This window comes from Streptomyces sp. NPDC002851 (genome assembly GCF_053591935.1).
On record NZ_JBSFUT010000023.1, the window covers coordinates 55,669 to 112,987 of the forward strand.

Annotated in this window: 51 protein-coding genes and 1 tRNA gene (2 of these 52 running past the window's edge); 17 read left to right on the forward strand and 35 right to left on the reverse strand. The window is 69.8% G+C overall.

From position 1 onward, the window contains the following. Positions 1-352, forward strand: partial view of a pseudouridine synthase gene (locus ACWD10_RS23680; protein ID WP_451094106.1) — the final stretch only. Its footprint begins 617 nt before the window's first position; 352 of the gene's 969 nt are visible here — the last part of the coding sequence; its start codon lies off the left edge, out of view; the stop codon is at positions 350-352. A 16-nt stretch (positions 353-368) separates the two neighbouring features. Here ACWD10_RS23680 and ACWD10_RS23685 read toward each other — a convergent pair whose 3' ends face one another. The 11 genes from ACWD10_RS23685 to ACWD10_RS23735 all read right to left on the reverse strand — a co-directional run bounded on the left by ACWD10_RS23685 (position 369) and on the right by ACWD10_RS23735 (position 11,795). After that, positions 369-3,185, reverse strand: coding sequence for a DEAD/DEAH box helicase (locus ACWD10_RS23685; protein ID WP_451094108.1), 2,817 nt, complete (start codon positions 3,183-3,185; stop codon positions 369-371). Positions 3,186-3,286: 101 nt separating this feature from the next. Continuing rightward, positions 3,287-4,264 (reverse strand): twin-arginine translocase subunit TatC, encoded by a 978-nt coding sequence (gene tatC / locus ACWD10_RS23690; RefSeq protein WP_451094110.1) that lies wholly within the window; start codon positions 4,262-4,264, stop codon positions 3,287-3,289. Between the two features lie 85 nt (positions 4,265-4,349). Beyond that, positions 4,350-4,640, reverse strand: coding sequence for a Sec-independent protein translocase subunit TatA (gene tatA / locus ACWD10_RS23695; RefSeq protein WP_451094112.1), 291 nt, complete (start codon positions 4,638-4,640; stop codon positions 4,350-4,352). 254 nt (positions 4,641-4,894) lie between these two features. Beyond that, complete coding sequence (locus ACWD10_RS23700) at positions 4,895-5,101, reverse strand: hypothetical protein (RefSeq protein WP_451094114.1); 207 nt, start codon at positions 5,099-5,101, stop codon at positions 4,895-4,897. A 10-nt stretch (positions 5,102-5,111) separates the two neighbouring features. Then, positions 5,112-5,402 (reverse strand): hypothetical protein, encoded by a 291-nt coding sequence (locus ACWD10_RS23705; protein ID WP_451094247.1) that lies wholly within the window; start codon positions 5,400-5,402, stop codon positions 5,112-5,114. A 20-nt stretch (positions 5,403-5,422) separates the two neighbouring features. Further along, on the reverse strand, positions 5,423-6,502 hold the full coding sequence (locus ACWD10_RS23710) for a helix-turn-helix transcriptional regulator (protein ID WP_451094116.1): 1,080 nt from the start codon (positions 6,500-6,502) through the stop codon (positions 5,423-5,425). Positions 6,503-6,521: 19 nt separating this feature from the next. Beyond that, positions 6,522-7,475 (reverse strand): helix-turn-helix transcriptional regulator, encoded by a 954-nt coding sequence (locus tag ACWD10_RS23715; protein WP_451094118.1) that lies wholly within the window; start codon positions 7,473-7,475, stop codon positions 6,522-6,524. A 139-nt stretch (positions 7,476-7,614) separates the two neighbouring features. Further along, on the reverse strand, positions 7,615-7,992 hold the full coding sequence (locus ACWD10_RS23720; protein ID WP_451094120.1) for an FKBP-type peptidyl-prolyl cis-trans isomerase: 378 nt from the start codon (positions 7,990-7,992) through the stop codon (positions 7,615-7,617). 88 nt (positions 7,993-8,080) lie between these two features. Further along, positions 8,081-9,019 carry an FKBP-type peptidyl-prolyl cis-trans isomerase gene (locus tag ACWD10_RS23725; RefSeq protein ID WP_451094122.1) on the reverse strand — a complete coding sequence of 313 codons (939 nt, stop codon included), beginning with the start codon at positions 9,017-9,019 and terminating at the stop codon, positions 8,081-8,083. Positions 9,020-9,155: 136 nt separating this feature from the next. Continuing rightward, positions 9,156-10,517: a Pup--protein ligase gene (gene pafA / locus ACWD10_RS23730; RefSeq protein WP_451094124.1), complete on the reverse strand. Its 1,362-nt coding sequence runs from the start codon at positions 10,515-10,517 to the stop codon at positions 9,156-9,158. Between the two features lie 9 nt (positions 10,518-10,526). Next, entirely contained in the window at positions 10,527-11,795 is a 1,269-nt protein-coding gene (locus ACWD10_RS23735) for an MFS transporter (protein WP_451094126.1), read from the reverse strand. 180 nt (positions 11,796-11,975) lie between these two features. On the opposite strand from ACWD10_RS23735, the gene ACWD10_RS23740 reads away from it, so the two are divergent. Beyond that, positions 11,976-12,971: a LacI family DNA-binding transcriptional regulator gene (locus ACWD10_RS23740; RefSeq protein WP_451094128.1), complete on the forward strand. Its 996-nt coding sequence runs from the start codon at positions 11,976-11,978 to the stop codon at positions 12,969-12,971. A 239-nt stretch (positions 12,972-13,210) separates the two neighbouring features. Here the strand turns inward: ACWD10_RS23740 and prcA are convergent, their stop codons facing one another. From prcA to arc, 6 genes are all read right to left on the reverse strand, one after another. Beyond that, positions 13,211-13,975 (reverse strand): proteasome subunit alpha, encoded by a 765-nt coding sequence (gene prcA / locus ACWD10_RS23745; protein ID WP_451094130.1) that lies wholly within the window; start codon positions 13,973-13,975, stop codon positions 13,211-13,213. Positions 13,976-14,035: 60 nt separating this feature from the next. Then, the gene (prcB, locus tag ACWD10_RS23750; RefSeq protein WP_451094132.1) at positions 14,036-14,881 is read right to left on the reverse strand and encodes a proteasome subunit beta; all 846 of its coding nucleotides are present in this window, start codon (positions 14,879-14,881) and stop codon (positions 14,036-14,038) included. Then, positions 14,833-15,432 (reverse strand): endonuclease VII domain-containing protein, encoded by a 600-nt coding sequence (locus ACWD10_RS23755; RefSeq protein ID WP_451094134.1) that lies wholly within the window; start codon positions 15,430-15,432, stop codon positions 14,833-14,835. Before ACWD10_RS23755 ends, prcB begins: the two co-directional genes overlap by 49 nt. Positions 15,433-15,459: 27 nt before the next feature. Then, positions 15,460-15,678: a ubiquitin-like protein Pup gene (locus ACWD10_RS23760; protein WP_144002508.1), complete on the reverse strand. Its 219-nt coding sequence runs from the start codon at positions 15,676-15,678 to the stop codon at positions 15,460-15,462. Positions 15,679-15,809: 131 nt separating this feature from the next. After that, entirely contained in the window at positions 15,810-17,321 is a 1,512-nt protein-coding gene (gene dop, locus ACWD10_RS23765) for a depupylase/deamidase Dop (protein WP_451094136.1), read from the reverse strand. 237 nt (positions 17,322-17,558) lie between these two features. Then, the gene (arc, locus tag ACWD10_RS23770) at positions 17,559-19,325 is read right to left on the reverse strand and encodes a proteasome ATPase (RefSeq protein ID WP_451094138.1); all 1,767 of its coding nucleotides are present in this window, start codon (positions 19,323-19,325) and stop codon (positions 17,559-17,561) included. Positions 19,326-19,589: 264 nt separating this feature from the next. Between arc and ACWD10_RS23775 the strand changes: the two genes are divergently transcribed. Then, positions 19,590-19,901, forward strand: coding sequence for a ferredoxin (locus tag ACWD10_RS23775; RefSeq protein ID WP_451094140.1), 312 nt, complete (start codon positions 19,590-19,592; stop codon positions 19,899-19,901). 87 nt (positions 19,902-19,988) lie between these two features. Here the strand turns inward: ACWD10_RS23775 and ACWD10_RS23780 are convergent, their stop codons facing one another. The 3 genes from ACWD10_RS23780 to ACWD10_RS23790 all read right to left on the reverse strand — a co-directional run bounded on the left by ACWD10_RS23780 (position 19,989) and on the right by ACWD10_RS23790 (position 23,271). Next, complete coding sequence (locus tag ACWD10_RS23780; protein WP_451094142.1) at positions 19,989-20,552, reverse strand: hypothetical protein; 564 nt, start codon at positions 20,550-20,552, stop codon at positions 19,989-19,991. A 238-nt stretch (positions 20,553-20,790) separates the two neighbouring features. Then, positions 20,791-21,699, reverse strand: coding sequence for a tRNA (adenine-N1)-methyltransferase (locus ACWD10_RS23785; protein ID WP_451094144.1), 909 nt, complete (start codon positions 21,697-21,699; stop codon positions 20,791-20,793). Between the two features lie 72 nt (positions 21,700-21,771). Further along, positions 21,772-23,271, reverse strand: coding sequence for a site-2 protease family protein (locus ACWD10_RS23790; protein ID WP_451094146.1), 1,500 nt, complete (start codon positions 23,269-23,271; stop codon positions 21,772-21,774). Positions 23,272-23,406: 135 nt separating this feature from the next. On the opposite strand from ACWD10_RS23790, the gene ACWD10_RS23795 reads away from it, so the two are divergent. Both ACWD10_RS23795 and ACWD10_RS23800 read left to right on the forward strand, forming a co-directional pair. Then, positions 23,407-24,309: a RecB family exonuclease gene (locus ACWD10_RS23795; protein ID WP_451094148.1), complete on the forward strand. Its 903-nt coding sequence runs from the start codon at positions 23,407-23,409 to the stop codon at positions 24,307-24,309. Between the two features lie 15 nt (positions 24,310-24,324). Further along, positions 24,325-24,996: a response regulator gene (locus ACWD10_RS23800; RefSeq protein ID WP_451094150.1), complete on the forward strand. Its 672-nt coding sequence runs from the start codon at positions 24,325-24,327 to the stop codon at positions 24,994-24,996. 42 nt (positions 24,997-25,038) lie between these two features. On the opposite strand, the gene ACWD10_RS23805 is transcribed toward ACWD10_RS23800, so the two are convergent. The 4 genes from ACWD10_RS23805 to metH all read right to left on the reverse strand — a co-directional run bounded on the left by ACWD10_RS23805 (position 25,039) and on the right by metH (position 33,122). Further along, on the reverse strand, positions 25,039-26,631 hold the full coding sequence (locus ACWD10_RS23805; RefSeq protein ID WP_451094152.1) for an ABC transporter substrate-binding protein: 1,593 nt from the start codon (positions 26,629-26,631) through the stop codon (positions 25,039-25,041). Between the two features lie 43 nt (positions 26,632-26,674). Further along, a complete protein-coding gene (locus ACWD10_RS23810; protein ID WP_451094154.1) occupies positions 26,675-28,279 on the reverse strand; it encodes an ABC transporter substrate-binding protein in 1,605 nt (534 codons plus the stop codon). A 357-nt stretch (positions 28,280-28,636) separates the two neighbouring features. Further along, positions 28,637-29,350: an HAD family hydrolase gene (locus tag ACWD10_RS23815; RefSeq protein WP_451094156.1), complete on the reverse strand. Its 714-nt coding sequence runs from the start codon at positions 29,348-29,350 to the stop codon at positions 28,637-28,639. A 256-nt stretch (positions 29,351-29,606) separates the two neighbouring features. Further along, on the reverse strand, positions 29,607-33,122 hold the full coding sequence (gene metH, locus ACWD10_RS23820) for a methionine synthase (RefSeq protein WP_451094158.1): 3,516 nt from the start codon (positions 33,120-33,122) through the stop codon (positions 29,607-29,609). 360 nt (positions 33,123-33,482) lie between these two features. On the opposite strand from metH, the gene ACWD10_RS23825 reads away from it, so the two are divergent. The 4 genes from ACWD10_RS23825 (at position 33,483) to ACWD10_RS23840 (ending at position 38,797) form a co-directional block, all read left to right on the forward strand. Next, entirely contained in the window at positions 33,483-34,247 is a 765-nt protein-coding gene (locus ACWD10_RS23825) for an IclR family transcriptional regulator (RefSeq protein WP_451094160.1), read from the forward strand. Between the two features lie 388 nt (positions 34,248-34,635). Next, on the forward strand, positions 34,636-35,448 hold the full coding sequence (locus tag ACWD10_RS23830) for an MIP/aquaporin family protein (RefSeq protein WP_451094162.1): 813 nt from the start codon (positions 34,636-34,638) through the stop codon (positions 35,446-35,448). Positions 35,449-35,529: 81 nt separating this feature from the next. After that, the gene (gene glpK, locus ACWD10_RS23835) at positions 35,530-37,107 is read left to right on the forward strand and encodes a glycerol kinase GlpK (RefSeq protein ID WP_451094164.1); all 1,578 of its coding nucleotides are present in this window, start codon (positions 35,530-35,532) and stop codon (positions 37,105-37,107) included. A gap of 58 nt (positions 37,108-37,165) precedes the next feature. Continuing rightward, the gene (locus tag ACWD10_RS23840) at positions 37,166-38,797 is read left to right on the forward strand and encodes an FAD-dependent oxidoreductase (protein WP_451094166.1); all 1,632 of its coding nucleotides are present in this window, start codon (positions 37,166-37,168) and stop codon (positions 38,795-38,797) included. A gap of 86 nt (positions 38,798-38,883) precedes the next feature. Here ACWD10_RS23840 and ACWD10_RS23845 read toward each other — a convergent pair whose 3' ends face one another. Next, a complete protein-coding gene (locus ACWD10_RS23845; protein ID WP_451094168.1) occupies positions 38,884-39,756 on the reverse strand; it encodes a maleylpyruvate isomerase family mycothiol-dependent enzyme in 873 nt (290 codons plus the stop codon). 125 nt (positions 39,757-39,881) lie between these two features. Between ACWD10_RS23845 and ACWD10_RS23850 the strand changes: the two genes are divergently transcribed. Further along, complete coding sequence (locus ACWD10_RS23850; RefSeq protein WP_451094170.1) at positions 39,882-40,553, forward strand: FadR/GntR family transcriptional regulator; 672 nt, start codon at positions 39,882-39,884, stop codon at positions 40,551-40,553. 160 nt (positions 40,554-40,713) lie between these two features. Beyond that, positions 40,714-41,769, forward strand: coding sequence for a PAC2 family protein (locus ACWD10_RS23855; protein WP_451094172.1), 1,056 nt, complete (start codon positions 40,714-40,716; stop codon positions 41,767-41,769). 232 nt (positions 41,770-42,001) lie between these two features. Here the strand turns inward: ACWD10_RS23855 and mshC are convergent, their stop codons facing one another. The 6 genes from mshC to ACWD10_RS23885 form a co-directional block, all read right to left on the reverse strand. Further along, positions 42,002-43,231 (reverse strand): cysteine--1-D-myo-inosityl 2-amino-2-deoxy-alpha-D-glucopyranoside ligase, encoded by a 1,230-nt coding sequence (gene mshC / locus ACWD10_RS23860; RefSeq protein ID WP_451094174.1) that lies wholly within the window; start codon positions 43,229-43,231, stop codon positions 42,002-42,004. 138 nt (positions 43,232-43,369) lie between these two features. Continuing rightward, positions 43,370-44,230, reverse strand: coding sequence for an SCO1664 family protein (locus ACWD10_RS23865; RefSeq protein WP_451094176.1), 861 nt, complete (start codon positions 44,228-44,230; stop codon positions 43,370-43,372). Then, a complete protein-coding gene (locus ACWD10_RS23870; protein WP_451094177.1) occupies positions 44,194-44,784 on the reverse strand; it encodes a DUF3090 domain-containing protein in 591 nt (196 codons plus the stop codon). The genes ACWD10_RS23865 and ACWD10_RS23870 overlap by 37 nt, the downstream gene beginning before the upstream one ends. A 110-nt stretch (positions 44,785-44,894) precedes the next feature. After that, on the reverse strand, positions 44,895-45,599 hold the full coding sequence (locus ACWD10_RS23875; RefSeq protein WP_451094179.1) for a histidine phosphatase family protein: 705 nt from the start codon (positions 45,597-45,599) through the stop codon (positions 44,895-44,897). Positions 45,600-45,703: 104 nt separating this feature from the next. Continuing rightward, positions 45,704-46,492 (reverse strand): ferritin-like domain-containing protein, encoded by a 789-nt coding sequence (locus ACWD10_RS23880; protein ID WP_451094181.1) that lies wholly within the window; start codon positions 46,490-46,492, stop codon positions 45,704-45,706. A 296-nt stretch (positions 46,493-46,788) separates the two neighbouring features. Next, complete coding sequence (locus ACWD10_RS23885; protein WP_451094183.1) at positions 46,789-47,844, reverse strand: LLM class F420-dependent oxidoreductase; 1,056 nt, start codon at positions 47,842-47,844, stop codon at positions 46,789-46,791. A 191-nt stretch (positions 47,845-48,035) separates the two neighbouring features. Between ACWD10_RS23885 and ACWD10_RS23890 the strand changes: the two genes are divergently transcribed. Together ACWD10_RS23890 and ACWD10_RS23895 are read left to right on the forward strand one after the other, a co-directional pair. After that, a complete protein-coding gene (locus ACWD10_RS23890; RefSeq protein ID WP_451094185.1) occupies positions 48,036-49,019 on the forward strand; it encodes an aldo/keto reductase in 984 nt (327 codons plus the stop codon). Between the two features lie 674 nt (positions 49,020-49,693). Beyond that, the gene (locus ACWD10_RS23895; RefSeq protein ID WP_451094249.1) at positions 49,694-52,306 is read left to right on the forward strand and encodes a helix-hairpin-helix domain-containing protein; all 2,613 of its coding nucleotides are present in this window, start codon (positions 49,694-49,696) and stop codon (positions 52,304-52,306) included. A 160-nt stretch (positions 52,307-52,466) separates the two neighbouring features. On the opposite strand, the gene ACWD10_RS23900 is transcribed toward ACWD10_RS23895, so the two are convergent. Continuing rightward, the gene (locus tag ACWD10_RS23900) at positions 52,467-53,189 is read right to left on the reverse strand and encodes a hypothetical protein (protein WP_451094187.1); all 723 of its coding nucleotides are present in this window, start codon (positions 53,187-53,189) and stop codon (positions 52,467-52,469) included. 47 nt (positions 53,190-53,236) lie between these two features. Here ACWD10_RS23900 and ACWD10_RS23905 point away from each other — a divergent pair, with 47 nt between their 5' ends. After that, a complete protein-coding gene (locus ACWD10_RS23905; protein ID WP_451094189.1) occupies positions 53,237-53,425 on the forward strand; it encodes a DUF5703 family protein in 189 nt (62 codons plus the stop codon). Positions 53,426-53,619: 194 nt separating this feature from the next. Here the strand turns inward: ACWD10_RS23905 and ACWD10_RS23910 are convergent, their stop codons facing one another. From ACWD10_RS23910 to ACWD10_RS23920, 3 genes are all read right to left on the reverse strand, one after another. Further along, positions 53,620-54,492, reverse strand: a complete 873-nt coding sequence (locus tag ACWD10_RS23910; RefSeq protein WP_451094191.1) for a chaplin — start codon at positions 54,490-54,492, stop codon at positions 53,620-53,622. A gap of 129 nt (positions 54,493-54,621) precedes the next feature. Then, positions 54,622-54,855, reverse strand: coding sequence for a chaplin ChpH (chpH, locus tag ACWD10_RS23915; RefSeq protein WP_451094193.1), 234 nt, complete (start codon positions 54,853-54,855; stop codon positions 54,622-54,624). A 171-nt stretch (positions 54,856-55,026) separates the two neighbouring features. After that, a complete protein-coding gene (locus ACWD10_RS23920) occupies positions 55,027-56,361 on the reverse strand; it encodes a M20/M25/M40 family metallo-hydrolase (RefSeq protein WP_451094195.1) in 1,335 nt (444 codons plus the stop codon). A gap of 197 nt (positions 56,362-56,558) precedes the next feature. Between ACWD10_RS23920 and ACWD10_RS23925 the strand changes: the two genes are divergently transcribed. The 3 genes from ACWD10_RS23925 to ACWD10_RS23935 all read left to right on the forward strand — a co-directional run. After that, positions 56,559-56,643 (forward strand) — tRNA-Leu (locus tag ACWD10_RS23925). 194 nt (positions 56,644-56,837) lie between these two features. Next, positions 56,838-57,236 (forward strand): YchJ family protein, encoded by a 399-nt coding sequence (locus tag ACWD10_RS23930; RefSeq protein ID WP_451094197.1) that lies wholly within the window; start codon positions 56,838-56,840, stop codon positions 57,234-57,236. A gap of 53 nt (positions 57,237-57,289) precedes the next feature. Continuing rightward, positions 57,290-57,319: the 5' end (the start) of a gluconokinase gene (locus tag ACWD10_RS23935; RefSeq protein ID WP_451094199.1), read on the forward strand. Its footprint extends 477 nt past the window's final position; only the first 30 of its 507 coding nucleotides appear in the window; it begins with the start codon at positions 57,290-57,292; the stop codon falls past the right edge of the window.

Sequence of the window (57,319 nt, forward strand, 5' to 3'; positions counted from 1 at the left end):
GTACGAGCTGCCGGGCGAGCCCAACAGCGAGAGCCGCGTCGAGCTCCTCGGCCACAAGCGGCAGGACGGCCACGCCCTGGCCCGCTACCGCCTGCTCCCCCGCACCGGCCGCACCCACCAGCTCCGGGTGCACATGAACTCCCTGGGCGTGCCGATCCTCGGCGACCCCGTCTACCCGCAGGTCACCGACCCGGCACCGGACGACTTCTCCCGCCCGCTCCAACTCCTCGCCCGCACCCTGGAGTTCACCGACCCGGTCACCGGCCACGCCCACCGCTTCGAGAGCCGCCGCACGCTGACGGCGTGGACGGCGTACGACGCCTGGGCGGGGCACCGCACGCCGACCCGCTGACGACCGGCCGGGGCGCTCAGCCCACCGACGAGTAAGCCACCACACCCCGCAGCAACGCGTCCACGGCCCGGCGCGCGTTCTTCGCGACCGTGCTGCCCTCCGTCGGGGCCGCCGCCGCGATCTGGCCGAGTACGTCGATGACCTGCTTGCACCAGCGCACGAAGTCACCGGCGGGCATCTCCGCCTCGCGCAGCACCTCGTCGAGGTTCTTGTCCGAGGCCCACATGTACGCCGCCCAGGCGAAGCCGAGGTCGGGCTCGCGCTGGCCCACGCCCTCCGCCTGGTTGATCCGGAAGTCCTCCTCCAGGGCGTCCAGGCGGCCCCAGATCCGCACCATCTCGCCGAGCGCCGCCTTCGCCTTGCCGGAGGGCAGCTTGGGCGCGAGCGCGTCGTCCGCGACCCGGGCCTCGTACACCAACGCCGAGACGCAGGCGGCGAGTTCGGCCGGGTTCAGGCCTTCCCACACCCCGTCCCGCAGGCATTCACTCGCCAGCAGGTCGAGCTCGCCGTAGAGCCGCCCTAGGCGGCGGCCGTGCTCGGTGACCTCGTCGCCGCGCAGATAGTCCAGCTCGGTGAGGAGCTTGACGATCCGGTCGAAGGTGCGCGCGATCGTGTTCGTACGCCCCTCGATGCGCCGCTCCAGCTGCTTGGTGTCGCGCGCCAGGCGGTGGTAGCGCTCGGCCCAGCGGGCGTGGTCCTCGCGCTCGTCGCAGCCGTGGCAGGGGTGGGCGCGGATCGCGGCGCGCAGCCGCGCGATCTCGCGGTCGTCGGCCGCTTCGGAACGGCCCCGCTTGTGCTTCTCCGGGCGGACGTGCCCGGCCTTGGTGCGCAGCGCGGAGGCCAGGTCGCGGCGGGACTGCGGGGAGCGGGCGTTGAACGACTTGGGGATGCGCATCCGGTCGAGGGCCTCCACCGGAACGGGGAAGTCCATCGAGGCGAGCCGCTTGACCTGCCGCTCGGCGGTGAGCACCAGGGGCCGCGGCCCGTCGGCGTGCTCGAAGCCGCGGTGGCCGTTGGACCGCCCGGCGGGGAGCCCGGGGTCGAGGACGAGCGCGAGGCCCGCGAACTTGCCGGTCGGCACGTGGATGATGTCACCGGGCTTGAGCTTCTCCAGGGCCGCGGCCGCGGCGGCGCGGCGCTGGGCGGCGCCCTGCCGGGCGAGCTCGGTCTCGCGGTCCTTGAGCTCGCGGCGCAGCCGCGCGTACTCGTCGAAGTCGCCCAAGTGGCAGGTCATGGAGGTCTTGTAGCCCTCAAGACCCTCCTCGTTGCGCTGCACCTGGCGGGAGATGCCGACGACCGAGCGGTCCGCCTGGAACTGCGCGAAGGACGTCTCGAGCAGCTCGCGCGAGCGGTGCCGGCCGAACTGGTGGGCGAGGTTCACGGCCATGTTGTACGACGGCTTGAAGCTGGAGCGCAGCGGATACGTCCGGGTCCCGGCGAGGCCCGCGAGGTGCTCGGGGTTCATGCCGCGCTGCCAGAGCACCACGGCGTGGCCCTCGATGTCGATGCCGCGGCGGCCCGCGCGGCCGGTGAGCTGGGTGTACTCACCCGGGGTGATGTCGGCGTGCTGCTCGCCGTTCCACTTGACCAGCTTCTCCAACACCACCGATCGGGCGGGCATGTTGATGCCCAGGGCGAGGGTCTCGGTGGCGAACACGGCCTTCACCAGGCCCTTGACGAACAGCTCCTCGACGACCTCCTTGAAGGTCGGCAGCATGCCCGCGTGGTGCGCGGCGATGCCCCGCTCCAGGGCCTCGAGCCACTCGAAGTAGCCGAGGACGTGCAGGTCTTCGTCGGGGATGGAGGCGGTGCGCTCCTCGACGATCTCGCGGACGCGGCGGCGGCCCTCCTCGTCGTTCAGCCGGAGTCCCGCGTACAGGCACTGCTGGACGGCGGCCTCGCAGGCGGCGCGGCTGAAGATGAAGGTGATGGCGGGCAGCAGCCCTTCGGAGTCGAGGCGCTCGATCACCTCGGGCCGTCCGGGCGTCCAGATCCGGGAGCGGGAGCGGCGCTCGCGCTCCCGGTCGGCCTCGCGCAGGTTCCGGCCGCGGCGGCGGTCGCGGGAGTTGTACGTGGGCCGGCTGGCCTCCATGCGGGCCATCCGGGTCAGATCGGGGTTGACGGCCCGCTTGCCGGATTCCTTGGACTCCTCGAAGAGGTCGTACATCCGGCGCCCGGCGAGCACGTGCTGGAACAGCGGCACGGGCCGGTGCTCGGCAACGATGACCTCGGTGTCGCCACGGACGGTGTCGAGCCAGTCACCGAACTCCTCGGCGTTGGACACGGTCGCCGAGAGCGAGATCAGCGTCACCGACTCCGGCAGGTGAATGATCACTTCCTCCCAGACGGCGCCACGGAAGCGGTCGGAGAGGTAGTGCACCTCGTCCATCACGACATGGCCGAGGCCGAGCAGCGACTGCGAGCCGGAGTACAGCATGTTCCGCAGCACCTCGGTGGTCATCACCACGATCGGGGCTTCGGAGTTGATGCTGTTGTCACCGGTGAGCAGGCCGACCTTGTCGGGGCCGTAACGCCGGGTGAGATCCGTGTACTTCTGGTTGGAGAGCGCCTTGATCGGCGTGGTGTAGAAGCACTTCTTGCCCTGCCGCAGGGCGAGGTGGACGGCGAATTCGCCGACGATGGTCTTGCCGGAGCCGGTGGGGGCGGCGACGAGCACACCCTTACCGGCTTCCAGCGCCTGACACGCTTCGATCTGGAACGGGTCGAGACCGAAGTCGTACATCTCGCGGAAGGATGCGAGTGCGGTGGCCTGCTCGGCAGCCCGCTTGCGCGCTGCCGCGTACCGCTCGGCCGGGGAGAGATCCTCTGTCATCTTGCTCTCGAGCCTACCGGGCACCACTGACAGCGGCGCGACCTTTTGTTGACCGGGGCAAACACTTGGTGATCTCCCGGTCACTGCCTGCAGTTATGCGCTCAGGTCACGTCGTCGAAGCCGTTGGTACGCCGCCCGCCGCCGTCACCGCGGTCCTCATCGGAGCTCGCCTGCTCGGGCAGCGCCCGCGACGGTGCGACCGGCTCGATGGCGCCTACGGACTCCGGCGTGAGGTCGAGCTCGGAGGCCTCGTCGTCGGAGAGTCCGGCGTCGGGGTTGTTGCGCTCCCGGCGGCGGTCGTTCAGGACGCAGATGCCGAGGGCGAGGAAGTAGAGCCCGACGATGGGCGCGGCCAGCGTCAGCATCGTCAGCGGGTCGCCCGTCGGCGTCGCGAAAGCGGAGAAGAGCGTGATGCCGAGCACCATGCCCCGCCACCAGCTGGCAAGCCGCTTGGCGGTCAGGACGCCGGTGAAGTTGAGCAGCACGAGCAGCAGCGGCAGCTCGAAGGCGAGCCCGAAGACGATCACCATCCGGGTCACGACGTCGAGGTAGTCGTCGACCTTGTACAGGTTCTGCGCGTCGTCCGGCGTGAAGTCGATCAGGACGTCCGCGGTCCGCGGAAGGATCCAGTACGCCAGGTAGGCACCGCCGAGGAAGAGCGGGACACCGGTGGCTACGAACCAGCGCGCGTACTTCTTCTCGTGCCGGTGCAGGCCGGGCGCCATGAAGCCCCACAGCTGCCAGAGCCAGACCGGGGTCGCCCCGATGACACCCACCATGAGCGAAGCCTTCAGTGCCAGCGTGAACGGCGCCAGCATGCCGTCGACGGTCATGACCGCACACGGCTGGCCGTTCCTGGCCGAACCGACTGCGCCGTCCTGGCAGCCCACCACATCGAGAACCGGCCTGGTCAGGAACCCGATGATGTCCTTGTAGAAGAAGGCGGCGACCACCGTGACCACGAGCACGGCGAGCACCGACTTCATCAGCCGGTTGCGCAGCTCCCGCAAATGCTCCGCGAGGGGCATGCGCCCCTCGGGATCCTTCGGCTCTTTAGTGCGGCGGGCGGACTTGAGCACCCCACGTCCTCGGTTGTCTCAGCTGTGTGACTCAGCGGCGTACGTCGGTGAAAGGCTTCCCTGTGGGCCGGTTCAGGCCTGCTGGTCAGGCCTTCTGGTTCGACTGCGGCTCGTTCACCGGACGCGAGCTCGTCACATCGCCGGGCGCGGCCTGGATCGTGCGCGGGGCGGACTGCTGCTGGGCGGACTGGTCGGTTCCGGCCTCCGGCGCGGCCGACTTGTCGTCGTCCTTCTTCATCGCCTTGGCCTCGCTCTTGAGGATGCGGGCCGACTTGCCGAGCGAACGCGCCATGTCGGGAAGCTTCTTGGCGCCGAAGAGCAGCAGGATAACGGCGATGATCAGAACGATCTCGAGGGGCTTCAGATTGCCGATCATGTGCTACTTCCTTCTCACTGAGGCAGTCGGGGCGGTGCGCCAGTCTGGTCGAACCGGCCGGACCTCTGTCCGACCACTCCACTGGTTGGGATCGTAACCCGCAGGGGTAAACGAGGGGCAATCCCTGTGCGTACTCCCGGTTGCAGCCCGCGCCTGGTTCCACGGGCCACTTCAGCAGCGTACCCGCCACGTTCTCCGAACATGAGCACGCGTCGCGACTTTGCGAGTTTCGAGGCGGACGCGAGGTCCACGCGTCAGGCTTGATCCGCCGCCGTGCCCGCCGCGCGGGCCACATCGGCGGTGGCCCGCTCCAGGTCCTGCGCCGCCCGGTTGATCTGTCGTGCGGCGTGGGCCACTTGGGCGCCGAGCCGCCGCACCTCGAGGAAGACGCGTACCGCGAGCACCCCGAGCACGGCGATCCCGCAGAACCCCAGGGCGATCGCGATCATGGGCCAGACCATGCGGGCCAGCCTAAACGGTGGAGTGCAGCCGGAGCGTCCGCACCCCGCCGCCGGTCAGGAGCTCGACGATCCGCTCACCGGCCGGCTTGCGCACGGCGACGCCGCACTCGGGGCAGGTGAACGAGTAGAACGTGGTGCGCCGACTGGCCCCGATGGCCAACCGCAGCGCCCCGGCGGAGAGTTCGAAGCGCGCCCGGCAGTCGGGGCAGGCGGCCTTGAAGAGCACGGGGACCGACCGGCGGGTCAGCTCAGACCTATCAGGTGCATCAGATACGTCAGATACACCAGGCGCATCGGACATATTGGGCATAACCGACATACTCAAGCTCCCTGCTCCTGCCCGTCGTTACTGACCCCGTGCGCTCCCCCGTCACCGGTCCGGTCGATCGTCGTGTCGGTCGTGTGCGTGTCGGTCGTGTGCGTCGTGCCGGTCGCGTCAGTGGTGTCGTACGCCGCGAGCGCCGCCCGCGCCGTGTCCCGCGCGCTCTGCGCGAGGTCCGCCGGGGACACGATCCGCCCGTCCGGGCCGAGGCGCAGCGCGAGCCGCCGCAGCGAGGCCGGGTCCGGGGTGCGCAACGTGATCCGCAGGCCGCCGTCGGGCAGCTCATCGGCGCGGTCGTGCGGGTAGTACTCGGCGACCCAGCGCCCGGCCGGGCCGACCTCCACGACCACCTCGGGGTCGTCCGCGGACGGCTGCACCAAGCCCTCGGACAGGTCCCGCAGCTCCAGCTCGGGCGGCGCCGCCGGAGCATCCAGAAGCCGGATCTCGGCGACCCGGTCCAGGCGGAAGGTGCGCCGCGCCTCCGAGCGGTAGCACCAGGCCTCCATATACGTATGGCCGAGAGCGAACAGACGGATCGGGTCCACCTCGCGCTCGGTCACCTCGTCCCGCGCCGGTGAGTAGTAGCGCAGCCACAGTCGGCGCCGCTCCGAGATCGCCCGGTCGACCTCGGCGAACACCCCGCCTTCGGACTCGAAGGTCACCGAGAGCCGGGCACTGGCCCCGGCCGTCTCCCCGGCCGCGGCCTCCAGCTTCGCGGTGGCGCGAAGCAGCGCCTGCCGGTCGGACTCGCGCAGGCCCGGCAGCGTCGCCACCGCCCGCGCGGCCACGAGCAGCGCCGTCGCCTCGTCGGCGGCGAGCCGCAGCGGAGCCGCCGCCTCCGCCGACAGGGCGGCCGGGTTGTGCCACCAGATCCGCTCACCGTCGGTGTCGATGTCGAGCAGATCACCGCCGCGGAAGCTGGTCCCGCACAGCGGCAGTACGTCAAGGTCGGAGATCAGCTCGTCCTCGGTGATCCCGAAGGCCCGGGCCACATCCGCGACCCGGGCGCCGGGGCGCTCGCGCAGATAGGTCACCAGGGACAGCATCCGGCGGGTCTGGTCGATCGCGTTCGCGGCCATGATCTGTTACGTCTCCCCCTCAGCCCTTGGCCACGGCGCGCAGCCGGTCCACGACATCCGCCCGCAGCTCGGCCGGTTCGAGCACCACCACATCCGGCCCGAACTCCACCAGCCAGGCGTCCATCCCGTGCCCGTACGGGATCTCCACCTCGTCCCAGCCGCCGCCCGCGTCCCGTACCGCCGTGGCCTTGGCGCGCAGCGGATAGCCCGCCCCGGCGCGCAGCCGAAGCAGCGCCGAACGGTCCGCGATCTCCCCCGCCCAGCTCGCCACGGTCTCCCGCACGGTCACCACGTCCGGCACCTCCGCGGTGTACTTCCCGGCCCGCGACTTGACCCGCCCGGTGATCCGGGAGAGGCGGAACACCCGCTCCGCCCCGCGGTCCCGGTCCCAGCCCGCCAGATACCAGTGCCCGCGCCAGCACTCCAAGGCCCACGGCTCCACATGCCGGGTCTCGGGCCGGGCGGCCGTGGCCTTGCGGTAGTCGAAGACGACCGGACGGCGGTCCCGGCATGCCAGCATCAGCGGCTCGAACGCCGCCTCATGCACCGGAATCCGCGGCTCCAGGGCGCTGTGCCGCTCATACGGATCCACATCCTCGGGCAGCCCGGCCGCCCGCAGCTTCTGCAGCGCGCCGCTCGCCGCCCCGGCCAGGCGGGCCTGCTGCCACACCTTCGCCGCGAGACCGAGCGCGGCGGCCTCCTCGGCGTCCAGCGTCACCGGCGGAAGCCGGTTGCTGTCCCGGCGGGCCAGATAGCCGGTCTCACCCTCCAGGTTCTCCACCGTCTCGATGACAAGGCCGAGTTCACGCAGATCGTCCTTGTCGCGCTCGAACATCCGGTTGAAGGAGTCGTCGGAGCCCGCTTCCAGATAGGCCTCCACAGAGGCCCGCAGCTCCCGCTTCGTCAGCGGGCGACGCGTCCCGAGCAGACACAGCGCCAGATTCATCAGCCGCTCCGCCTTGGCAATCGCCATCGACGCCCTCGCCACCCTCCCGGAAGTGCTGCGCTACGACGGTCGACCGTACCGCCCCGGGGTGTCGGGGCAAAAGCCGAGGGCCCATGCCAGGAGGCATGGACCCTCGGACCGTGCGGCGCCCTCGGCGGCTCGTGGATCAGCCGACCTGGACCAGGTCGCAGACGAAGATCAGCGTCTCGCCCGGCTTGATCACATTGCCCGCGCCGCGGTCGCCGTACGCCAGGTGCGGCGGAATGATCAGCTGGCGGCGGCCGCCGACCTTCATGCCCTGCACACCCTGGTCCCAGCCCGGGATGACCTGGCCGACACCCAGCTGGAAGTCGAGCGTCCGGCCACGGTTCCAGCTGGCGTCGAACTCCTCACCGGTGGAGAAGGCCACGCCCACGTAATGCATCCGGATCGGGTCACCAGCCTTGGCCTCCGGCCCGTCGCCCTCCCAGAGATCCTTGATCTCCAGGTCCGCCGGGGGCTCCCCGCCGGGGAAGTCGACCTCGGGCTTGTCCTGGTTCTTCACGTAAATCGCTCCAGCTTCCGCTACTTGTGCTGCCCCGTGCATGCGGGCAACCGGGACAGTCTTGCATCCCCGCTCCCCGTACCCGACCTCACATCTTGGCGAGGATGTCCACCGTGAAGACCAGCGTCGAGTTCTTCGGGATGCCCTGCTGCTCCTGCTCGCCGAACGCGAACTTCGGCGGCGCCACGATCAGGACCCGGCTGCCGACCTTCTTGCCCGTCAGACCGTCCTTGAGGCCCTTCAACGTCATGTCCTTGAGCGGGAAGTTCGCCGTCTTGCCCACGTCATAGGTGCTGTCGAACTTCTTGCCGTCCTTCCACAGCGACGCCACATAGTTGACCACCACCGTGTCGGTGCCGCCGACCTTCTCCCCGTCGCCCTCGATCACATAGTTCGAGACCAGGTCCTTGGGCGGGTCGGACTCCGGGATGTCCACCGACGGGGCCTTGCCATCGGTGTTCACGCCGACCTTCGGCAGGTCGACGTTGTCCTGGGCGACTTCCTTGCCCTTCGCGGACTTCAGGATCGACGTCGACTTCAGAATGTCCACGACGAACACCAGCGTGGCATTCGGCTTGATCTCGCCCTGCCCCTTGTCCCCGTACGCCAGGTTCGGCGGAATGGCGATCTCCACCCGGCTGCCGACCTTCTGGCCCTCAAGACCCTGCTCCCAGCCCTTGATGACCTCACCCGCACCCAGCGTCAGGTCGAACGGCTGCTTGCGGTCGTAGCTGTTGTCGAAGGGCTTGTCCGAATCCCACTGCTGCCCCAGGTAGTTGACCTGGACCGCATCACCCTTCTTGGTCTTCTCGCCCTTCCCCTCACTGATGACCGTGGTCTTCAGCTCCTTGGGCGGATCACCCTTGCCCTTCGCCAGCGTGGGCTTCTCCCCGTACTTGGCGCCCTTGGTGATCGCGGGCAGCCCGTTCTTACTGACTGAATCGGAGTCGGAGCCCTTGTCGTCGCCACAGGCCGCTGTCGACAACAGCAGCAACGGCACGACGAGCAGGCCGGCAAGTCGGCGCACGTGTTCCTCAGATCTCTGAAGGCTCGATCGGTCCCGCGACACTCTAAGCCGTGCGAAGGGCCCCGCACGAGAAACGTACGGGGCCCGCGTCGCGTTCCGCATCGCCACCCGCAGGCCGACGAGCAGAAGAGACAGATCACATTCCGGCGATGAGCTTCTCCACCCGATCATCCACCGACCGGAACGGGTCCTTGCACAACACCGTCCGCTGCGCCTGATCGTTCAGCTTCAGATGCACCCAGTCCACCGTGAAATCCCGGCGCTGCTCCTGAGCACGGCGGATGAAGTCACCGCGCAGCCGGGCCCGGGTCGTCTGCGGGGGCACCGACTTGCCCTCGAAGATCTTCAGGTCATTACAGACCCGCGCCGCCTGCCCCTTCTTCTCCAAGAGGTAGTACAGGCCACGCCGACGGTGGATGTCGTGGTACGCGAGGTCTATCTGGGCGACCCGCGGATGCGACATGGTCATGTTGTGCTTGGCGCGGTACCGCTCGATGAGCTTGTACTTCATGACCCAGTCGATCTCGGTGTCGATCCGGTCCAGATCCTCCTCCTCGATCGCGTCAAGGGACCGGCCCCACAGCTCGAGCACCCGCTCCACCGTGCCGGTACGGATACCGCGGCGCTCCACGAAGTCCACGGCCTTCTCGTAGTACTCGCGCTGCACCTCGAGCGCCGAAGCCTCCCGGCCACTGGCCAGGCGCACCTTGCGGCGGCCCGTGGTGTCATGGCTGACCTCGCGGATCGCCCGGATCGGGTTCTCCAGAGTGAGGTCCCGCATCACCGTGCCCGCCTCGATCATGCGGAGCACCAGATCCGTGGCGCCGACCTTCAGAAGCATCGTCGTCTCGGACATGTTCGAGTCGCCGACGATCACGTGCAGCCGCCGGTACCGCTCCGCGTCCGCGTGCGGCTCATCCCTCGTATTGATGATCGGCCGGGAACGCGTGGTCGCCGAGCTGACGCCCTCCCAGATGTGCTCCGCGCGCTGGCTCACGCAGTACACCGCACCACGCGGCGTCTGCAGCACCTTCCCGGCACCACACAGCAGCTGCCGCGTGACCAGAAACGGAATCAGAATGTCCGCAAGCCGCGAGAACTCCCCATGCCGGGCCACCAGATAGTTCTCATGGCAGCCGTAGGAGTTGCCCGCCGAATCGGTGTTGTTCTTGAACAGATAGACGTCGCCCGCGATCCCCTCCTCGTGCAAACGACGTTCGGCGTCGACCAGCAGGCCCTCGAGAATGCGCTCCCCCGCCTTGTCGTGCGTGACCAGCTCGGTCACGTTGTCACACTCTGGAGTTGCGTATTCCGGATGTGACCCGACGTCAAGGTAGAGGCGGGCGCCGTTCCGCAGGAACACATTGCTGCTGCGGCCCCATGACACGACACGGCGGAAGAGGTAGCGCGCCACTTCGTCAGGCGACAGACGGCGCTGTCCCCTGAACGTGCACGTGACGCCGTACTCGTTCTCCAGCCCGAAAATGCGGCGGTCCATGACTGAACATTACGCCTGATGCCCCGCACTGAAACCGGGTTCGACAGCACCGTTTCGATCACTTTCCGACGCACCCACCTGCCGAACCTCCCCCCGCGGCACCGCCAGGACCCGCACCGTCGCCACCAGAACCAGCAACGCGGCCACACCCCCACCGCCCGCCACCGCGAACCCCGCAGGCGTAGCACCCCACTCAATCGCCGGACCCGCCACCCCCGTTCCCACCGCGGCCCCCACCCCGAACGTCGTCACCAGCCACGAGAACGCCTCCGTCACCGTGCCCCGCGGCGCATGACGGTCCACCACGATGAACGCACACGCCAACGACGGCGCCAGAAACAGCCCCGCCACCCCGGCAAGCACACACATCGCCACCACACCCGGCGTCAACACCAACGGCAAATAGCCCAACGCCAACAGCCCCACCAACACCCGAAGCCGCCGCTCCGGCGCCCCCGCCCACTGCCGCGCCCCATACAGCGCACCCCCGACCAAGGCACCAAGACCCAACGCCGCCATCACCCAGCCGTACACCGACTCCCGCCCCTGATCATCGGCGTACGCCACCCCCGCCACCGTGATCGAACCCAGCGCAAGCCCCACGAAGAAGAACGAACCAAGCAGCGCAAGCAGCCCCGGCGACCGCAACGCCCCCAGCCAGTGCGCCTCCCGCGGCGCCGACCGCCACGCCCGCGACGGCCCCGACACCACCACCGAAAGCGCCCCGAGCACCCCCACCACATTGATCACAAGCAGCGCCGCCCCCGCCGACCACAGCGACACGCACAGCGTCACCAGCAACGGCCCGACCGTGAACATCACTTCCTGCGCCACCGCGTCCAAGGCATACGCGGCATGCACGTTCTCCTTGGCGTTCGCACCCCTGAGCACATCCGGCCACAACGCCCGCAGACCGCCCTCGAGCGGCGGCGTGAAGAACCCCGCCACCGCGACCGTCACATACGCCAACGGCAGCACACCGATCCCCACGAACGCGAACGCGGCCATACCAAGAGCCGACACCACCGCCGCCGGCAGCATCACCCGCGGCTGCCCCCGCAGATCCACCGCCCGCCCCAGCAACGGCTGCCCCACCGCCGTCGCAAGCCCGTACACCGCCGCCAGCGCGCCCGCGAGCGAGTAACTCCCGCCCTCCGCCCGCGTGAACAGCACAATCGCAATGTGCCCCGTCGCATTCGGCAGCCTGCCGACCAGGGTCCCCCCGAGCAGCCGAGCCGCATGCCGCGTACGCAACAGCTCCCCATATCCCGCGGCCATGTCGCCCCTCTTCCCGGTCCCGATCCCGATCCGAAAGTTTTACGTATAACGTCGCCTGTCATACGTACCATGACCCCTGTCGCCCGGTCCACCCCCGCACACCGGGCCACCCGGGCAGCACGACGGCGGAGGCAACACGTGAACACACCCGGCACAGGCCACCGAGCCACCAGCAAAGACGTGGCCCGAGCCGCAGGCGTCTCCCAAGCCGCCGTCTCCCTCGTCCTCGGCGACAAATGGCGCGGCCGCGTCTCCGCCGCCACCGCCGAACGCGTCCGCAACGCCGCCCGCGAACTCGCCTACCGCCCCAACCTCGCCGCCCGCAACCTCCGCCTCGGCCGCACCCGCACCGCCCTCCTCGTCGTCCCCGCCCTCACCAACGAATTCTTCGCCCGCGTCTACACCGGCGCCGCCCGCGTCGCCGCCCAACACGACTTCGGCGTCGTCCTCTACCCCTCACCCGAAGGCATCGGCCCCGCCCGCGACCCCTTCGCCTCCGCCCGCACCGCCCTCGACGGCGTCATCGCCTCCTCCATGGCCGCCGACGCCCTCACCGCCATCCGCGGCGCCCACCTCCCCCTCGTCATGATCGACAGCGACCCCGCCGACCCCACCGCCGCCGCCCACGTCAACCTCGACGTCGCCGACGGCGCCCGCCAGATCACCCGACACCTCCTCGACCTCGGCCACCGCCGCTTCCTCCACCTCGCCGCCGACGTCGACTCCTGGACCTTCGACGAACGCGCCCACGCCCTCACCACCGCACTCGACGCCGCCCCCCACACCACCCGACACACCACCCGCACCCCCCTCACCGTCGACGACGCCCGCGACACCGCCACCCGCGCCCTCGCCACCCCCGGCCCCCGCCCCACCGCCCTCATCTGCGACGACGACATCATCGCCGCCGGCGCCTGCAAAGCCGCCCGCCGCCTCGGCCTCCGCATCCCCGACGACATCTCCATCACCGGCTTCGACGACCTCACCCTCGCCACCGCTGTCGACCCGGAACTCACCACCATCCACCTCCCCGCCGAACAAGTCGGCGAACGCGGCATGCAAGCCCTCCTGGCCGTCCTCGACAACCGAGAACCCGACAGCGGCGCCCTCGCGGTGACCCTGATCCCGCGCGCCTCAACGGCACGGGCCCCTGAAATCAGCCCGTCCGGCGCCTGAGCAATCCAGCCCGTCCGGCACCACCAGCTCGTCCGGCGTTTGAGGACGAGCGCGTTCAGCGCGAATGAAGCAGGGGTCCGGGAGCGCAGCCCCCGAAGCCGCTGCAACCACGCGGCGTTAGCCGCATATCGACACAGCCGGGAAGGGGCGGGGCGGGGACAACAAGAAAGCGCCCCCGCACCGCCACCAAAAGCAGCGGCACAGGGACGCAATCCCGAGTAACAGCCCGGAGCCAGGGACTACTCGTCGGCAGACTCCTCAGACTCCTCGTCCGACGGCGCATCCGTCGGCGTAGCAGCCGCACCATCCGCCTCAAGCAACCGCGCCAACTGCCGCCCCACAATCCGCTTGAACTTCCGCTGCTGCGGCCGCGTCCGATCAAGCACCGCCACCTCGAGCCGCTCAGCCGGAATCTCCCGCTCCCCGCCATTCGGCTCCCGAGACAACGCCTGCACCGCAAGCTTCAACGCCTGCGCCAGACTCATCCCGTCCTCGTGCCGCTGCTCCAGGTAACTACTGATCTGCTCCGCGTTACCCCCCACCGCCACCGAGCCATGCTCATCGACGATCGAGCCGTCATGCGGCAACCGATAAATCTGATCGCCCTCGGGGGTCTCCCCCACCTCGGCAACGACCAGCTCCACCTCATACGGCTTCTCGGCATTGGACGAGAAAATCGTGCCCAGCGTCTGCGCATACACATTCGCAAGCCCACGGGCGGTCACATCGTCACGGTCGTACGTATAGCCACGCAGATCGGCATAACGGACACCACCGATCCGCAAATTCTCGTACTCGTTGTACTTCCCGGCGGCCGCAAAACCGATCCGGTCATAGATCTCGCTGAATTTGTGCAACGCACGGGACGGGTTCTCGCCGACGAACACAATGCCGTCGGCGAACTGCAGCACGACAAGGCTGCGACCACGGGCGATGCCCTTACGGGCGTACTCCGCCCGATCGGCCATGGCCTGCTGGGGTGAGACATAGAACGGCGTCGACACCGGCTATCCGTCCCTTTCTGTCAGTGGCGAGTGCATTCCGGGTTCCAAGTCGCCGCGCGCTCAGAGCAGCGCGGCACGCGGGCCGTCGGGCTGCTCGAGACGCCGCTCCAGAATGGAACGGGCGATCTCGGAAGCCTCCTCGTCCGACACCCGCCGGAAGCCCTCGTCGGTGATGACCGTGACGATCGGATAGATACGGCGAGCCACATCCGGACCACCCGTCGCGGAATCGTCGTCCGCCGCGTCGTACAGCGCCTGCACGACCAACGTGACCGCCTGGTCCTCGGTCAGATCGTCCTTGAACAGCTTCTTCATCGACCCACGAGCGAAAATCGAGCCCGAACCCGTGGCGGCGAACCCACGCTCCTCGGAGCGCCCACCGGTCACGTCGTACGAGAAGATCCGCCCCTTCTCACGGTCCAGGTCGTACCCCGCGAACAACGGCACGACAGCCAGCCCCTGCATCGCCATGCCGAGGTTGGACCGAATCATCGTGGACAGACGATTCGCCTTGCCCTCCAGGGAGAGCGTGGCACCCTCCACCTTCTCGAAGTGCTCCAGCTCCAGCTGGAACAGCTTCACCATCTCGACCGCGAGCCCGGCGGTACCGGCGATCCCCACGGCCGAGTGCTCGTCCGCCGGGAACACCTTCTCGATGTCCCGCTGCGCGATCATGTTCCCCATCGTGGCCCGCCGGTCACCGGCGAGCACCACGCCCCCGGGGAACGTGGCGGCCACGATGGTCGTACCGTGCGGCGCCTCGATCAGGCCCTGCCCGGCCGGAAGTTGTCGGTTCCCGGGGAGCAACTCCGGCTGGTGCTCGGCGAGAAAGTCCACGAAGGACGAGGATCCAGGCGTCAGGAAGGCAGCTGGTAGACGCCCGGTGCTACGAGGGTTGGCTTCCACGAGTTTCCTTCCAGATAGGCGGCGGCCCGTCGGGCTGCTTCGGGGTCATCCCTCAACAGACCTAGGCCCGAATTGCAGTTGAAGCACAGTACGCCTCGGACCTTACCCGTGGTGTGGCAGTGATCCACATACACGGCTGGGGCGTTGAGGCAGATCACACAGACTCCGCCTTGGGCCGCGATGAGCTCGTCACGCTGAGCTTCAGTGAGCCCGTACTCCCGCTTGAGGTAATGGGCACGCCCCTTCTCGGCTTTGCATGACTTACAGAGCGTTGCGAGACCGTCGGACGCGGAGGCGTTGCGATGCCACTCGCTGTGCGGCTTCACCTCTCCACACCCACGACAACGCTTGAAGCCAGCCGGAGTCGGAGGATTCTTCAGCGCGCGACGCTCCTCGCGCTTGCGCTTGTCCCAGGCCTTCGCGTAGTCCCGAGCACACGACTTGCAGTAGTCCTGAAGCCCATCGGACCTGTCACGGTGTCGGGAGAAGGCTGCTCGCGGCTTGAACTCCCCACACCGCGAGCAACTCTTCAGATCCGCACCCTCAAACATCTCGCAACCTTCGATTCAAAGGTGAAATCACTGTCCACCCTTCTGAACGAAGGACCTCACGAAGTCCTCTGCGTTCTCCTCGAGGACATCGTCAATTTCGTCCAGAACCGAGTCCACGTCATCGCTGAGCTTTTCCTGCCGCTCCTTGAGGTCCTCCGAGGCCTGCGCATCCTCGGTCTGCTCCTCGACCTCTTCCGTGGAACGGGTCGCCTTCTGCTGTCCGCCGCCGGTGTCCTTGGTCGCCATGTGACTCACACCCCGATCTGGGTCGACGCTTCGACGTTCTTGATCAGACTCTACGACCTGGGTCTGACATGGGCCCCGCGGTTCGTTCAACGTGCGGGACCCATCCATGTAATTCCCCTGCTCCGGGCCGTTCAGCCCCCGGAGAGCACGCGGACCAGATCTTCCGCCGTCCTGCACCGGTCGAGCAGCTCCTTAACGTGATTACGCGTTCCGCGTAGCGGCTCCAGGGTCGGGACCCGCTGGAGGGAGTCGCGGCCCGGCAGGTCGAAGATGACCGAGTCCCAGGAGGCCGCGGCGACGTCGTCGGCGTACTGCTCGAGGCAGCGGCCGCGGAAGTAGGCGCGGGTGTCCTCTGGAGGCTTGCTCTCGGCCCGCTCGACGGTGGGCTCGTCCAGGAGTCGCTTCATCTTGCCGCGGGCCGCGAGGCGGTTGTACAGGCCCTTGTCGGGGCGTACGTCGGCGTACTGGAGGTCGACGAGGTGGAGCCTGGCGGCGTCCCAGCCGAGGTTGTCGCGGCGGCGGTAGCCCTCCATGAGCTCGCGCTTGGCGACCCAGTCGAGCTCGCTGGAGAGGCTCATCGGGTCGGTCTCCAGGCGGCCCAGGACGTCTTCCCAGCGGGTCAGGACGTCCTTGGTCTGGTCGTCGGCGTCCGCGCCGTACCGCTCCTCCACGTACTTGCGGGCCAGCTCGAAGTACTCCATCTGTAGTTGCACCGCGGTGAGGGTGCGGCCGCTACGGAGGGTGATCAGGCGCTTCAGTGAGGGGTCGTGCGAGACCTGGTGGAGGGTGCGGACCGGCTGGTCGACGGCGAGGTCCACGGCGATGAAGTTGTCTTCGATCATCGAGAGGACCAGGGCCGTGGTGCCGAGCTTGAGGTACGTCGAGATTTCCGACAGGTTCGCGTCGCCGATGATCACGTGCAGGCGGCGGTACTTTTCCGCGTCGGCGTGCGGCTCGTCGCGGGTGTTGATGATGGGGCGCTTCAGGGTCGTTTCGAGGCCGACCTCGACCTCGAAGTAGTCGGCGCGCTGGCTGATCTGGAAGCCGTGTTCGTGGCCGTCCTGGCCGATGCCGACGCGGCCCGCGCCGGTGACGACCTGGCGGGAGATGAAGAAGGGCGTGAGGTGCCGGACGATGTCCGAGAAGGGTGTCTCCCGCTTCATCAGGTAGTTCTCGTGGGTGCCGTAGGAGGCGCCCTTGTTGTCGGTGTTGTTCTTGTAGAGGTGGATGGGTTGGGCGCCGGGGAGCTGGGCCGCGCGTTCGGCGGCTTCGGCCATGATGCGCTCGCCCGCCTTGTCCCAGAGGACGGCGTCCTTGGGGTTGGTCACCTCGGGGGCGCTGTATTCGGGGTGTGCGTGGTCGACGTAGAGGCGCGCACCGTTGGTGAGGATGACGTTCGCGAGGCCGATGTCCTCGTCGGTGAGCTGGCTGGCGTCGGCGGCCTCGCGGGCCAGGTCGAAGCCTCGTGCGTCCCGTAGCGGGTTCTCTTCCTCGAAGTCCCAGCGGGCGCGGCGTGCCCGGTGCATCGCCGCCGCGTAGGCGTTGACGATCTGGGATGAGGTGAGCATGGCATTGGCATTGGGGTGGCCGGGGACGGAGATCCCGTACTCCGTCTCGATGCCCATTACTCGCCGTACGGTCATGCGGCCCTCCTTGCCCGGCGGCGCTCCCGTCCGGGGGCGGCGCTCAAGTACCGCTTGGTCTTCGGTGCGTGTGCGGTGCCTGTCCCTGCACTGCGCGCCTTGGCGGTAGTACCGAAGAGCCTAGAACGCCTCTGCGCTGGTGGGGAGATCGTTTCAGTCATTGCTCCAGCTCCGGCTGCGGCCGGAAAACAGTCGGCTGCGGGTACCCGAGAAGGGCACCCGCAGCCGCCCTGCCGTTTACAGGTACTGACCGGTGTTGGCCACCGTGTCGATGGAGCGTCCGGTGTCGGCGCCCTGCTTTCCAGTGACGAGGGTACGGATGTAGACGATCCGTTCGCCCTTCTTGCCGGAGATGCGGGCCCAGTCGTCGGGGTTGGTGGTGTTGGGGAGGTCTTCGTTTTCCTTGAATTCGTCGATGCACGCTTGGAGGAGGTGCGCGACGCGAAGGCCCTTTTGATTCTGTTCGAGGAAGGCCTTGATGGCCATTTTCTTGGCGCGGCCGACGATGTTTTCGATCATGGCGCCGGAGTTGAAGTCCTTGAAGTAGAGGACTTCCTTGTCGCCGTTGGCGTACGTGACTTCGAGGAACCGGTTCTCCTCGGATTCGGCGTACATCTGCTCGACGACGGATTGGATCATGGCGGCCGCGGTGGCGCCGCGGTCGCCGCCGTGTTCGGCGAGGTCGTCGGCGTGCAGGGGCAGCGAGGACTTCATGTACTTGGCGAAGATGTCCTTGGCTGCTTCTGCGTCGGGGCGCTCGATCTTGATCTTTACGTCGAGTCGGCCGGGTCGCAGGATGGCGGGGTCGATCATGTCCTCGCGGTTGGAGGCGCCGATGACGACCACGTTCTGCAGGCCTTCCACGCCGTCGATCTCGGCGAGCAGCTGCGGGACGATGGTGTTCTCCACGTCCGAGCTGACGCCGGAGCCGCGGGTGCGGAAGAGGGATTCCATCTCGTCGAAGAAGACGATGACGGGGGTGCCCTCGCTGGCCTTTTCTCGTGCGCGTTGGAAGACGAGGCGGATTTGCCGCTCGGTTTCGCCGACGTACTTGTTGAGGAGCTCTGGTCCCTTGATGTTGAGGAAGAAGCTCTTGCCCGCGGCTTGTCCGGTGACCTCTGCGACCTTCTTGGCAAGGGAGTTGGCGACTGCCTTGGCGATGAGGGTCTTGCCGCAGCCGGGGGGGCCGTAGAGCAGGACGCCCTTGGGTGGGCGGAGTTCGTGCTCCTTGAAGAGGTCGGGGTAGAGGTAGGGGAGTTCGACTGCGTCGCGGATCAGCTCGATCTGGTTTCCCAGGCCGCCGATCGAGTCGTAGCCGATGTCCGGGACCTCTTCGAGGACGAGCTCTTCGACTTCGCTCTTCGGTACGACTTCGTAGACGTAGCCGGAGCGGGGTTCGAGGAGCAGGGCGTCGCCGGGGCGGATGGTGACGTCCAGCAGCGGCTCGGCGAGCCGTACCACCCGTTCCTCGTCGGTGTGCCCGAGTACGAGGGCGCGTTCGCCGTCCTCGAGGATTTCCTTGAGGGTGACGATGTCGCCGGCGCGCTCGAACTCCATGGCTTCGACCACGTTGAGCGCTTCGTTGAGCATGACTTCCTGGCCCCGTCGGAGCTCTTCGAGTTCGACGCTGGGGCTGACGTTCACGCGGAGTTTGCGGCCGCCGGTGAAGATGTCGCAGGTGCCGTCCTCGTTCGCCTGTAGGAAGACGCCGAAGCCCGCGGGGGGCTGGGCGAGGCGGTCGACTTCTTCTTTGAGGGCCACGATCTGGTCGCGGGCCTCACGGAGCGTGTTCGCGAGGCGTTCGTTCTGGGCGGAGACGCCGGCCAGGTTGGTCTGCAGCTCGACGATCCGCTCCTCGAGAATCCTCGTGTGCCGCGGAGAGTCGGCGAGCTTGCGTCGCAGGACGGCGATCTCCTGCTCGAGATAGGCAATCTGACCGGCTGGGTCGTCGGACCCTCGACCCGGGCGGATGCCGCGGTTCATGTCGTCGTCGTGGGCTGCCACGGTCCTCACCTCCTCCAAGGGGAGCTGGACGCTTCCTGACCCTACCTGGGCCGGTAGGGATTGAAACCCCTAGATCACAAAGACGGTCGGGGTGTGTCCGATCTTCACCCTTGCGTACTCCCTCACGCCAGGTAAATACCCACCGAACAACATCGGAAAGCGAGCGGTTGTAGGGTCGAAATGTTCAACACCCGTCAGGGCTGGCCGGACTTGTGGGGTCCGGGCCGGTGTGGGTGAGGGTCGGTAGGGAGCGTTTCGGGAGACATGACCGTGCAGAGTGAGGCCGCGGCGGGCGATGCCGGTGAGGCTCTTGAGGTGTGGATCGACCAGGACTTGTGTACGGGGGACGGGATCTGTGCCCAGTATGCGCCGGAGGTCTTCGAGCTGGACATCGACGGTCTGGCATATGTGAAGGGCGGGGGCGACGAGCTGTTGCAGGCGCCGGGGGCGACAACGCGGGTGCCGTTGCCGTTGCTCGGGGATGTGGCGGACTCGGCGAAGGAGTGTCCGGGCGCGTGCATTCATGTGCGGCGGGTCGCGGACCAGGTCGAGGTGTTCGGGCCGGACGCGGCGTAGCCGCCCGGTCGCGCGCGGTGGCGTGAGCGGGCGGCTACGGAGGGTTTGCGTCGGTTCCGTCCGGTGGGTGCCGGGCCGGTGGGGCGGTCAGACGCTCTTGGCGGCGGGTTGTTGCGTACGGACGAACGACCCGTTCTGCCATTGCCACTTGGCCTTGTCCTTGACGTCGGGGCAGCAGCGCGGGACGTCGGTGGAGGAGTAGCCGAGGAGGGTGGCGGTGACCGCGCCGTTGCGTACGGCGAAGTCGGTGACGCTGTACCCGTCCTTGGGGTCGACGAGGGTGGCGACGACCCGGGGTTTGCCGGTGGGGGGCCAGGTGACGACGTAGACGCCGCTGGGCGGGGTGCCGGTGCCGGAGGCGCAGCGGACGACGGCGACGGTTTCGGGGCGGTGGTCGCCGTCGAGGTCGCCGGCTTGTTGTTGCTGGACCTGGGGGGCCGTGACGCCGCATTGCAGGGGGTAGTCGACGGTGTCGGGGTTCGGGGCCGCGGCGAGGGCGACGTCGGGCGTGCCGGGCTGCGCGGCGGTGGCGTCGTCGGGTTGCAGGATGGAGGAGCCTGCGACGACGGCGGCCACGGCGGCGGCGGTGGCGAGCCAGTGCATGGGGCTGGTGTGGGTGTGGGCGAGCTCCGGGACGGCGGATTGCTGCACTAGGAAGTGTCTCCTGTGAGGGCTGTGCCGGTGGGGGTGCCCAGCATGGTGCCATACGTCACAGTGGGGTGGAACCGCGGGGTCCGGGGTTTCGACAGAGATGTCTCGGGTGTCGATGGCGCGGTGTCAACGTGTAGACGCCACCGGCGAGTTCCCGAAGTGGTGTCGGGAACTCGCCGGTGGCGTCTGTGCGTTGGTGGTGTGGCCGTTCCCGGGTGGTGCCGGGTGTGGCGTGGGGTCAGCGTGCGGTGGGGGTTCCTCCGGCGGCGTTGGGGCCGGAGTAGTCCTCGCCGTAGGCGCCCTTGGCGGGGCGGCGGCGGCGCATGGGGGGTTCGACGCCGTCGGCGAGGCGGCGGGCGGTGAGCAGGAACCCGGTGTGGCCGATCATGCGGTGGTCGGGGCGGACGGCGAGGCCTTCGATGTGCCAGTTGCGGATCATCGATTCCCAGGCGGTGGGCTCGTTGAAGCAGCCGATCTCGCGGATGGACTCGACCGTGCGGGCGAGCTGGGTGGTGGTGGCGACGTAGCAGCAGAGGATGCCGCCGGGGACGAGCGCCTTGGCGACGCCTTCGAGGCACTCCCAGGGGGCGAGCATGTCGAGGATGACGCGGTCGACGTCGGTGTCGGAGAGGTTGTCCTGGAGGTCTCCGACGGTGAGGGTCCAGGCGGGGTGGGGGCCGCCGAAGTACCGTTCGACGTTCTGCTGGGCGATCTCGGCGAAGTCGGCGCGGCGCTCGTAGCTGTGCAGCATGCCCTGGTCGCCGATGGCGCGCAGCAGGAAGCTGCTGAGCGAGCCGGAGCCTACGCCCGCTTCCACGACGCGGGCGCCGGGGAAGATGTCGGCGAAGGACAGGATCTGTCCCGCGTCCTTGGGGTAGACCACGGCGGCGCCGCGGGGCATGGACAGGACGTAGTCGGGGAGCAGGGGGCGCAGCGCGAGATAGGCGACGTTTCCGGTGGTGCGGACAACGCTGCCCTCGGGTGCGCCGATCAGCTCGTCGTGGGGGAAGGAACCCTTGTGGGTGTGGAAGTTCTTCCCGGCCTCGAGCGTGAACGTGTAGTGGCGGCCCTTGGGGTCGGTCAGCTGTACCTGGTCCCCGACCTTGAAGGGCCCGCGTCGGCGGGCGGCACCGGTCGGTTCGGACATGTGACCAGGGTACCGGCCCGGTGCGGGCGGGCTGACCAGTGGGCGGTGTGGGGCCGTGTGGTGGGGGGTGGGTCAGGGGCGGCGGGACATGGCCTTGACGAAGGCGCGTTCCACGTCGGCGGTGGAGAGTACGCCGTAGATCTCGCCGGTTTCCTCGACGACCAGGTATTCGGTGGCGGGGGTGGCGCGGAGGGTGTCGAGGAGTTCTTCGCCGATGAGTTCGGCGGAGAGGGTCATGCCGTCGGTGAGGTCCTGGGCGAGGCTGCTGACGGCGACCCAGGGGCGGCGGTGTTCGGGGACGCCGCCGATGGCGGTCTCGCGGACGAGGGCGATGGGGTCGCCGTGGCCGTCGACGACGACGAGGGCGCGGGCGCCGGCCTCGTTGGCGCGGCGCAGCGCTTCGGAGAGGGGGGTGTCGGGGGTGACGGGGACGGCGCGGCGGGTGAGGGTGCGGGCGCGCAGCTCGGGCAGGTGTTCGCGGAGCCGGGCCATGCGCAGGCTGTTGCCGGCGCCGGTCCAGATGATGGCGGCGAGGATGGCGGCGAGTGCCGCGTCCAGGAGGGTGTCCATGCCGACGGCGTCGGAGGTGCGGTTGCCGATGAGGTTGGTCTGGGTGACCAGGGGGAGGCCGAAGAGGACGGTGATGGCGAGGGCGCGGCCGACCCAGGCGGCGGCGACGGTGCCGCTCATCGGCTTGCCGGTGATCTTCCAGACGATGGCGCGGAGCATCCGGCCGCCGTCGAGGGGGAGGCCGGGGAGCAGGTTGAAGGCGGCCACGATGAGGTTGGAGATCATGAGTCCGGCGAGGAGTACGCCGGGGACGGTGCCGGGTTCGACGGCGTACATGGCGGCGTAGAAGACACCGGCGAGGACGAGGGAGAACAGCGGGCCGACGAAGGCGAGCAGGAATTCGCGGCCGGGGCTCTCGGTCTCTTTCTCGATCTCGGAGACGCCGCCGAAGAACTGGAGCTGGATGCGGCGTACGGGGAGCTTGTAGCGCAGCGCGACGACGGTGTGGGCCAGTTCGTGGACGAGTACGGAGGCGTAGAAGGCGACCGCGAAGAAGAGGGAGACGAAGTAGCGGGCGCCGCCGAGTTCGGGCAGGACGCGGTCGAGCTGGTTGCCGAAGACCCAGGTGATGAGGGCGGCGACGACGAACCAGCTGGGTGCGACGTAGACGGGCACGCCGAAGGGGCGGCCCATGAGGAGCCCGCCGCGGGTGTCGCGGGGGGTGCGGGGGCGGGGCTTGCGCGGGGGCTTCTTGGCGGGGGTGGCGCCGGGGCCGGGTTCCGGGGGTGCGGGCTCGTCCGGTGTCTGTGGCTGCTCGTCGTGGGGCTTGGCGTCCTGGGCCTTGTCGAGCTGGGGCTTCTCGTGCTGGGGCTTGGCGTCGGGCGGCGTCTCGTCCTGAGGCTGCTCGTTGTGGGGCTGCTCGTTGTGGGGCCGTGCGTTCGGGGGCGTGGCGTCCGATGGTGTCTCGTGCGCCCGCGGGCGTGGGGGCAGGTCGCCGCCGCCGGTGGGATCCGCTCCCCCGGTGCCGGACTGCGGCTGCCCGGTCTCGCCGCTCACGTCCACACTGACCCCTCTGTCCCTGTCGTCCGCCGCATCTCTCGCCGCCTCGTGAAGAGTTCTCACGATCATGCAGTGCGAGAGGGTTCGAGGTCGATGGTATGCGTCCCGCTGTCAGTGGCGGGCCGTAGGGTCTTCGCCATGGACAACAGCTCCGAGGCCAGTCTCGACGTCACAGCGGCCGCCGCTCCCCCCGCGTCGCTCTCGCCGTCCCGGGCCGGGGACTTCATGCAGTGCCCGCTGCTCTACCGCTTCCGGGTCATCGACAAGCGTCCCGAGAAGCCCAGTGAGGCCGCGACCCGCGGCACGCTGGTGCACGCGGTCCTTGAGCGGCTGTTCGACGCCCCGGCGGCCGAGCGCACCGCGCCGCGCGCGAAGGCGCTGATTCCGGGCCAGTGGGACCGGCTGCGGGCGGCGAAGCCGGAGCTGACGGAGCTGTTCGCGGACGCGGACGAGGAGGCGGCCGGGCAGCGGATAGCGGCGTGGCTGGCGCAGGCCGAGAGCCTGGTCGAGCGGTGGTTCACGCTGGAGGACCCTACGCGTCTGGAGCCCGCGGAGCGCGAGCTGTTCGTGGAGGCGGAGCTGGAGTCGGGGCTCAAGCTGCGCGGCATCATCGACCGGGTCGACGTGGCGCCGACGGGCGAGGTCCGCATCGTCGACTACAAGACGGGCAAGGCGCCGCGGCCGGAGTACGCCGAGGGTGCGCTGTTCCAGATGAAGTTCTACGCGTTGGTGGTGTGGCGGCTCAAGGGTGTGGTGCCGCGCCGTCTGCAGCTGGTCTATCTGGGCAGTGGTGACGTGTTGACGTACGACCCGGTGGTGGCGGACCTGGAGCGGGTGGAGCGCAAGCTGCACGCCCTGTGGGACGCGATCCGGCAGGCCACCGAGACGGGTGACTGGCGGCCGCGCCGTTCGAAGCTGTGCGGCTGGTGCGATCACCAGGAGGTCTGTCCGGAGTTCGGTGGGACTCCCCCGCCGTATCCGCTTCCGGTGAGGGCGCCCGAGTCCGGTGGCGGGGAGCAGGGCAGAATGGGCGCGGTCTAGCGAAGGAGATTTGACGTGGCGATCCGGGTCCTGCTGGTGGACGACCAGCCGCTGCTGCGCACCGGTTTCCGGATGATTCTGGAGGCCGAGCAGGACCTCGCGGTCGTCGGCGAGGCCGGGGACGGGCTTCAGGCCCTCGACCAGGTCCGTGCGCTGCAGCCGGATGTGGTCCTGATGGACATCCGCATGCCCCGGATGGACGGCGTCGAGGCGACCCGGCAGATCACCGGTCCGGGGCGGGACGGCCCGGCGAAGGTGCTTGTCCTGACCACGTTCGACCTGGACGAGTACGTGGTGGAGGCGTTGAAGGCCGGGGCCAGCGGCTTTCTGCTGAAGGACGCTCCGGCGCACGAGCTGGTGCAGGCGATCCGGGTGGTCGCCGCGGGCGAGGCGATGCTGGCGCCGAGCATCACGCGCCGGCTGCTCGACAAGTACGCGGGTCATCTGCCGTCCGGCGAGGAGCCGGTGCCGGACACGCTGCACACGCTGACGGAGCGGGAGGTCGAGGTCCTGAAGCTGGTGGCGCGTGGCCTGTCCAACGCGGAGATCGCGGCCGACCTGTTCGTCAGCGAGACGACGGTCAAGACGCACGTGGGTCATGTGCTGACCAAGCTGGGGCTGCGCGACCGGGTGCAGGCGGCGGTGTACGCGTACGAGAGCGGTCTGGTGCGGCCCGGCGCGCAGTGAGGGACACCGCTGGGCCGCTGCGTGCAGCGGCCCAGCGTGGGCTCAGCCCTTCTTGAGTTCCCAGAAGCGGAAGACGGTCGACGCGTCCAGGCACCATTCGGCGCCGGAGAGGCGCTCGCCGACCACCGCGTACTGCTTGCCCTGCCAGACGGGCAGGACGGGCAGGTCCTTGGCCACGATGTCCTGGAGCTTGCCGAACTCCTCCTCGGTGTTGGCGCGTTGGCTGATGGCGGCGGTGTCCGGGATGAGCTTGCCGGTGATGGTGGCGTTCTCGTACTTGTTGCCCAGGACGTTGCCGGGGCCGAAGAACGGCTGGGTGAAGTTGTCGGGGTCCGGGTAGTCGGGCACCCAGCCCTTGACGTAGACGCCGTACTTTCCGGCCTTGATGTCCTTCTCGTACTCGTCGAACGGCACGGACTTGACGTCGGCGTCGAAGAGGCCGCTGGCGTTGAGCTGGCCGGCGATGGCCTTCAACTCCTGTTGGGTGGTGGGCCCGTAGCGCGCCGGGGTGCCCCACAGCGTCAGCTTCGCCTTGCCGGAGATGCCGGCGGAGCGCAGCGCCTCTTCGGCCTTGGCGCGCTGCGGGCGGCCGCCGTAGGTGTCGAAGAAGGCGGTGGTGTGCCCGGCGATGCCGGACGGGATGATCGAGTACAGCGGCGTCGCGGTGCCCTGGTGGACCTTGTCGACCAGCGCCTCGCGGTCGAGGAGATACGCCATGGCCTTGCGGACGCCGGTCTTGCCCGCGACCGGGTGTTCGGTGTTGAAGACCAGGTGCTGCACCTGGGCGCTGCTGCCCTCGACGACCTCCACCTTGGCGTGCTCGGCGGTGTCGCCCTGTTCGATGTCGGCGATGTCGGAGGCGGCGAGCCCGCGGTAGGCGAGGTCGATCGAGCCGTCGAGGAGGGCGTCCTTCAGCTTGGCGCGGTCGTCGTGGAAGAACTTCAGGGTGACGCCGCTGTTGTGGTGCTTCGCGGTGCCGCGGTACTCGGGGTTGACCTTGAAGACGGCCTGGTCGCGGCCGAAGGATTCCAGGGTGTACGGGCCCGAGCCGACCGCTTTGCTGTCGGTGCGCAGCCGGTTGGCGGGGTACTCGCGGTGGTCCACGATCGACCCGGCGCCGGAGGCGATCTTGCTGGGGAAGGTGGCATCGTCGCCCTTGAGGCGGAAGACGACGGTCTTGGCGTCGGGGGTGTCGATACGGTCGATGGAGCCGAGCATGGCGGATGCGGGGCCGTCGGCGGCGTTGATCTTCCGGGTGCGGTCGAAGGAGTACTTGACGTCCTTGGAGGTGAGCTCGTGTCCGTTGCTGAACCGCAGGTCGTCGCGGAGCGTGCAGCGGTAGACGCGGGCGCCCGAGCCGGTGAAGCCGCACTCCTCGGCGGCCTCGGGCTCCGGCTGCGTACTGCCCTTGGGGAAGCTCAGGAGGGACTGGAAGACGTTGTTGAAGAGCATCCAGGAGCCGGGGTCGTAACCGGCGGCCGGGTCGGTGGCGAGGACGTCGTCGGACATCCCCATGACGATGCCGGTGCCATCGGCGGCGGAGTCGCCGCTCTGGGTGCCGCAGCCGGTGAGCAGGCCGACGGCGAGGCCGGCCGCGAGCAGCGGGGCAGGCCAGTGGGGGGTGCGCAGGTTCATTTCGTCCTTGTGCTTGTTGAACTCGTATGACCGGTTAAACCAGTTACTCGCTGACGCCGCGGTCGAGCTCCCACAGCTGTAGGTTGGAGGAGCTGTTCAGGGACCACTGCACGCCCGTGATGTCGTCCCGTGCGGCGACGTACTGCTTGGCTTGCCAGAGCGGCAGGACCGGGACGTCCTCGGCGACGATGTCCTGCACCCGCTCGATGCTCTTGGACGCGGCGAGCCGGTCGGTCTCCTGGCGGGACTCGGGGATCAGCTCCTCGCGGATGGTGCGGTTGGCGTACGGCGAGGCGAGGAAGTTGTCCTTGTCGAGGAAGGGCGCGATGAAGTTGTCCGCGTCGGGGAAGTCCGGGAACCAGCCCATGCCGAACACGGCGTATTTGCCGTCGAGTTCGGCGGGCCGGAACTTCAGCCACTGGGTGCCCTTGATGTCCACGTCGAACAGGCCGCTGTCGTTGAGCTGCTTCTTCATCAGCTCGAACTCGGTCTTCGTGGCGTCGCCGTAGTGGTCCGAGGTGTAGTTGAGGGTGAGCCGGACCGGGGTGTCGATACCGGCCTTGTTGAGGATGGCTCGGGCCTTGGTGGTGCTCGGCTCGCCGTACTTGTTGAAGAACGAGTTGGTGTGCCCGGTGATGCTGGCGGGCACCAGGGAGTAGAGCGGCTCGGCGGTTCCGTTGTACGCCTTCGCGGTGAGCTCGCCGCGGTCGATGAGCTGGGCCATGGCCTGGCGGACGGCCTTCTTTTCGACCTGGGGCTTGTCGGTGTGGAAGGCGAGGTAGCGCATTTCGAGGCCGTCCATCTCGACGAACTCGATCCGGTCGTCCGCGTTGACCGCGAGCTCCTTGATCTGCTTCGGCGACATGGCGCGGGCCATTACGTCGATGTCGCCGCTCTGCAGCGCGTCGCCCATGGCGTCGGCGCTGTCGAAGGAGCGCAGCTCCAGCTTGTCGCTCTTGGGGTCCAACTCGCCCTCGTAGTAAGGGTTCTTGGTGAAGACCGCCTTGACGAGCTGGTTCTTCTCGACCTCGGCCTTCATGGTGTACGGGCCTGAGCCGTCCACCTCGAAGCCGCTGCGCAGCCGGTCCTTGTCGTACAGCTCGGGGTTGACGATGCCCGCGGCGGGGGTGGCCAGCTTGTACGGGAAGGTGGCGTCGCCCGTTTTGAGGTGGAAGACCACGTGGCGGGAGCCGTCGACCTCGATGGTGTCGATGTTGGAGAGCAGCGCGGCCGGGCCGTTCTTGTCCTTGATGCCGAGGAGCCGGTCGATGGAGTACTTGACGTCGTCGGCGGTGACGCGGCTGCCGTCCGAGAACTTCAGGTTCTTGCGGAGCGTGCAGGCGTAGCGCTCGTTGCCGTTGTCGGTGAAGCCGCAGCGCTCGGCCGCCTCGGGCTCGGGCTCGCCGCCGCCGCGGGGCAGCCGCATGAGGGTCTGCAGGGTCTGGCGGAGGACGTTCCAGGAGCTGGAGTCGTAGGCGTACGCCGGGTCGAAGGGCGCCGGGGAGTCGCTGGAGGCGGAGAACTGGTCGGTGGTGCCCACGACTATGGCGTCGCCGTCCTTGTCCCCACCGGCCGGGCCACCGCAGGCGGCCAGTACGGGGGTGAGCAGGCCGATCACGGCAGGCAGCACCAGAGTCTTGCGGTTCATGCTCGGAGTTCTCCAGCGTTCGTTCCCCCGTGGGGTCCGCGACTGGGGTGTGTGCGGGGCACGGGAGTTCAGGCGATGTTCTCTCCGAGGAGGTTAGTCCGCGCCGACAGGGCGACCGAAGGGAACGGAGGGGAACCGGAGTTGGGCCCTCATCACGCAGCGGCAACGGCTGTGGACGCACCGATATCCGGACGCGGGAAGGTTTCGCGCATGGGGCAAGGAATCGGGACAGATTGCCCCTCTGAACACCCGCCCACACCGGCCGTCAGCACACACGCGGCCGCATGTCGAGTCCGCACGGAGTGAGCAACGTCACTCCGTGTGCGCTTTGCGGAACACGCTGGACGGGCCCGGGGATCAGTTCGGTGACGTCATCGGTGTCGTCATCAGATTCCGCAGAAAACGCAGGTCGACGTCTTCGAGCGAGTCCACGATGGTGCGCCCGGTGCCCGGCCTGATCGGCGCCACCGACGGTACGGCGACGACCCGGCAGCCGGCGGCCTCCGCGGACTCGACTCCGGTGGCGGTGTCCTCGACGACGGCGCAGCGGCCCGGTTCGGCGCCGAGTCCGGCGGCGGCGAGCAGATACGGGTCCGGGTGCGGCTTGGTGCGCGACACCTCGTCACCGGCGACGGTCAGGGCGAAGTGCTGCGGGCCGAGCGAGTGCAGGACGCGGTCGATGATGCGCCGGTGCGAGGCGGAGACGAGGGCCGTCGGCACGTCCTGGGCGGCGAGTTCGGCGAGCAGCTCGGCGGCTCCCGGCATCAGGGGCAGGGTGCGGCTGATGCGGTCCTCGAAGCCCTCGTTGAGCAGTACGGTCAGCTCGGCCAGGGTGATGTCGGCGCCGGTGGCCTCGATGAGGAACCCGGCGCTACGGCTCATCGGGCCGCCCACCACGACGTGCCGCCAGGACTCGTCGAGGGTGTGGCCAAGGCGGGCGAAGACCTCGACCTCGGCGTCCCACCAGAATCCTTCGGTGTCCACCAGGGTGCCGTCCATGTCGAGGAGCACGGCCTGAAGCGTGGAGCCTTCGGCCGTACGGGTACCGACTGCGGGGACCGTACTGGTCATCCGGGCACACCTCCGTGAGGGACGAGAAGGCCGGCCGTCTTCTCCCGCGGGGGATCCCGTGAGATCTCATGAGATCCCGTGAGAGAAGACAACCGGCCTGCGCTGGACCGACCAGTGTACGACTCGATCGGCGAAACCGCCTGTGAGAATTGCCGCAATGAGCGCCGCACGCCCCCTAAGGGGCGCGGGGCTCAAGCGGCGCTCTGTCCCGGCCTTGGCGAGCGTTGGCCCGACTCAGCCAGCGTTGCCCCCGGCTTTAGCGAGCGTTGAAGTACTTCGCCTCCGGGTGGTGGATCACGATGGCGTCGGTGGACTGCTCGGGGTGGAGCTGGAACTCCTCCGACAGCTTGACGCCGATCCGCTCCGGCTCGAGAAGCTGGGCGATCTTCGCGCGGTCCTCCAGATCCGGGCAGGCGCCGTAGCCGAGCGAGAAGCGCGCGCCGCGGTACTTGAGGTCGAACATGCCCGCCATCTCCTCCGGGTCCTCGCCCGCGAAGCCGAGCTCGGAGCGCACGCGCGCGTGCCAGTACTCGGCCAGGGCCTCGGCCAACTGGACGGACAGGCCGTGCAGTTCGAGGTAGTCGCGGTAGGAGTTCGACGCGAACAGCTCGGCCGTGGCCTCGCCGATCTTCGACCCCACGGTGACGACCTGGAGCCCCACGACGTCGGTCTCGCCGGACTCCCGCGGCCGGAAGAAGTCGGCCAGGCACAGGCGGCGGCCGCGGCGCTGGCGCGGGAAGGTGAACCGGGTCCGCTCGGTGCCGCTGTCGTCGAGCAGAACGAGGTCGTCGCCCTCCGAGACGCACGGGAAGTAGCCGTAGACCACGCCCGCTTCGAGCATGTTCTTGGTCTGCAGCTCGTCGAGCAGGCCGCGAAGCCGCGGCCGCCCCTCGGTCTCCACCAGCTCTTCGTACGTCGGCCCGTCACCGGTACGCGCCTGCTTGAGGCCCCACTGGCCCTTGAACAGGGCGCCCTCGTCGAGCCAGGAGGCGTACTCCTTGAGCTGGATGCCCTTGACGACCCGGGTGCCCCAGAACGGCGGCTCGGGGACCGGGTTGTCGGTGGCCACGTCGGAACGGACCGGGCCCTCGGCCTCGGCACGCTCCTCCACGACCGCATTCGTGGTGGCCTTGACGCGGCGCTGCTTCAGTTCCGGCAGGGTCGCGCCGGGGACGCCGCGCTTGACGGCGATGAGGGCGTCCATGAGTCGCAGGCCCTCGAACGCGTCACGGGCGTAGCGGACTTCGCCCTCGTAGACCTCGTGCAGATCCTGCTCGACGTACGCCCGGGTGAGCGCCGCTCCACCGAGGATGACCGGGTAATCCGCGGCCATCTTGCGCTGATTGAGCTCCTCCAGGTTCTCCTTCATGATCACGGTGGACTTGACCAGGAGCCCGGACATGCCGATCACATCGGCCTTGTGCTCCTCGGCGGCCTCCAGGATCGCGGAGACGGGCTGCTTGATGCCCAGGTTGACCACGTTGTAGCCGTTGTTGGACAGGATGATGTCGACGAGGTTCTTACCGATGTCGTGGACGTCTCCGCGCACGGTGGCGAGCACGATGGTGCCCTTGCCCTCGGAGTCGGACTTCTCCATGTGCGGCTCGAGATACGCCACCGCCGACTTCATGACCTCGGCGGACTGGAGCACGAACGGCAACTGCATCTGACCGGAGCCGAAGAGCTCGCCGACGACCTTCATGCCCGCGAGCAGGGTGTCGTTGACGATGTCCAGGGCGGGCCGTTCGGTGAGGGCCTCTTCGAGGTCCTGCTCGAGGCCGTTCTTCTCGCCGTCGATGATGCGGCGCTGGAGGCGCTCGTCCAGCGGCAGCGCGGCCAGCTCCTCCGCCTTGCCCGCCTTCAACGACTTGGCGGTGGCGCCTTCGAACAGGGCCATCAGCTTCTGGAGCGGGTCATAGTCGGCCGAGCGCCGGTCGTAGATCAGGTCGAGGGCCGTCTGGACCTGCTCGTCGTCGAAGCGGGCGATCGGCAGGATCTTCGAGGCGTGCACGATCGCGGAGTCCAGACCGGCCTTGACGCACTCGTCCAGGAAGACGGAGTTGAGCAGGATGCGGGCGGCCGGGTTGAGGCCGAAGGAGATGTTGGACAGGCCGAGCGTCGTCTGGACATCGGGATGACGGCGCTTCAACTCCCTGATGGCCTCAATGGTGTTGATGCCGTCCTTGCGGGACTCCTCCTGACCCGTGCAGATCGTGAAGGTCAGGGTGTCGATGAGGATGTCCGACTCACGGATCCCCCAATTCCCGGTGAGATCCGCGATCAGGCGTTCGGCGACGGCGACCTTGTGCTCGGCGGTGCGGGCCTGGCCCTCCTCGTCGATCGTCAGCGCGATCAGCGCGGCACCGTGCTCCTTGGCCAGGCGCGTGACCTTCGCGAAGCGGGACTCGGGGCCGTCACCGTCCTCGTAGTTGACGGAGTTGATGACCGCGCGGCCGCCCAGCTTCTCAAGACCCGCCTGGATCACGTCCACTTCGGTCGAGTCCAGGACAATCGGCAGAGTGGAGGCCGTCGCGAAGCGTCCGGCCAGCTCCTCCATGTCGGCGACGCCGTCGCGGCCGACGTAGTCCACGCACAGGTCCAGCATGTGCGCGCCCTCGCGGATCTGGTCGCGGGCCATCTCCACACAGTCGTCCCAGCGGGCCTCCAGCATGGCCTCACGGAACTTCTTCGACCCGTTCGCGTTCGTCCGCTCACCGATCGCCATGTACGACGTGTCCTGCCGGAACGGCACCGTCTGGTACAGCGAGGCCGCGCCCGGCTCCGGCTGCGGCTCCCGCTCGGTCGGCGCCGTGCCCCGGACCCGCTCGACGACCTGCCGCAGATGCTCCGGGGTCGTACCGCAGCAGCCGCCCACCAGGGAGAGGCCGTACTCGTTGACGAAGGTCTCCTGCGCGTCCGCCAGCTCCCCGGCGGTCAGCGGGTAGTGCGCGCCGTCCTTGCCCAGGACCGGGAGACCGGCGTTCGGCATGCAGGACAGCGGGACCGTCGAGTGCCGGGCCAGGTAGCGCAGGTGCTCACTCATCTCCGCCGGGCCGGTCGCGCAGTTCAGGCCGATCATGTCGATGCCAAGGGGCTCGAGCGCCGTGAGCGCCGCGCCGATCTCCGAGCCGAGCAGCATCGTGCCCGTCGTCTCCACCGTCACCGAGCAGATCACCGGCAGGTTCACACCGGTCGCCTCGAGCGCCCGGCGCGCACCCAGAATCGACGCCTTGGTCTGCAGCAGATCCTGCGTCGTCTCCACGAGCAGCGCGTCCGCGCCGCCCGCGATCATGCCCTCCGCGTTCTCCTGATACGCGTCACGGAGCTTGGTGTACGGGGCATGGCCCAGCGTCGGCAGCTTGGTACCGGGGCCCATCGAGCCGAGCACCCAGCGCTGCTGCCCCGTCCTGTCCGTGAACTCATCCGCGACCTCACGGGCGATCCGTACACCCGCCTCGGACAGCTCGAAGATCCGGTGCGCGATGTCGTACTCACCCAACGCCGCGAAGTTCGCCCCGAACGTATTGGTCTCCACGCAGTCGACACCGACCGCGAAGTACTCCTCGTGCACGGTGCGCACGATGTCGGGGCGGGTGACGTTGAGGATCTCGTTGCAGCCCTCGAGCTGCTCGAAGTCGTCGAGGGTGGGGTCCTGCGCCTGGAGCATCGTGCCCATCGCCCCGTCGGCCACCACCACACGGGTGGCGAGTGCTTCGCGCAGGGCGTCTGCGCGGGTCGGGCTCGAAGGTGCGGGCTTCGGCTGCGAGGCCATGGAAATGCTCCCTGGGGTGCGACGGCTGTCGGCTTTGCACCGTCCCGGTGGACAGCGCACCCGGCCAGGGTATCCACGACCATGGTCGCTTTGGGAAGGGTGTCCAGCGGGCGGACCGGGTCTCTAGCGCTTTTCTAGGGGGCGGCGTGTGTATGCAGGGGCAGCTACCAGTAGAAAGTCTTCGCCGCCCATTAGGAGAAGTTCGGTAACGGCCGATAGTGTTCAGCATTGTCGAACGGCCTACGGCGCGCACCACTGCGCCCACGCGACGCGACGACCCACGTGGGGGACGGCGGGACGGACGACGGACGCAGGACGCAGGGCGCAGGACGCAGGACGACGACGAAGGGAGCGGACGCGATGGCGAAGAACATTCAGTCGCTGGAGCGCGCGGCCGCCGTACTCCGGCTACTCGCGGGCGGCGAGCGCCGCCTCGGCCTCTCCGACATCGCCTCGACTCTCGGCCTCGCGAAGGGGACGGCGCACGGGATTCTGCGCACCCTTCAGCAGGAGGGCTTCGTCGAGCAGGACGCCGCCTCCGGGCGCTATCAGCTCGGCGCCGAGCTGCTCCGGCTCGGCAACAGCTATCTGGACGTGCACGAGCTGCGCGCCCGCGCCCTGGTGTGGACGGACGACCTGGCGCGGGCCAGCGGCGAGAGCGTCTACCTGGGGGTGCTGCACCAGCAGGGCGTCCTGATCGTGCACCACGTCTTCCGGCCTGACGACAGTCGACAGGTCCTCGAGGTCGGCGCGATGCAGCCGCTGCACTCCACGGCCCTGGGCAAGGTGCTCTCGGCGTACGACCCGGTGGCGCACAGCGAGGCCGTGGAGGTCGAGCGCAAGCAGCTCACGGCCCGCACCATCACCGCGCTCGACTCCTTCGAGGACGTGCTCGACCTGACCAGGGCGCGCGGCTGGGCCGCCGATGTCGAGGAGACCTGGGACGGCGTGGCCTCGATCGCGGCGCCGGTGCACGACCGGCGGCGGATGCCCGTCGGGGCGGTCGGCGTCACGGGAGCGGTGGAGCGGGTGTGCGCGGACGGCGAGCTGCGCTCCGAGCTGATCGCGGCGGTGCGCGACTGCGCGCGCGCCGTCTCCCGGGACCTGGGCGCCGGCCGCTTCTGACGTACGCGGCGGTCTTGCGTCGTACGCGGTCCGGCCCTGGGGCGGACCGCCCCGCACATCACCCTGCGGGCTCGTCCTCAATCGCCGGACGGGCTTCTTTTCCCCGCCTCTGCTCCACCCTCAGTAGGGGCCTCACACCCGCCCGTGACGCCCTCTTCCAGCTGATGGGAAGGGACCGGGTAACGATCGCGATTACCGGCTCGGGAGTCTTGACGGCAAGTTAATCCTGGGGCAAAACTGCCGTGCATCGGTCGGCATTGTCGAACACCTACCGGCAATACGGGGTAGGGTGTCGCAGGCGGATCGAGCAAACGCTCTCACCTGAGGGCGCGAACCACCGGCGGGACCCGTGGTTCGCCTTCCCGGACGAAGGACAAAGGAGTCGCGGGTGTCCAGCTCCGACATCTTCATCGGCGAGACCATCGGTACCGCCGTGCTCATCCTGCTCGGTGGCGGCGTGTGCGCCGCCGTCACTCTCAAGCGTTCCAAGGCGCAGAACGCCGGTTGGGTCGCCATCGCCTTCGGGTGGGGCTTCGCGGTGCTGACCGCGGCCTACCTCGCGGGCGGCGTCTCCGGCGCTCACCTCAACCCGGCCGTCACCGTCGGCCTCGCCATCCAGGGCGGCACGGAGTGGGGCGACGTACCGCTCTACCTGGTGTCGCAGCTGTTCGGCGCCATGATCGGCGCCGCACTCGTGTGGATCACGTACTACGGGCAGTTCCAGGCCCACCTCACCGACCGTGAGCTCGTCGGCGGCCCCGGTGCTCAGGACACGGCCGTCGCGGACAAGCAGCTGGCTCAGGCTGCGCAGCAGTCCGGCGAGCCCGGCCCGGTGCTCGGCATCTTCTCCACGGCTCCGGAGATCCGGAAGGCCGCGCAGAACCTCGCCACCGAGATCATCGCCACTGTGGTGCTCGTTCTGGCGATCCTCACGCAGGGCCTGAACAACGAGGGCAACGGCCTCGGCCCACTCGGCGCGATGGTCGTCGCCTTCGTGGTCGTCAGCATCGGCCTGTCCCTCGGTGGCCCCACCGGTTACGCCATCAACCCGGCTCGTGACCTCGGCCCCCGTATCGTCCACGCCCTGCTGCCGTTGCCCAACAAGGGCGGCTCGGACTGGAGCTACGCCTGGGTGCCGGTCGTCGGCCCGCTGATCGGCGGTGCCCTCGCGGGCGGCATCTATAACGTCGCCTTCGTCTGACCGATCGGGCCCGGCGGCCGGACTGGAACCGGCCGCCGAGCCCGCACCGCACCGCCGTACCAAAGACCTTTGGAGCACACAGTGACCGACGCACACACCACCGGGACCCACTCCCACGGCGCAGGCGCCCATTCCCACGGCGCAGGGCCGTTCATTGCCGCGATCGACCAGGGCACGACCTCGTCCCGCTGCATCGTTTTCGACACGGACGGCCGGATCGTCTCGGTCGACCAGCGCGAGCACGAGCAGATCTTCCCCAAGCCGGGCTGGGTCGAGCACGACGCCAAGGAGATCTGGGCCAACGTCGAGAGCGTGGTCGCCGGGGCCGTCGCCAAGGCCGGGATCACCTCCGCCGACGTCAAGGCGATCGGCATCACCAACCAGCGTGAGACCACGCTGCTGTGGGACAAGAACACCGGCGAGCCGGTGCACAACGCCATCGTCTGGCAGGACACCCGCACCGACGCCCTCTGCCGAGAGCTCGGCCGCAACGTCGGCCAGGACCGGTTCCGGCGCGAGACCGGCCTGCCGCTCGCCTCGTACTTCGCGGGCCCGAAGGTGCGCTGGCTGCTCGACAACATCGAGGGCCTGCGCGAGCGCGCCGAGCGCGGCGACATCCTCTTCGGCACCATGGACTCCTGGGTCATCTGGAACCTGACCGGCGGCGTCGACGGCGGCCACCACGTCACCGACGTCACCAACGCCTCCCGCACCCTCCTGATGAACCTCAACGAGATGGCCTGGGACGAGCGCATCCTGGCCTCGATGGACATCCCGGCCGCGGTCCTGCCGGAGATCAAGTCCTCCGCCGAGGTCTACGGCACCGCCAAGGGCGGCGCCCTCGACGGCGTGCCCGTCGCCTCCGCGCTCGGCGACCAGCAGGCCGCGCTCTTCGGCCAGACCTGCTTCGACACGGGCGAGGCCAAGTCGACGTACGGCACCGGCACGTTCATGCTGATGAACACCGGGGACAAGCCCGTCAACTCGTACAACGGCCTGCTCACCACGGTCGGTTACCAGATCGGCGACCAGAAGCCGGTCTACGCGCTCGAGGGCTCGATCGCCGTCACGGGCTCCCTGGTGCAGTGGATGCGCGACCAGATGGGCCTGATCCAGTCCGCCGCCGAGATCGAGACGCTCGCGTCCTCGGTCGAGGACAACGGCGGCGCCTACTTCGTCCCGGCCTTCTCCGGCCTGTTCGCCCCGTACTGGCGCTCCGACGCCCGCGGTGTGATCGCCGGTCTGACCCGGTACGTCACCAAGGCGCACATCGCCCGCGCCGTGCTCGAGGCCACCGCCTGGCAGACCCGTGAGATCACCGACGCCATGACCAAGGACTCCGGCGTCGACCTCGCGGCCCTCAAGGTCGACGGCGGCATGACCTCCAACAACCTGCTGATGCAGACGATCTCCGACTTCACGGACGCGCCCGTGGTGCGCCCGATGGTCGCCGAGACGACCTGCCTCGGTGCGGCCTACGCCGCCGGCCTCGCCGTCGGCTTCTGGCCGGACACCGACGCCCTGCGCGCCAACTGGCGCCGGGCCGCCGAGTGGACCCCCCGCATGGACCCGCAGCAGCGGGCCCACGAGTACAAGAACTGGCTCAAGGCCGTCGAACGGACCATGGGCTGGCTCGACGAGGAATCCGCCGAGGACTGAGCCGGTCCGAACCGGCCCTCGGCCTCGATGAGGACGAGCTGACGAGGAGCACACCACCATGACCACCCCCACCCTGCAGAGCGGCCCGGCTTACCCCTCGCTCGGGCTGCACCCGGCGGGCGGTTCGATACCCAGCCGCGCCGAGACCCGTGAACAGCTGGCCAAGGCGACGTACGACCTGCTCGTGATCGGCGGCGGCATCCTGGGCATCTCCACCGCCTGGCACGCCGCGCAGGCCGGGCTGCGGGTGGCCCTGGTGGACGCCGGTGACTTCGCCGGTGCCACCTCGTCGGCCTCCTCCAAGCTGCTCCACGGCGGCCTGCGTTACCTGCAGACCGGCGCCGTGAAGCTGGTCGCGGAGAACCACTTCGAGCGGCGTGCGGTCTCCCGCCAGGTAGCGCCGCACCTGGCCAACCCGCTCACCTTCTACCTGCCGGTGTACAAGGGCGGCCCGCACGGCGCGGCCAAGCTCGGTGCGGGCGTCTTCGCCTACTCCGCCCTGTCGGCCTTCGGCGACGGCGTCGGTCACCTGCTCTCGCCCGCCAAGGCCGCGCAGGACGTGCCGGAGCTGCGCACCGACAACCTCAAGGCCGTGGCCGTGTACGGCGACGACCAGATGAACGACGCCCGCATGGCCCTGATGACGGTCCGCGCCGCCGTCGAGGCCGGTGCGGTCGTCCTCAACCACGCCGAGGTCACCGGCCTTCGCTTCACCGAGGGCCGGGTCAGCGGCGCCGACCTCAAGGACCGTACGTCCGGCGACGAGTTCGGCGTCAACGCCCGCCTGGTGCTCAACGCCACCGGCCCCTGGGTGGACCACCTGCGCAAGATGGAGGACGCGAACGCGGCGCCGTCCATCCGCCTCTCCAAGGGCGCCCACCTGGTGCTCAAGCGCACCGCCCCGTGGAAGGCCGCGCTGGCCACCCCGATCGACAAGTACCGCATCACGTTCGCCCTGCCGTGGGAGGACATGCTGCTTCTCGGTACGACGGACGAGGAGTTCGAGGGCGACCCGCGCGACGTCGCCGTCAACGACAAGGACGTCACGCAGATCCTCGACGAGGCCGCGTTCTCGATCCGGGACCAGCAGCTGTCCCGCGACCTGATCACGTACTCCTTCGCCGGTCTGCGAGTCCTCCCGGGCGGCCCCGGCGACACCTCGAAGGCCAAGCGCGAGACGGTCGTGACCGAAGGCAAGGGCGGCATGCTGTCGGTCGCGGGCGGCAAGTGGACGACCTTCCGCCACATCGGCCGTACGATCATGAACAAGCTGGCCGAGCTGCCCGGGCACCCGCTCGGCGAGGGCATGCAGCCGATCTCGCAGCTGCCCAAGAAGCTTCCGCTGCCGGGCATTTCGAACCCGAACGCCGTCACGCACCGGCTGCTCGTCGATGGTGTCGACGGCGCGTCCGGCCCGCAGATGGCCGAGGACACCGCGCGCCACCTGGCCACGCACTACGGCTCGCTCTCCTTCGACATCGCCCGCCTGGCCAACGAGGACCCGGCCCTGGCCCAGCGGATCCACCCGGACGCCCCGGAGATCTGGGCCCAGGTCGCCTACGCCCGGGACCACGAGTGGGCCGAGACCGCGGACGACGTGCTGCGCCGCCGTACCACCCTGACGATCCGCGGCCTGGCCACGGACGAGGTGCGGGGCAAGGTGCAGTCGATGCTCGACGGCAAGAAGTGACGCTCCAGTAGGGGCAGTTGTCTCTCATAAGGGCAGTTGTAAAGGGCGGTCGCCATGGGTGACCGCCCCTTACGCATGCTCGGGCACTACTTCTTACGCGTCCAAAAACTGACCGTTTCGCGCCACTGCGTGAACAGCGCCGCGTCGCCGAAGACCGCCACATCACTACCGCCATCGCCGTCGCCGTCTCCGCCGCCGTCGCCGTCGCCGTCGAGGTCACGGCGGTCGTAGACGAGCAGGAGCAGTTCGGCGGCCGGGCCGCGCACGGCGACCGTGGCCTTCTCGTGCGCGCGCCGCAATGCGATGTCCGGCCCGGACAGGTCGAGCAGCCACTCCCCCGACTCGACCGACTCGACCGCCTCGCCCGTCTCCGCCGGTGCGGCGTCGGTGGCGTGCAGGTGCAAGGTCCGTCCCGGCGCGAGGAGTTCACGGCGGGCCTCCGGCTCGGCCGCCTGCGGCAGCACGCTCATCGCCATCCACTCGTCCAGGCCGATCAGCGCCGCGGCCGGTTCGAGGCGGTACGGGGCGCCCGCGGCCCGCGCCGCGTCGTACCGGTGCACCATCGCCTCGACGGCCAGGCGCCGGGCCCAGAACAACGGGGTGCGCGGCGGTGCGGGCGCCCACACCGGCGCGTCCGCGGGGGCTTCGCGCAGTGCCGCTACGAGTCGGCCCGCGGTCCCGGTCAGCCACTCCGTGAGGACGCCGGGGTCCTTGTCGTCGTGGCCCGTCACGTCGTTCACCAGGTCGTCGTGCGGTACGGGAGCCGTGGCACGCGTACGGACGGCGAGTTCGGCCCACTGCTGTGTGCCGCCGATGTGGCGCAGCAGGTTCCCGAGGTTCCAGCCGGGCAGGGTCGGGACCGGCAGCGTCAGATCGGCGTCCCGCACGACGGAACACAGGAGTCCGGTCTGGTCGAGGATCGTGGAGCAGCAATCTTCGATTCCTGCGGGGTCACTCATGGCGCCACGGTAGCCCCATAATGCCCTTGATACATCGGACATTTGCTTGTCTGTGCTTGCCTGCGCTTGCCTATGCTTGCCTGCGTTTGTCTGCGTTTCCGTCTGAGTTGACCGGAGGTCGGGCGATGGCCGTCACCGACGAGGCGATCGAGAAGATCAAGGGCATGATCGTCTCGGGTGCGCTGCGGCCGGGCGACCGGCTGCCCAAGGAGAGCGAACTCGCCGCCGAGCTTGGCCTGTCCCGGAACTCGCTGCGCGAGGCGGTGCGCGCCCTGGCCCTGATCCGGATCCTCGACGTGCGGCAGGGCGACGGCACGTACGTCACAAGTCTGGATCCGCAACTGCTCCTTGAGGCGCTGAGCTTCGTGGTCGACTTCCACCGTGACGACACGGTGCTCGAGTTCCTCGCGGTACGGCGGATCCTGGAACCGGCAGCCACGGCGCTGGCCACCGCGCACATCGCCGAGGCCGAACTAGACGGTCTCGGCGCCCAGTTGGAGGCCCTGGGTCCGGCGCCCTCGGTGGCCGAGCTGGTCGCCTGCGACCTGGAGTTCCACCGCCGCATCGTGCGCTCCTCGGGCAACTCGGTGCTCTGCTCGCTGTTGGACGGCCTGTCGGGGCCGACCACGCGGGCCCGGCTCTGGCGCGGGATCACCCAGGAGGACGCGGTCAGCCGGACGCTGCACGAGCACCGGATGATCCTGACCGCGCTGCGGGACCGGGACGCGGAGGCGGCCAGGTCGTGGGCGACGGTGCATATCGCGAGCGTGGAGCAGTGGTTGCGCTCCAGTTTGTGACATTGAACATCGGACGTTTACGGCATCGCTCTCCAATCGCCCGGAGAGCCAGCAAAGACTCCGTACAGAAGCGCTCCGGACGTGCACGGGGGCTGCGGTGGCCCCCTTGAGACGCCGTAAGGTTGAGGCGTACGTAAGGCACGTCGGAAGGAGGCACTGGGTGATCGAGCTCGAGGGGGTTCCCGAGCTGGTCGACCCGGTCATGGTGGCCGCGTTCGAGGGCTGGAACGACGCCGGCGACGCCGCCTCCGCCGCGGTCGCGCACCTGGACAAGGAGTGGAAGGGCGAGGTGTTCGCGGCGCTCGACGCCGAGGACTACTACGACTTCCAGGTCAACCGCCCGACGGTCTGGCTGGACGGCGGCGTCCGCAAGATCACCTGGCCGACGACGCGCCTCTCCGTGGTCCGGGTGGGCGGCGACAAGCCCCGCGACCTGGTCCTGGTCCGGGGCATCGAACCGTCCATGCGCTGGCGCTCGTTCTGCAACGAACTGCTCGGCTTCGCGCACGAGCTGGGCGTGGAGATGGTGGTGGTCCTGGGCGCGCTGCTCGGCGACACCCCGCACACCCGGCCGGTGCCGGTCAGCGGCGTCACCTCCGACCCGGACCTGGCGCGCACCATGAACCTGGAGGAGACCCGGTACGAGGGCCCGACGGGCATCGTCGGCATCCTCCAGGAGGCGTGCACGCACGCGGGCGTCCCGGCGGTGTCGCTGTGGGCGGCCGTGCCGCACTACGTGTCGCAGCCGCCGAACCCGAAGGCGACCCTGGCCCTGCTCAACCGGCTCGAGGACCTGATCGGCCTGCGCATCCCGCTGGGCGAGCTGGCGGAGGACGCCCGGGCCTGGCAGCTCGGCGTGGACCAGCTGGCCGCCGAGGACAGCGAGGTCGCGGAGTACGTCCAGACGCTCGAGGAGGCGCGGGACACCGCGGAGCTGCCCGAGGCGTCCGGCGAGGCCATTGCCCGTGAGTTCGAGCGCTATCTGCGCCGCCGTGACGGCGGGCCTGGCCCGGGGCCGGGTGCGGGGCCCGGGCACGCGACGGAGAGCGGCGACGGCAGTTCATCGTTCCTGCGGGACAGCCCGAGCGGCCGCACCAGGCCGCGCCGGCTCCCGGCCGAGCAGCCGCCGACGCCCCCGGAGACGTCCCAGGAACCGGAGGGCGGAGACTCCCCGTCCGACGGCGATACGCCGACGGACGGACCGGCCGAGGACTAGGTCCTTTCTCGCTCCCTGGCGGGGTGTCAACTGCCTTTGACACCCCGCCACATCACCTCTTCCTACGGGGCCTTTACCGCTCATGGCGCGCCTTCGGAGCGTTGCGAACCTTCGGACGCAGTACGGGGCCGGACGGATCAGTCCCGTCCGGCCCCGTACTTCTGTGGAGACGTACTCCTGTGCGCCGTACTTATGCAGCCGTACTTGTGCAGCAGTACTTAAGTAGAGCGGGTCACAGCGCCACGCCGAGCAGTGCGTCCACGGCGCGCGACACCACGCCGGGCGCCCCCTCGTCCGTGCCGCCGGTGGCGTCCTGGGCGGCGGCCCAGCGGTCGACGGCCGCGAGCGCGGCGGGCGAGTCGAGGTCCTCGGCGAGCGCCGCGCGGATCTCCTCGACTACGGCGTCCGCGCTCGGCCCGTCGGGCCGCGAGACGGCGGCGCGCCAGCGGCCGAGCCGGGCCACGGCGTCCTCGAGCACCTGATCGGTCCACTCCCAGTCGGCGCGGTAGTGGTGGGCGAGCAGCGCGAGCCGGATCGCGGCCGGGTCGACGCCGTCGCGGCGCAGCTGGGAGACGAAGACGAGGTTGCCCTTGGACTTGGACATCTTCTGGCCGTGCAGGGCGACCATCCCGGCGTGCACATACGCCTTGGCGAAGGGGTGTTCGCCGGTCAGGGCCTGGGCGTGCGAGGCGCCCATCTCGTGGTGCGGGAAGGCGAGGTCGGAGCCGCCGCCCTGGATGTCGAAGCCCATGCCGAGGTGGTCGAGGGCGATGGCCACGCACTCGATGTGCCAGCCGGGGCGGCCGCGGCCGAGGCTGCCGCCGTCCCAGCTGGGCTCGCCCTCGCGGGCGGCCATCCAGAGCATCGGGTCGAGCGGGTTCTTCTTGCCGGGCCGCTCGGGGTCGCCGCCGCGTTCCGCGGAGAGCGCCTTCATGGTGGCGGCGTCGTAGTGGGAGACCTCACCGAAGTGGGCATCGGACTCGACGGAGAAGTAGGTGTCACCGTCGAGTTCATAGGCGGCGCCGATGTCGCGGAGCCGCTCGACGAGGGGAACGATCCCGGGTATCGCCTCGACCGCGCCGATGTAGTGCTGCGGCGGCAGCATCCGCAGGGCGGTCATGTCCTCGCGGAACAGTGCCGTCTCGCGCTCGGCGAGTGCGGTCCAGTCGATGCTGTCGCGCACGGCCCGCTCGAGGAGGGGGTCGTCCACGTCGGTCACGTTCTGGACGTAGTGAACCTGCCGCTTGGTGTCGAGCCACACGCGCTGAACGAGGTCGAACGCGTTGTAGGTCGCCGCGTGACCCATGTGGGTCGCGTCGTACGGGGTGATGCCGCAGACGTAGATACGGGCGACGGGACCGGGGTCGAGGGTGACGAGCCCACCGGTCGCGGAGTCGTGGATGCTGAGGTCGCGGCCCTTGCCAGGCAGGGCGGGGACCTCGGTAGCGGGCCAGGCATGCATGGTTCGAGCGTAACCGGATGCATGTTCCGGATACGAACCGGACCGGTGCTCTTGGCCGGTTCGGCCCTCTTGCGCATTGGCCGGAAAAGTGCAGGGGCCCGATCAGGTACGGGCCGCTCCGGGTGGATGCGGGGAGCGCTACACCGGGGGCCAGGGGATCGCCGGCCAGGTGCCGCTGGGCGCCGGGTGCCGCCCGTCGGTCCGGAGTCCGGCCACGCGTTCGCGCAGCGCGGTCAGCTCGGTCTCGGTGATCAGCTTGCCGAGGCGGGTGGCGAGCGCTTCGCCGGGGGCGAGCGCGGCGTCGAGGGCGCCGAGCACCGTCACCGCCTCATCGGTGAGCGGCTCTCCGGCCCAGCCCCACAGCAGGGTGCGCAGCTTGTCCTCGACGTTGAAGGTGACGCCGTGGTCGATGGCGTAGATCCGGCCGTCGGGCGCGGGCAGCAGGTGGCCGCCCTTGCGGTCGGCGTTGTTGATCACCGCGTCGAGCACGGCGAGGCGGCGCAGGCGCGGGTCGTCGGCGTGTACGAGGAGCGCGGTGCGGCCCTCCTCGACCTCGGCGAAGCCGATGGCCTTCCAGCCGTCCTCGGGCTCCTCGCGGTCCACGAGCGCGAGCAGGCCGGGTGTGCCGTCCTGCGGTGCGGGCTCGATCCACAGCTGGCACATGCCTTCGCCGTACGGGCCGTCGCGCAGCACGGTCGGCGGCACCAGGTCCCAGCCGGTGGCCCGGGAAACCTCGTACGCCGCGACCTCACGCTGGGCGAGCGTCCCGTCGGGGAAGTCCCACAGGGGCCGCTCCCCGGCGACGGGTTTGTACACGCAGTCGGCGCGCTCGCCCTCGTACGCGACCGTGCAGTGGAGTACCGCGTTCGACGCCCCGGCGATACGGCCGTTGACGGTGAGTTCGCCGTGGGTGAGCAGGGTGAGCGGATCGACAGCGGCTCCGGCGCCGCCTGCCACCGGGCTCACAGGCCGCGACGGTATCCGTTCTGACGCGGGCATACGTGTCCTTCCGGGTCGAGCGGCAGGCTGCACAGGGGGCACGGCGGGCGGCCGGCGTTCACGACGTCCAGGGCGCGCTTGGCGAAGGCCCTGGCCTGTGCGCCGGTGAGCCGGACCCGCAGCATGGGCGGGCCGTTCTCGTCGTCCTGCAGCAGTCGCTCCTCGGCCTCGGCGAGGTCCTCGTCGTCCTCGGCCTCGAGCTCGACGAGGGCCTGGGCCTCCACCACCATGAGCTGTTCGTCGCCGTCCCAGGCGAGGGCCATGGTGCCGACCCGGAACTCCTCCTCGACGGGTGCGTCCAGAGGGGCGCTGTCGGCGATCTCGGTGGGCGCCACGGCGGGTACGGGGGCGCTGCCGCCGCTGCGCCGCACCACCTCGTCCAGCAGCTCGTCCATGCGCTCGGCGAGCGCGGCGACCTGCGTCTTCTCCAGGGACACGCTGGTGACGCGGCCGCCGCCCGACGCCTGGAGGAAGAACGTTCGGCGTCCGGGGAGCCCGACGGTACCGGCCACAAAGCGTTCCGGCGGGTCGTAGAGGAACACCTGACGGGACACGTCCTGGCCACTCCCTCGCTCTCTTAAGGTCCTGCGGAAGTCCGGGACCGGCTTTCAAGTGCTGCGGCCGGGGCCACAGTCGGACGTGTTCACCCTACTGCGGGTGGCGATCACGGTGCTCCCGCACCGCCGCCCACCGCGGCGTCGCCGGTATCGGGGGCGGGTTCACCGGCGGGCTTCTCGCGCGGTGCGAGGGACCCGAGGTCGCCGGTGTCGCCCAGGCGTACGAGGAAGGGGCGCAGCCTGGTGTAGCGGATGGCGGTGACCGAACACGGCTCTACAGAGATGCGCTGGAAAAGGTCCAGGTGGAGTCCGAGGGCGTCCGCGACAAGGGACTTGATGATGTCGCCGTGCGAGCACATCAGATAGACGGCGTCCTCGCCGAAGTCCCGCTCCACGCGCGCGTTCCACTCGCGTACCGCTTCGGCCGCGCGGTTCTGCATGGCCCGCATGGACTCGCCGCCAGGGAAGGCGGCCGCGGAGGGGTGCCGTTGGACGACCTCCATCAGGGGCTCGTCGGCGAGTTCGGCGAGCTTGCGGCCGGACCAGTCGCCGTAGTCGCACTCGCCGATGCGCTCCTCGCTGTGCAGGACGAGTTCGGGGCGGGCGGCGAGCAGCGGCGCGAGGGTTTCGTGGCAGCGCTGCAGGGGGCTGGTGACGGCGGTGGCGAGGGGGACCTCGGCGAGCCGTGCGGGCAGCGCCGCCGCTTGGGTGCGGCCGTGCTCGTCGAGGCCGACGCCCGGTGTCCAGCCGGCGAGCAGCCCGGCGGTATTGGCGGTGGACCGTCCGTGCCGGAGAAGGATCAGCGTGGGCATGACCTCACCCTAGGGCCTGAGGCTCGGGGTGTGGGCGGCGCGTGGGGTACAGAAGGAGGGCCGCCGTGGCCGCGGTAGCCCTAGGGCGGGGCCCGGTCCGGGCGTCAGGCGAATTCGGGCGCCGGTGCAGCGGGCCCGCCGAGGGCGTTGCGTCGCTCGGGCATCTTCAGGGACACCATCCGCCGCAGCCCACCGGCCCGCTCGTACGCGTATACGCCGTGGATTCCGGCGGCGAGCGGCTTCGCCTTGGCCTTGGGCCAGCCCAGGATGCGGCCCATGTGGTCCATGACGGCGAGGCTGACGTCCCGGTAGATGGCGATCTCGGCGCGTGCGCTCTCGTGCAGGACGCGCTGGATGGTACGGCCGTGCCCGGCGTACGCGAACCTCAGGAGCTCCTCGTGGCAGTACGCGAGGTGGTTGTCCTCGTCGCTGGAGATCATCCTGACCGCGCGGCCGACGTCGGGGTGGTCGCCGAAGTACCGGCGGAGTATCCGCATCTGCTCGGAGGCGCGTTGTTCGGTGACCCTGCTGTGGGCGAGGTAGATGATGATGTCCCGTTCGGTGAGCGGACCGTCGCTGTTGAGGAGTTCGTGGGCGACGCCGATGCCGTTCCTCTCCAGGAGCATCGTGTAGTCGGTCTCGGGCGGGACCTCGCACGGGTCGAGTCCGCGCTTCTTCAGTAGCGCGTTGAAGATCCGTCCGTGCTTGTCCTCGTCCGCGCCGTGGCGGACGATCTTGGGGGCGAGATCGCGGCGGCTGTCCGGGACGAGCGCGGCGATCCGGCCGTTCTCCCAGCCGCCCTGTGCCTCGCCGCTGGCCGCGATGGAGCAGAACAGCCGGAAGGACTCGTCGTGGTTGAGGATCTCCTCGAAGAGACTCTTGGCCGAGAGCATCACTGCCACCTCCGTGCAGGGGTCCGCAAGTGACGAGTCAAATGCGGTACGGGGTGGTGGGCAACACGGGTGCCGCCGTGGCGCCGCCGAACGGTGGACGCGGTGGCCCGCTCCCGTGCGGCGGCCGGGTCCCTCCTACGGCGCCCGGGCCGTAACCGCCCGGGCGGAGCGGCGTTGATACGAATGACGGCCGTGGCGGGGAAGACCCCCGAGCCCCCACCACGGCCGCAGAGACGTCACTTCACCTTTTCGGGAAGCCCGCGCCCCCTGTGTTCTGTTGGGCCAGCTGTGTGCTGTTAGGCCAGTCCGGCCCGCTCCAGGGCTTCGGTTCCGGCGCGGAGCGAGGCAAGCCGCTCGTCGAGCGTGAAGCCGGACGGGGAGAGCGTCAGGGTGGTGACCCCGGCCTCGGCGTAGGCCCGCATCCGGTCGGCGATCCGGTCGACGGAACCGAGCAGCGTGGTCTGGTCGATCAGCTGCTGCGGTACTGCGGCGGCGGCGCCGTCCTTGTCTCCGGCGAGGTACTTGGCCTGGACCTCGGCGGCCTCCTTCTCGTAACCCATGCGCTGGGCAAGCTTGTTGTAGAAGTTCTGCTTGGGGCTGCCCATGCCGCCCACATAGAGCGCGGTGTACGGCCGGAACGTGTCGGCGAGCGTGTCGAGGTTCTTGTCCTCACCAACGGCCAAGGGCACGGTCGGGCACACGTCGAAGCCGTCCATCGTGAGGCCCGCCTTCTCGCGGCCCGCCCGGATGTGCCGGATGGCGGTGTCCTCGAGGTGGTCGGCGGAGGGGAAGATCAGCAGGGCGCCCTCGGCGATCTCGCCGGTCTGCTGGAGGTTCTTCGGGCCGATGGCCGCGATGTACAGCGGGATGTGCTCGCGGGCCGGGTGCACGGTGAGCTTGATCGGCTTGCCGGGGCCGTCGGGCAGCGGCAGTGTCCAGTGCTCGCCCTCGTACGAGAGGCGCTCGCGGCTCATCACCTTGCGCACGATTTCGACGTACTCCCGGGTGCGCGCCAGCGGCTTGTCGAACTTCACGCCGTACCAGCCCTCGGAGACCTGCGGCCCGGAGACGCCGAGGCCGAGCCGGAAGCGGCCGCCGGACAGGGTGTCGAGCGTCGCCGCCGTCATCGCGGTCATGGCCGGCTGCCGGGCCGGGATCTGGAAGATGGCCGAGCCGACGTCGATCCGCTCGGTCTGCGCGGCGACCCAGGCGAGGACGGTGGCGGCGTCCGAGCCGTACGCCTCCGCGGCCCAGCAGACCGCGTAGCCGAGCCGGTCGGCCTCCTTGGCGACGGCGAGATTGTCGGCGTCCATCCCGGCGCCCCAATAGCCGAGGTTGATCCCGAGTCGCATGCCGGTCCCCTTACTGATCACTGAACGGATCCATGGCGGATCACTGAACGGATGACGGACTGATTACCCAGTGGTAACGAGCGTGCCGGTCGGACTCTAACGCGCGGGGTCCTGATCCGTCAGTGCCCGTCAGGGCCCGGTTATCCACAGGGCAACACGCGTACGACACGTCACCAGTAATCTCAGCGCCCATGGAGCAGAGGCATCTTGGCCGCACCGGCCTGCGTGTGTCCCGGATCGGACTCGGCACCCTTACCTGGGGCCGGGACACCGACGAGCGCGACGCCGCCGACCAGTTGAAGGCCTTCTGGGAGGAGGGCGGCACCCTCGTCGACACCGCCGACGTGTACGGCGGCGGTGAGGCCGAGTACGTCCTCGGGCAGCTCCTGGAAGGGTTCGTGCCCCGGCGCGAGCTGGTCATCGCGACCAAGGCGGGCAGCGTGCCGGACCCCGACCGGCGGTTCGACGGCTCGCGCGGCCACCTCCTCGCCGCGCTCGACGCCTCGCTCCAGCGGCTCGGCACGGATTACGTCGACCTCTGGCAGGTGCACGCGTACGACGAGGCGACACCGCTCGAGGAGACCCTGCAGGCCCTGGACCTGGCGGTGGCCAGCGGCCGCGCCCGCTATGCCGGGGTGTCCAACTTCTGCGGCTGGCAGCTGGCCAAGGCGGCGACCTGGCAGCTGGCCGCTCCCGGGGTGCGCACCCGGCTCGCCAGTACGCAGATGGAGTACTCCCTGCTACAGCGCGGTGTCGAACGCGAAGTACTGCCCGCCGCGCTCGACTTGGGCGTCGGCCTGCTGCCGTCCTCACCGCTCGGGCGCGGCGTCCTGACCGGGAAGTACCGGCACACCACCCCACCCGACTCGCGGGGCGCCTCCGAACACATGGCGCCGTTCGTCGCCCCGTACCTCGACGAGGCGGCCAGCCGCATCGTGGACGCGCTCGCGACAGCCGCCGACGGACTCGCGGCGACGCCGCTCCAGGTGGCGCTCGCCTGGGTACGGGACCGGCCGGGCGTCGCCGCCCCGATCGTCGGCGCGCGCAACGCGCAGCAGCTCACGGCGGCATTGTCAGTGGAGACGCTTAGTCTTCCTGACGAGATCTGCCAGGCGCTCGACGACGTGTCGGCGCCGGTGCACCGCTACCCCGACCAGGACTGGAGCACGTTGTGAGGACGAAGTCCGCCGCCGCGGAAGAACCCGGGACGGACACCACGGCACCCACCCCGGCCACCCCCACCGCCACCGCATCCGGTGACGAGACCGGGACGGGTGCGCGCGGGCGCGCGCTGACGGCCGAGGGGGCTGCGGCGGCCGGGGAAGCTGGTGTCGGCGGTGCTGGGAGCGGTGCCGGGGGTTCCGGGGGTTCCGGGGGTTCCGGGGGTTCCGGCAACCCCAACAGCGAGGGGAGCGCGGGCGGCACAGCTGCCGACGGTGCACACGACGATGCTGTCGGCGGCGGTGACGGAGGCGAATCGGAGGGTTCCGACGTGGATGCGAGCGGGGGCGAGGGCGAGACCACTTGTGCGCTGGAGGGCGACGCCACCGGAACGGCCGAGAGCCGCGAGGCCGGTGGGGAGTCGGCGGCCGAGAGCAGCGAGGCCGTCGGGAGCTCCGCGGGCGAAGGCGGCGAGGCCAGTGGGGAATCGGCGGCCGAGAGCGGCGACGCCGACGAGAGCTCCGCGGGCCAGGGCGGCGAGGCCGGTGAGGCAACTGCGGCGGAGGGCAGCGACGCCGGTGGGGAATTCCCCACCGAGGGCGGCGAGGCCCTCGGGAGCTCCGCGGCCGACAGCGGCGAGGCCGACAGGGAAGCCGCGGCAGAGGACGGCGACACCGATGGCAAATTCCTGACCGAGAGCGACGACACCATCCGGAGCTCCGCGGCCGACAGCGGCGAGGCCGACAGGGAAGCCGCGGCAGAGGACGGCGACACCGATGGCAAATCCCCGACCGGGAGCGACGACACCATCCGGAGCTCCGCGGCCGAGAGCAGCGAGGCCGACAGGGAAGCCGCGGCAGAGGACGGCGACGCCGGTGGCGAATCCCCGACCGGGAGCGACGACACCATCCGGAGCTCCGCGGCCGACAGCGGCGAGGCCGACAGGGAAGCCGCGGCAGAGGGCAGCGACGCCGGTGGCGAATCCCCGACCGAGGGCGACGACGCCGACGGCAGCTCCGCAGGCCAGGGCGGCGACGCCGGTGAGGCGTCCGCGGCGGAGTTGAGCGAGGCGGAGGCTGAGTTGGCTGCGCAGCAGGAGCTGCGGAGGCGGATCGAGCAGCGGAAGGCCGAGCGGGGTGGGCCGGTCGAGAGTGGGGCCAAGCTGAGCGGGACGGCCGCCGATCTGCTTGCCGCGGTCCGCGCCGTGGAGGCCGGTGAGAAGCCGCCGAGCACCGTGTTCAGCGAGCCGGAGCCCGCGCGGCGGCGCCCCGCGCCCGAGCCCGTCCGGCGCCCGCAGCCGACCGCCCCGGCCGAGGCTCCGCCGCCCGACGTCGAGGCGGTGGCCGCGGTGCGCTCCGTCCTCACCCGGGGCGGCGCGCCCGAGACCCTCGCCCCGCAGGTCACGTCGGTGCTCGGCGAGGGCGCCGACAGCCAACTCCAGGAGGACCCCTGGCAGTTGCTGCGGGTCCCCGGCGTCCGGCCCGAGCAGGCCGACGGCTTCGCACGGGCCCTGCTCGGCGAGGCCTGTGGACCCGGCGATGAGCGCAGGGGGCGCGCCCTCACCGTATGGCTCCTGGAGCAGGCCGCCCTCGCCGGGCACACCGCGCTGGAGGCGCCCGCGCTCGAAGCGGCGCTCACCCAGCGCTCGGTGCCGGATCCGGACGCGGCGGTGCAGAGCGCCGTCACCGAGGGGGATGTGCTGGTCTTCCAGGACGCACTCGACGCCCCTCAGCCGGTGCGCCCGGCGGCGGAGAGCGCGGCGGACGGCGAGGAAACGGAAGCGGAGGCCGAGGTCCCGGTGCGGGTTCTGGTCGGCCTCGAGCGGTACGCCCTGGCCGAGGAGAGCCTGGCCGACGGCCTGGCCCGGATCGTGAACTCGCTGGCGAAGGACGGCAGTCCGGACGAGGGCGCCCCGGGGCCGGACGCATGGGAGTCCACCGCGTCGGCCGCCAAGGGCTCGGCGGCCGAGCTGATCCGCGCCGTCGCGGGCCACGGACTCGTCCTGCACTCCGGCGGCGAAGCGGCCCGGGCCGAGCCCGCGGCCCTCGTCGCCGCGGCACGCGACCTCGGCCTGCGCGTCTGGGCCGCCACCCACACCGAGGACGGCCAACACCGCTTTGCGGCCCTGATCCCGGGGACAGGCGCCGGGGCCCGGGACCACGCCTCTGGCGCACCCGGCACCCACGGCACCCCAGGCGCCCCGGGCGCCCCCGGCACGGAGACCGCGGGAAGCAGCCCAGCCCACGCTGGCCAGGCCGGCCCGGACAGCCGTCCAGCCAGCCCCGACAGCCCTGACAGCACCGACAGCAGCACCGACAGCCCTGACACCGACGTAACCGCGACCGTCGCCGGGCTGCTGGCCGGAGCCGAGGGTCCGGGCCGCGACGCCGACGGGGCGCTCGCGCTGGATCTGCTCGTCGTCCTTGACGCGCCCCAACTGGACGTCGAGACCGCGGCGATGCTCGTCGAGTCGCTGCCGGACGGGGCGCGTCTGGTGCTCAGCGGCGACCCCGGCGTGCTGTGGTCGGCCGGGCCCGGCCGGGTCTTCGCCGACCTCCTGGCCGCCCGTACCTGCCCGTTCGTGGTGTCCCGTACGCCGGATCCTGGGCCCATCGGCGAGCTGGTCTCGGGGATCGGTGTCGGCGAGCTGACGCAGGTCGAGGCGCCGGGCAAGGAGGTCGTGATCGTCCCCGTGCGGGACGCGGGCGAGGCGGTGCACCGCACGGTGCAGCTCGTCGCGGACTCGGTGCCCCGGGCCTTCGGGATCCCCGCCGACGGCACCCAGGTGATCACGGTCGGGCACGGCGGCGCCGCCGGGACGCGGGCGCTGAACGCTGCCCTGAAGGAGCGCCTCAACCCCGGCCCCGGCCGGTTCGGCGGCTTCGACGCGGGGGACCGTGTGGCGTACACCCCGGCACCCGGACGCACCCGGCCGGGCCGCGTGGTGGGCGCCGATGCGGAAGGGCTCCGCCTCGACTGCGCGGGCACGCCCGTGCACGTACCGAAGGAGCGGGTGGAGCGGACGGTGCGGCACGGCTGGGCACTCACCGCACACCAGGCGGTGGGCCGCCGCTGGCCGGCCGCGGTCGTGGTGCTGCCCGGCGACGCGGCCGGTGGCCTGACCCGCTCGTGGGTGTACACGGCCTTCGGCCGCGGCGAACGCCACCTCTCCGTCGTCCACGGGGTGGAGGGTGCCCTGGCCGAGGCGGTGGCGAACACCCCGGCGAAGCCCCGCACAACCCGCCTTCCGGTCCTCCTCCGGGGCCAGGAGAGCCAGCAGACCCCGCAGCCGCAGGGTTAGGAGCACGCGCGGGGCGGCCCCGGAAGGTCAGCCGGGCGGGTACGGCATCGGCCGACCGTAACGACGACTCCGGGCCGCCCACGGCCCCGTGCCCCGTGCCGCGTGCCCCGGGGGTACGGACGGACAACCCCCGGGGCGCGGCAGCGGCCGAGGACGAGCCTCAGCGATCCACCGCCGAAGGCTCCAGATCAGGTCCGTCCGGCTCATCCCGGCCATCCCGGTCGTCCCGGTCATCGGGGCCGAAGGACATCGCCCTGAGACCGTCGTCGTCCTCGTCGAAGACCGCGCTCACGTCGAAGCGGCAGACGATGCGTTCCGGGTCGGCGTCCTCGAAGGGGGTCTCCAGCCACTCCCCCGGCTCGGGTGCTGCGTCGGCCGCCGTCACCCAGACCGTGGAGTCGCCCTCCGAGAGGCCGAACTCCTTGTGCCGGGAGGCGATTTCGTCCGGTTCGAACTCGCCGAAGAGGACGCCGAGCGCCGCGTGCGCGCTGTCGCCGACGACGGCCGCGGTCGCGCCCGTCGCCGTGTCCGCGTCCAGGTCGGCGACCCGCTGCGCCTGGGCGCGGAGCCGCTGCGGCTCCACCACCGTGTAGTCCCGGCGGATGAGCACGCTCAGGGCGGTCGGCTCCTCCGGGCCGGTGTAGGCGGGCAGCCCCTCCTCTGCGCCGGGGATCTCGAAGGGCGTCACCTCGTCGTACCGGTCGTAGAGCAGCTCGTCGTACGCCTCGGCCGCCGCGGCCAGCTCGTTGAACGCCTCGTAGACGTCCGGGTCGTCCTCCCCCGACCGGCGCTCGACGGCCTCGAGATGGGCGTCGAGCGCGGCCTTGACCGCCTCGGCGGCGGCACGTACCTCGGCAGCGCTGGGCTGCGCAGCATCAGACATAGTGCAGACGCTATCCGTACCTGGGCGTTGCCCGCACAATAGATGCGATGCCGGAATACGAATTTGTCGACCTGTACGTGCCGCGCGGGGTCTCCCGCAAGGAAGCGACGCGTCTGCTGACCGACCACGCCGAGTACGGACACTGGGAGTTGGACCGACTGCGCCTCCATCCGGACGGCAGTCGCAGGGTGCGGCTGCGCCGCCGGATCATCCGCCAGCTCCGCGCCACCTGGTGACGGCGGAGCGCACCCGGCTCCAGGAAAACCCAGGGGGAAAGAAACAACAGATCCGGGGAAAGAAACAAAGATCCAGGGGGACAAAGCAGACCCAGAGAACAAAAGAGGGCAGAAGGCAGCAAAGCGGAGTGGGTCCCTTCACGGGGACCCACTCCGTGGTCGTTCCTCTGACAGACCTGGGCCGTCTGAAAGGCCTAGGCCGCCTGCCGCGCCTTCCGGTACACGACCGCGCCCGCGAGCAGCAGCCCCGCGCTCAGCGGCACCGTGAGGCCGAGCGGCACGTCGACGCCGGTCCGGGCGAGCTCCGTGCGGGCCTCCGGCTGGGTGACGGTCTGCGTCCCCGGGGAGTTCGGGTCCATCGACCGGGGCTCACCCGGGCTGTGCGGCGACTCGCCGCCCGGACCGTGCGGCCCCTCGGGCCTCGGCTTCACGCGTTTACCGGGGTCACCGGGTTTACCGGAGTCATCGGGGTCATCGGAGTCACCAGGACCCCCGGGCCCCCCAGGGGCATCCTTGCCCGGCGGGTCGGGGTTGTCCTTGCCCGGCGGGTCGCCGGGAGTGCCATGGTCCGGCGGTTCCTCGGGGCTCCCGTTGTCCGGGGGGGTGGAGTCTCCCGTGCCATTGCCGCAGTCGTTGCCGGTGGTGGCGTTTCCGGCGCCGACCACCGAGACGCTGTTGCCGCAGGCGTTGACGGGGGCATCGACCGGCGCCTGCACATTGTTGCCCGAGCCGATCCCAGGGGAGTCGCTGGTCGACCCCTGCGCGCCGGAGTCGCCGCTGGACGACCCGGTCCCGTCGGATGTTCCGTCCTGGCCGCCCCCGGTGTTGCTGCACTCGTTGCCCGCCGCCGGGTTCAGCAGCCCCACCACGTTCACGGTGTTCCCGCAGACGTTCACCGGGACGTCGACGGGGGCCTGGGCGTTGTTGCCGCTGAGCACGCCGGGCGAGTTCGATGCACCGCCGTCGGCGCTCGCTCCCCCCGCTCCGTGCGCGTAGCCGCCGGTCACGGCGAGTACGCCGGTCGCGGCCGCCACAGTGAGCAGGCTCTTGCGCGTGCCCTGTCGCATAGGTTCTTCCTTTGCCTACTGGAATGCGCACGCCCCACGGACATGCGCCTCATACGCAGCGGCCCCGGAGTGCATGGCTCGCACTCCGGGGCCGACCGAACTCAGACCCTCATGGGGTGAGGCACAACGTCAGTGGTTGATGCAGTCGTTGCCGAAGGCGGGGTTCAGCAGCCCGATCACGGAGACCGTGTTGCCGCAGGCGTTCACCGGCACGTGAACGGGAACCTGAACCAGGTTGCCCGAGGCAACACCCGGGGACTTCACGGCGGCACCCTGAGCGCCCGAGTCGGCGACGGCCACGCCCGCGCCGGCGAGCACCAGACCACCAGTGGCAGCCGCAGCAGCGACGACCTTCTTGATCATTATTCCTCCTTGTTGGCAATGCAGTCCCAGCCGCGGACTGCACCACCTGTAACGAGGACGGAGGAACGGGGCTACGACCCGGCGGGCCCTTTCACCCGTTTCAGTCAATTGCGCACACGCTGGCGATTATTGGAGTTTCGTGTCACCGATCTGCTCGCTCTGCTCCGCCGGTCAGCTCGCGTCGATGAAGCGGTCGAGGACGCGTACGCCGAACTTCAGGCCGTCCACCGGAACCCGCTCGTCCACGCCGTGGAACATCCCGGCGAAGTCGAGCTCCGGCGGCAGTTGCAGCGGTGCGAAGCCGAAGCAGCGGATGCCGAGGTCGTCGAAGGACTTGGCGTCGGTGCCGCCGGAGAGCATGTACGGCACCGCCCGCGCGATCGGGTCCTCGGCCCCCAGCGCGGACTGCATGGCGTCCACGAGCTTGCCGTCGAAGTCGGTCTCCAGGGCCTTGTCGGCGTGCACGTCCTCGCGCCGCACGCGCGGGCCGAGGATCCGGTCGAGGTCGGCGAGGAACTCCTCCTCGTGGCCAGGCAGGAAGCGACCGTCGACATGGGCGGTGGCCTGGCCCGGGATCACGTTCACCTTGTAACCGGCGCCGAGTTGGGTGGGCGCGGCGGAGTTCCGCAGCGTCGCGCCGACCATCTTGGCGATGCCGCCGAGCTTGGCGAGGGTCTCCTCCATGTTCTCCGGGTCGAGCTCGGTGCCCAGGGCGTCGGAGAGCTCGTCGAGGAAGGAGCGCACGGTCTTGGTGACGCGCACCGGCCACTCGTGCCGGCCGAGGCGGCCGACGGCCTCGCACAGCTCCGTAATGGCGTTGTCCTTGTTGGTCATCGAGCCGTGGCCCGCTGTGCCGTCCACGGTCAGGCGCATCCAGTGCATGCCCTTCTGGGCGGTCTCGACGAGGTAGAGCCGCAGCTTCTCGTTGACGGTGAAGGAGAAACCGCCGACCTCGCCGATCGCCTCCGTCACGCCCTCGAAGAGCTCGGGGTGGTGGTCGACGAGATGGCGTGCGCCGTATGTACCGCCGGCCTCCTCGTCGGCGAGGAACGCGAGCACGATGTCCCGCGGCGGCTTGCGGCCGCTGCGCAGCCGGTCGCGTACGACCGCGAGCGTCATCGCGTCCATGTCCTTCATGTCGACCGCGCCACGGCCCCACACGCAGCCGTCGGCGATCTCGCCGGAGAACGGGTGGTGGGTCCAGTCCTGGGCGTTGGCCGGTACGACGTCGGTGTGACCGTGGATCAGAAGGGCCGGCCGCGACCGGTCCTCGCCCGCGATCCGGGCCACCGTCGAGGCCCGCCCCTGGTGGGACTCGAAGATCCGGGGTTCCAGGCCGACCTCGGCGAGCTTCTCGGCCACGTATTCGGCGGCCTTGCGCTCGCCGGGCCCCGAGTGGTCGCCGTAGTTGCTGGTGTCGATCCGGATCAGGTCGCGGCAGAGGTCGACGACCTCCTCCTCGCCGGAGACCGACGACGTCCTGACGTCCCTGCTCGACTCGCTCACGCTGTTCCTCCCGGGGGTGCGCTGGTGGTCCCCCTCATCCTCGCGCGCCGCGCCGCGCATCCCAAGGCCGGGCACCACCCGCAATGCGCCGTTCACAGAGCTGGCTGCGTGGTGGACGGGGCGACCGGGGTGTGATCGGAGGCCGCCGAATGTTTGCTATGGTTTTCCACGTCGCCGCGGGAAACCGCGGGTCACCGGTCCGGGTGGCGGAATGGCAGACGCGCTAGCTTGAGGTGCTAGTGCCCTTTATCGGGCGTGGGGGTTCAAGTCCCCCCTCGGACACAGATCACATCCCCCAGGGTCTCGTTGAGACCGTGGGGGATGTGTCGTTGTGCGGGCCGAGACTCCGTCAGGCCGCCGGCTGCTCAAGGCTCATGCTCGACTGCCGCACTTACGGCCGTGGCCCAGGCCCGCCTGCCTGCGGCGGGTGGGGAGCCGTGGTCGGCGGCGCGGTGTTCCCGTGCAGAATGAGCGGCATGTCTCGTCGTACGTCGCCACGCCCCTGCCCCTGTGGGCGGCCCGCCGCCTATCCGGAGTGCTGCGGTCGGCTGCACTCGGGCCGGGCCGTGGCCGCCACACCGGAGGAGCTGATGCGCTCCCGGTACGCCGCGTTCGCCGTCGGGGACGAGGCGTATCTGCTGCGCACCTGGCATCCGCGGACCCGACCGCCGCGGATCGAGTTCGGCGAGGGGCTGCGCTGGGTGGGCCTGGAGATCCTGGAGACCACCGAGGGCAGCGCGTTCCACAGCACGGGCACGGTGACGTTCCGCGCCCGCTTCACCGAGAGCGGACGGCCGGGCGCGCTGCACGAGCGCAGCCGGTTCGAGCGGGTGGACGGGGCGTGGGTGTACGTGGACGGCGACATCTTCGCCTAGGGCCCGGATGTCGGATGCGGAACGGAGAGGGAAACGGAGAGGACGGTCGGCCGATGGAGCCCGGGCGGGTCGTAGTGGTGATG

Coding starts and splice junctions, on each gene's coding strand:
- ACWD10_RS23865 (WP_451094176.1), bottom strand. CDS start 44,230: ATGCCCGCGTCAGAACGGATACCGTCGCGGCCTGTGAGCCCGGTGGCA.
- chpH (WP_451094193.1), bottom strand. CDS start 54,855: ATGATCAAGAAGGTCGTCGCTGCTGCGGCTGCCACTGGTGGTCTGGTG.
- ACWD10_RS23910 (WP_451094191.1), bottom strand. CDS start 54,492: ATGCGACAGGGCACGCGCAAGAGCCTGCTCACTGTGGCGGCCGCGACC.
- mshC (WP_451094174.1), bottom strand. CDS start 43,231: ATGCATGCCTGGCCCGCTACCGAGGTCCCCGCCCTGCCTGGCAAGGGC.
- ACWD10_RS23890 (WP_451094185.1), top strand. CDS start 48,036: ATGGAGCAGAGGCATCTTGGCCGCACCGGCCTGCGTGTGTCCCGGATC.
- ACWD10_RS23715 (WP_451094118.1), bottom strand. CDS start 7,475: ATGGCGATTGCCAAGGCGGAGCGGCTGATGAATCTGGCGCTGTGTCTG.
- ACWD10_RS23795 (WP_451094148.1), top strand. CDS start 23,407: ATGGACAACAGCTCCGAGGCCAGTCTCGACGTCACAGCGGCCGCCGCT.
- ACWD10_RS23685 (WP_451094108.1), bottom strand. CDS start 3,185: ATGACAGAGGATCTCTCCCCGGCCGAGCGGTACGCGGCAGCGCGCAAG.
- ACWD10_RS23875 (WP_451094179.1), bottom strand. CDS start 45,599: ATGCCCACGCTGATCCTTCTCCGGCACGGACGGTCCACCGCCAATACC.
- pafA (WP_451094124.1), bottom strand. CDS start 10,517: ATGGACCGCCGCATTTTCGGGCTGGAGAACGAGTACGGCGTCACGTGC.
- ACWD10_RS23805 (WP_451094152.1), bottom strand. CDS start 26,631: ATGAACCTGCGCACCCCCCACTGGCCTGCCCCGCTGCTCGCGGCCGGC.
- ACWD10_RS23815 (WP_451094156.1), bottom strand. CDS start 29,350: ATGACCAGTACGGTCCCCGCAGTCGGTACCCGTACGGCCGAAGGCTCC.
- ACWD10_RS23900 (WP_451094187.1), bottom strand. CDS start 53,189: ATGTCTGATGCTGCGCAGCCCAGCGCTGCCGAGGTACGTGCCGCCGCC.
- ACWD10_RS23905 (WP_451094189.1), top strand. CDS start 53,237: ATGCCGGAATACGAATTTGTCGACCTGTACGTGCCGCGCGGGGTCTCC.
- ACWD10_RS23840 (WP_451094166.1), top strand. CDS start 37,166: ATGACCACCCCCACCCTGCAGAGCGGCCCGGCTTACCCCTCGCTCGGG.
- ACWD10_RS23760 (WP_144002508.1), bottom strand. CDS start 15,678: ATGGCGACCAAGGACACCGGCGGCGGACAGCAGAAGGCGACCCGTTCC.
- ACWD10_RS23880 (WP_451094181.1), bottom strand. CDS start 46,492: ATGCTCTCGGCCAAGAGTCTCTTCGAGGAGATCCTCAACCACGACGAG.
- ACWD10_RS23885 (WP_451094183.1), bottom strand. CDS start 47,844: ATGCGACTCGGGATCAACCTCGGCTATTGGGGCGCCGGGATGGACGCC.
- ACWD10_RS23850 (WP_451094170.1), top strand. CDS start 39,882: ATGGCCGTCACCGACGAGGCGATCGAGAAGATCAAGGGCATGATCGTC.
- ACWD10_RS23705 (WP_451094247.1), bottom strand. CDS start 5,402: ATGTCCGATGCGCCTGGTGTATCTGACGTATCTGATGCACCTGATAGG.
- dop (WP_451094136.1), bottom strand. CDS start 17,321: ATGACCGTACGGCGAGTAATGGGCATCGAGACGGAGTACGGGATCTCC.
- ACWD10_RS23810 (WP_451094154.1), bottom strand. CDS start 28,279: ATGAACCGCAAGACTCTGGTGCTGCCTGCCGTGATCGGCCTGCTCACC.
- ACWD10_RS23845 (WP_451094168.1), bottom strand. CDS start 39,756: ATGAGTGACCCCGCAGGAATCGAAGATTGCTGCTCCACGATCCTCGAC.
- ACWD10_RS23825 (WP_451094160.1), top strand. CDS start 33,483: ATGGCGAAGAACATTCAGTCGCTGGAGCGCGCGGCCGCCGTACTCCGG.
- ACWD10_RS23700 (WP_451094114.1), bottom strand. CDS start 5,101: ATGGTCTGGCCCATGATCGCGATCGCCCTGGGGTTCTGCGGGATCGCC.
- ACWD10_RS23785 (WP_451094144.1), bottom strand. CDS start 21,699: ATGTCCGAACCGACCGGTGCCGCCCGCCGACGCGGGCCCTTCAAGGTC.
- ACWD10_RS23930 (WP_451094197.1), top strand. CDS start 56,838: ATGTCTCGTCGTACGTCGCCACGCCCCTGCCCCTGTGGGCGGCCCGCC.
- ACWD10_RS23735 (WP_451094126.1), bottom strand. CDS start 11,795: ATGGCCGCGGGATATGGGGAGCTGTTGCGTACGCGGCATGCGGCTCGG.
- ACWD10_RS23710 (WP_451094116.1), bottom strand. CDS start 6,502: ATGGCCGCGAACGCGATCGACCAGACCCGCCGGATGCTGTCCCTGGTG.
- ACWD10_RS23775 (WP_451094140.1), top strand. CDS start 19,590: ATGACCGTGCAGAGTGAGGCCGCGGCGGGCGATGCCGGTGAGGCTCTT.
- tatA (WP_451094112.1), bottom strand. CDS start 4,640: ATGATCGGCAATCTGAAGCCCCTCGAGATCGTTCTGATCATCGCCGTT.
- metH (WP_451094158.1), bottom strand. CDS start 33,122: ATGGCCTCGCAGCCGAAGCCCGCACCTTCGAGCCCGACCCGCGCAGAC.
- ACWD10_RS23755 (WP_451094134.1), bottom strand. CDS start 15,432: ATGTTTGAGGGTGCGGATCTGAAGAGTTGCTCGCGGTGTGGGGAGTTC.